General features: G+C 69.9%; 56 protein-coding genes, 1 tRNA gene and 1 pseudogene. 23 read left to right on the forward strand and 35 right to left on the reverse strand.

Features of this window, described 5'->3' with window-relative positions:
- Positions 1-23: 23 nt before the first annotated feature.
- Both ACZ5WC_RS09045 and clpB read right to left on the reverse strand, forming a co-directional pair.
- A complete protein-coding gene (locus tag ACZ5WC_RS09045; protein ID WP_468540186.1) occupies positions 24-569 on the reverse strand; it encodes a type III secretion system chaperone family protein in 546 nt (181 codons plus the stop codon).
- A gap of 159 nt (positions 570-728) precedes the next feature.
- Positions 729-3,323 carry an ATP-dependent chaperone ClpB gene (gene clpB / locus ACZ5WC_RS09050; RefSeq protein WP_468540187.1) on the reverse strand — a complete coding sequence of 865 codons (2,595 nt, stop codon included), beginning with the start codon at positions 3,321-3,323 and terminating at the stop codon, positions 729-731.
- 159 nt (positions 3,324-3,482) lie between these two features.
- Between clpB and ACZ5WC_RS09055 the strand changes: the two genes are divergently transcribed.
- Positions 3,483-3,884 carry a pyridoxamine 5'-phosphate oxidase family protein gene (locus tag ACZ5WC_RS09055; RefSeq protein ID WP_468540188.1) on the forward strand — a complete coding sequence of 134 codons (402 nt, stop codon included), beginning with the start codon at positions 3,483-3,485 and terminating at the stop codon, positions 3,882-3,884.
- A 145-nt stretch (positions 3,885-4,029) separates the two neighbouring features.
- Here ACZ5WC_RS09055 and ACZ5WC_RS09060 read toward each other — a convergent pair whose 3' ends face one another.
- Positions 4,030-4,350, reverse strand: coding sequence for a Rieske (2Fe-2S) protein (locus tag ACZ5WC_RS09060; RefSeq protein WP_030588701.1), 321 nt, complete (start codon positions 4,348-4,350; stop codon positions 4,030-4,032).
- Between the two features lie 352 nt (positions 4,351-4,702).
- On the opposite strand from ACZ5WC_RS09060, the gene ACZ5WC_RS09065 reads away from it, so the two are divergent.
- Both ACZ5WC_RS09065 and ACZ5WC_RS09070 read left to right on the forward strand, forming a co-directional pair.
- Complete coding sequence (locus tag ACZ5WC_RS09065; protein WP_311120239.1) at positions 4,703-5,737, forward strand: helix-turn-helix transcriptional regulator; 1,035 nt, start codon at positions 4,703-4,705, stop codon at positions 5,735-5,737.
- A 262-nt stretch (positions 5,738-5,999) separates the two neighbouring features.
- Positions 6,000-6,149 carry a hypothetical protein gene (locus ACZ5WC_RS09070; RefSeq protein WP_468540189.1) on the forward strand — a complete coding sequence of 50 codons (150 nt, stop codon included), beginning with the start codon at positions 6,000-6,002 and terminating at the stop codon, positions 6,147-6,149.
- A gap of 314 nt (positions 6,150-6,463) precedes the next feature.
- On the opposite strand, the gene ACZ5WC_RS09075 is transcribed toward ACZ5WC_RS09070, so the two are convergent.
- From ACZ5WC_RS09075 to lxmA, 11 genes are all read right to left on the reverse strand, one after another.
- Positions 6,464-7,210, reverse strand: coding sequence for an ABC transporter permease (locus tag ACZ5WC_RS09075; protein WP_468540190.1), 747 nt, complete (start codon positions 7,208-7,210; stop codon positions 6,464-6,466).
- Positions 7,203-7,919, reverse strand: a complete 717-nt coding sequence (locus ACZ5WC_RS09080; protein ID WP_468540191.1) for an ABC transporter ATP-binding protein — start codon at positions 7,917-7,919, stop codon at positions 7,203-7,205. Before ACZ5WC_RS09080 ends, ACZ5WC_RS09075 begins: the two co-directional genes overlap by 8 nt.
- A 283-nt stretch (positions 7,920-8,202) precedes the next feature.
- Complete coding sequence (gene lxmJ, locus ACZ5WC_RS09085; protein ID WP_468540192.1) at positions 8,203-9,237, reverse strand: F420-dependent peptide dehydroalanine reductase LxmJ; 1,035 nt, start codon at positions 9,235-9,237, stop codon at positions 8,203-8,205.
- Positions 9,234-10,802: a M16 family metallopeptidase gene (locus ACZ5WC_RS09090; protein WP_468540193.1), complete on the reverse strand. Its 1,569-nt coding sequence runs from the start codon at positions 10,800-10,802 to the stop codon at positions 9,234-9,236. The genes lxmJ and ACZ5WC_RS09090 overlap by 4 nt, the downstream gene beginning before the upstream one ends.
- Complete coding sequence (locus ACZ5WC_RS09095; RefSeq protein ID WP_468540194.1) at positions 10,799-12,208, reverse strand: M16 family metallopeptidase; 1,410 nt, start codon at positions 12,206-12,208, stop codon at positions 10,799-10,801. The genes ACZ5WC_RS09090 and ACZ5WC_RS09095 overlap by 4 nt, the downstream gene beginning before the upstream one ends.
- 13 nt (positions 12,209-12,221) lie before the next feature.
- On the reverse strand, positions 12,222-13,091 hold the full coding sequence (locus ACZ5WC_RS09100; protein ID WP_468540195.1) for a class I SAM-dependent methyltransferase: 870 nt from the start codon (positions 13,089-13,091) through the stop codon (positions 12,222-12,224).
- A gap of 5 nt (positions 13,092-13,096) precedes the next feature.
- Complete coding sequence (locus tag ACZ5WC_RS09105; RefSeq protein ID WP_468540196.1) at positions 13,097-14,077, reverse strand: T3SS effector HopA1 family protein; 981 nt, start codon at positions 14,075-14,077, stop codon at positions 13,097-13,099.
- Positions 14,074-15,375, reverse strand: coding sequence for a class V lanthionine synthetase subunit LxmK (lxmK, locus tag ACZ5WC_RS09110; RefSeq protein ID WP_468540197.1), 1,302 nt, complete (start codon positions 15,373-15,375; stop codon positions 14,074-14,076). The genes ACZ5WC_RS09105 and lxmK overlap by 4 nt, the downstream gene beginning before the upstream one ends.
- Positions 15,372-16,511, reverse strand: a complete 1,140-nt coding sequence (locus tag ACZ5WC_RS09115) for a hypothetical protein (RefSeq protein ID WP_468540198.1) — start codon at positions 16,509-16,511, stop codon at positions 15,372-15,374. The genes lxmK and ACZ5WC_RS09115 overlap by 4 nt, the downstream gene beginning before the upstream one ends.
- Positions 16,508-17,086, reverse strand: coding sequence for a flavoprotein (locus tag ACZ5WC_RS09120; protein WP_468540199.1), 579 nt, complete (start codon positions 17,084-17,086; stop codon positions 16,508-16,510). The genes ACZ5WC_RS09115 and ACZ5WC_RS09120 overlap by 4 nt, the downstream gene beginning before the upstream one ends.
- A 95-nt stretch (positions 17,087-17,181) precedes the next feature.
- A complete protein-coding gene (lxmA, locus tag ACZ5WC_RS09125; protein WP_096622710.1) occupies positions 17,182-17,397 on the reverse strand; it encodes a lexapeptide family class V lantibiotic in 216 nt (71 codons plus the stop codon).
- 193 nt (positions 17,398-17,590) lie between these two features.
- Between lxmA and ACZ5WC_RS09130 the strand changes: the two genes are divergently transcribed.
- Positions 17,591-19,420 (forward strand): ABC transporter ATP-binding protein, encoded by a 1,830-nt coding sequence (locus ACZ5WC_RS09130; RefSeq protein ID WP_468540200.1) that lies wholly within the window; start codon positions 17,591-17,593, stop codon positions 19,418-19,420.
- Positions 19,421-19,565: 145 nt separating this feature from the next.
- Entirely contained in the window at positions 19,566-20,099 is a 534-nt protein-coding gene (locus ACZ5WC_RS09135) for a hypothetical protein (RefSeq protein WP_468540201.1), read from the forward strand.
- Between the two features lie 136 nt (positions 20,100-20,235).
- Here the strand turns inward: ACZ5WC_RS09135 and ACZ5WC_RS09140 are convergent, their stop codons facing one another.
- A complete protein-coding gene (locus tag ACZ5WC_RS09140) occupies positions 20,236-20,553 on the reverse strand; it encodes a helix-turn-helix domain-containing protein (RefSeq protein WP_468540538.1) in 318 nt (105 codons plus the stop codon).
- 190 nt (positions 20,554-20,743) lie between these two features.
- On the opposite strand from ACZ5WC_RS09140, the gene ACZ5WC_RS09145 reads away from it, so the two are divergent.
- Positions 20,744-21,736, forward strand: coding sequence for a helix-turn-helix transcriptional regulator (locus ACZ5WC_RS09145; protein ID WP_468540202.1), 993 nt, complete (start codon positions 20,744-20,746; stop codon positions 21,734-21,736).
- Positions 21,737-21,749: 13 nt separating this feature from the next.
- Here the strand turns inward: ACZ5WC_RS09145 and ACZ5WC_RS09150 are convergent, their stop codons facing one another.
- The 6 genes from ACZ5WC_RS09150 to dnaK all read right to left on the reverse strand — a co-directional run bounded on the left by ACZ5WC_RS09150 (position 21,750) and on the right by dnaK (position 26,810).
- Positions 21,750-22,004 carry a hypothetical protein gene (locus ACZ5WC_RS09150; RefSeq protein ID WP_468540203.1) on the reverse strand — a complete coding sequence of 85 codons (255 nt, stop codon included), beginning with the start codon at positions 22,002-22,004 and terminating at the stop codon, positions 21,750-21,752.
- Positions 21,983-22,315, reverse strand: coding sequence for a hypothetical protein (locus ACZ5WC_RS09155; protein ID WP_468540204.1), 333 nt, complete (start codon positions 22,313-22,315; stop codon positions 21,983-21,985). Before ACZ5WC_RS09155 ends, ACZ5WC_RS09150 begins: the two co-directional genes overlap by 22 nt.
- A 241-nt stretch (positions 22,316-22,556) precedes the next feature.
- A complete protein-coding gene (locus ACZ5WC_RS09160; protein WP_096622702.1) occupies positions 22,557-23,009 on the reverse strand; it encodes a heat shock protein transcriptional repressor HspR in 453 nt (150 codons plus the stop codon).
- Between the two features lies 1 nt (position 23,010).
- Complete coding sequence (dnaJ, locus tag ACZ5WC_RS09165; RefSeq protein ID WP_096622700.1) at positions 23,011-24,201, reverse strand: molecular chaperone DnaJ; 1,191 nt, start codon at positions 24,199-24,201, stop codon at positions 23,011-23,013.
- 96 nt (positions 24,202-24,297) lie between these two features.
- Positions 24,298-24,948 carry a nucleotide exchange factor GrpE gene (grpE, locus tag ACZ5WC_RS09170; protein ID WP_096622698.1) on the reverse strand — a complete coding sequence of 217 codons (651 nt, stop codon included), beginning with the start codon at positions 24,946-24,948 and terminating at the stop codon, positions 24,298-24,300.
- A complete protein-coding gene (gene dnaK, locus ACZ5WC_RS09175) occupies positions 24,945-26,810 on the reverse strand; it encodes a molecular chaperone DnaK (protein ID WP_468540205.1) in 1,866 nt (621 codons plus the stop codon). The genes grpE and dnaK overlap by 4 nt, the downstream gene beginning before the upstream one ends.
- A 303-nt stretch (positions 26,811-27,113) precedes the next feature.
- Between dnaK and ACZ5WC_RS09180 the strand changes: the two genes are divergently transcribed.
- The 4 genes from ACZ5WC_RS09180 (at position 27,114) to ACZ5WC_RS09195 (ending at position 32,945) form a co-directional block, all read left to right on the forward strand.
- Positions 27,114-27,998: a sugar transferase gene (locus ACZ5WC_RS09180; protein WP_468540206.1), complete on the forward strand. Its 885-nt coding sequence runs from the start codon at positions 27,114-27,116 to the stop codon at positions 27,996-27,998.
- A 148-nt stretch (positions 27,999-28,146) separates the two neighbouring features.
- Entirely contained in the window at positions 28,147-30,414 is a 2,268-nt protein-coding gene (locus ACZ5WC_RS09185; RefSeq protein WP_468540207.1) for a heterodisulfide reductase-related iron-sulfur binding cluster, read from the forward strand.
- A 244-nt stretch (positions 30,415-30,658) separates the two neighbouring features.
- Entirely contained in the window at positions 30,659-31,840 is a 1,182-nt protein-coding gene (locus tag ACZ5WC_RS09190) for an FG-GAP repeat domain-containing protein (RefSeq protein WP_468540208.1), read from the forward strand.
- A 127-nt stretch (positions 31,841-31,967) separates the two neighbouring features.
- Complete coding sequence (locus ACZ5WC_RS09195; protein WP_468540209.1) at positions 31,968-32,945, forward strand: Yip1 family protein; 978 nt, start codon at positions 31,968-31,970, stop codon at positions 32,943-32,945.
- Positions 32,946-33,031: 86 nt separating this feature from the next.
- Here the strand turns inward: ACZ5WC_RS09195 and ACZ5WC_RS09200 are convergent, their stop codons facing one another.
- Together ACZ5WC_RS09200 and dcd are read right to left on the reverse strand one after the other, a co-directional pair.
- Positions 33,032-33,532 (reverse strand): phosphoribosyltransferase, encoded by a 501-nt coding sequence (locus tag ACZ5WC_RS09200; protein ID WP_468540210.1) that lies wholly within the window; start codon positions 33,530-33,532, stop codon positions 33,032-33,034.
- A gap of 6 nt (positions 33,533-33,538) precedes the next feature.
- Positions 33,539-34,114: a dCTP deaminase gene (gene dcd, locus ACZ5WC_RS09205; protein ID WP_096630676.1), complete on the reverse strand. Its 576-nt coding sequence runs from the start codon at positions 34,112-34,114 to the stop codon at positions 33,539-33,541.
- A gap of 497 nt (positions 34,115-34,611) precedes the next feature.
- Between dcd and ACZ5WC_RS09210 the strand changes: the two genes are divergently transcribed.
- A tRNA-Gly gene (locus ACZ5WC_RS09210) sits at positions 34,612-34,685 on the forward strand.
- A 51-nt stretch (positions 34,686-34,736) separates the two neighbouring features.
- Here the strand turns inward: ACZ5WC_RS09210 and ACZ5WC_RS09215 are convergent.
- The 12 genes from ACZ5WC_RS09215 to ACZ5WC_RS09270 form a co-directional block, all read right to left on the reverse strand.
- Positions 34,737-35,900 (reverse strand): tyrosine-type recombinase/integrase, encoded by a 1,164-nt coding sequence (locus ACZ5WC_RS09215; RefSeq protein ID WP_468540211.1) that lies wholly within the window; start codon positions 35,898-35,900, stop codon positions 34,737-34,739.
- Positions 35,900-36,100, reverse strand: a complete 201-nt coding sequence (locus ACZ5WC_RS09220) for an excisionase family DNA-binding protein (protein WP_030701141.1) — start codon at positions 36,098-36,100, stop codon at positions 35,900-35,902. The genes ACZ5WC_RS09215 and ACZ5WC_RS09220 overlap by 1 nt, the downstream gene beginning before the upstream one ends.
- Positions 36,101-36,102: 2 nt before the next feature.
- Positions 36,103-37,500, reverse strand: a complete 1,398-nt coding sequence (repSA, locus tag ACZ5WC_RS09225; RefSeq protein WP_468540212.1) for a replication initiator protein RepSA — start codon at positions 37,498-37,500, stop codon at positions 36,103-36,105.
- Positions 37,497-38,594 carry a DNA cytosine methyltransferase gene (locus ACZ5WC_RS09230; protein WP_468540213.1) on the reverse strand — a complete coding sequence of 366 codons (1,098 nt, stop codon included), beginning with the start codon at positions 38,592-38,594 and terminating at the stop codon, positions 37,497-37,499. Before ACZ5WC_RS09230 ends, repSA begins: the two co-directional genes overlap by 4 nt.
- Positions 38,591-38,791, reverse strand: coding sequence for a hypothetical protein (locus ACZ5WC_RS09235; protein ID WP_030295431.1), 201 nt, complete (start codon positions 38,789-38,791; stop codon positions 38,591-38,593). Before ACZ5WC_RS09235 ends, ACZ5WC_RS09230 begins: the two co-directional genes overlap by 4 nt.
- Positions 38,792-38,796: 5 nt before the next feature.
- Positions 38,797-38,979: a hypothetical protein gene (locus ACZ5WC_RS09240; protein ID WP_468540214.1), complete on the reverse strand. Its 183-nt coding sequence runs from the start codon at positions 38,977-38,979 to the stop codon at positions 38,797-38,799.
- A 91-nt stretch (positions 38,980-39,070) separates the two neighbouring features.
- A complete protein-coding gene (locus tag ACZ5WC_RS09245; protein ID WP_468540215.1) occupies positions 39,071-39,403 on the reverse strand; it encodes a SpdD protein in 333 nt (110 codons plus the stop codon).
- Positions 39,404-39,418: 15 nt separating this feature from the next.
- Positions 39,419-39,607: a mobile element transfer protein gene (locus ACZ5WC_RS09250; protein ID WP_030295435.1), complete on the reverse strand. Its 189-nt coding sequence runs from the start codon at positions 39,605-39,607 to the stop codon at positions 39,419-39,421.
- Between the two features lie 20 nt (positions 39,608-39,627).
- Complete coding sequence (locus tag ACZ5WC_RS09255; protein WP_468540216.1) at positions 39,628-40,305, reverse strand: DUF2637 domain-containing protein; 678 nt, start codon at positions 40,303-40,305, stop codon at positions 39,628-39,630.
- Between the two features lie 80 nt (positions 40,306-40,385).
- Positions 40,386-40,574 carry a hypothetical protein gene (locus tag ACZ5WC_RS09260; protein ID WP_468540217.1) on the reverse strand — a complete coding sequence of 63 codons (189 nt, stop codon included), beginning with the start codon at positions 40,572-40,574 and terminating at the stop codon, positions 40,386-40,388.
- A gap of 87 nt (positions 40,575-40,661) precedes the next feature.
- Positions 40,662-42,011, reverse strand: coding sequence for an FtsK/SpoIIIE domain-containing protein (locus ACZ5WC_RS09265; RefSeq protein ID WP_468540218.1), 1,350 nt, complete (start codon positions 42,009-42,011; stop codon positions 40,662-40,664).
- A 2-nt stretch (positions 42,012-42,013) separates the two neighbouring features.
- Positions 42,014-42,346, reverse strand: coding sequence for an SCO3933 family regulatory protein (locus ACZ5WC_RS09270; protein WP_007452857.1), 333 nt, complete (start codon positions 42,344-42,346; stop codon positions 42,014-42,016).
- A 141-nt stretch (positions 42,347-42,487) separates the two neighbouring features.
- Here ACZ5WC_RS09270 and ACZ5WC_RS09275 point away from each other — a divergent pair, with 141 nt between their 5' ends.
- The 12 genes and pseudogenes from ACZ5WC_RS09275 to ACZ5WC_RS09330 all read left to right on the forward strand — a co-directional run bounded on the left by ACZ5WC_RS09275 (position 42,488) and on the right by ACZ5WC_RS09330 (position 55,302).
- Positions 42,488-43,261 (forward strand): GntR family transcriptional regulator, encoded by a 774-nt coding sequence (locus tag ACZ5WC_RS09275; RefSeq protein ID WP_468540219.1) that lies wholly within the window; start codon positions 42,488-42,490, stop codon positions 43,259-43,261.
- Positions 43,262-43,283: 22 nt separating this feature from the next.
- Positions 43,284-43,793 (forward strand): GNAT family N-acetyltransferase, encoded by a 510-nt coding sequence (locus tag ACZ5WC_RS09280; RefSeq protein WP_468540220.1) that lies wholly within the window; start codon positions 43,284-43,286, stop codon positions 43,791-43,793.
- A 589-nt stretch (positions 43,794-44,382) separates the two neighbouring features.
- Positions 44,383-44,649 (forward strand): BrnT family toxin, encoded by a 267-nt coding sequence (locus ACZ5WC_RS09285; protein ID WP_468540221.1) that lies wholly within the window; start codon positions 44,383-44,385, stop codon positions 44,647-44,649.
- Positions 44,650-44,651: 2 nt separating this feature from the next.
- Complete coding sequence (locus tag ACZ5WC_RS09290) at positions 44,652-45,191, forward strand: hypothetical protein (protein ID WP_468540222.1); 540 nt, start codon at positions 44,652-44,654, stop codon at positions 45,189-45,191.
- Complete coding sequence (locus ACZ5WC_RS09295; RefSeq protein WP_468540223.1) at positions 45,191-45,661, forward strand: hypothetical protein; 471 nt, start codon at positions 45,191-45,193, stop codon at positions 45,659-45,661. Before ACZ5WC_RS09290 ends, ACZ5WC_RS09295 begins: the two co-directional genes overlap by 1 nt.
- 429 nt (positions 45,662-46,090) lie before the next feature.
- Entirely contained in the window at positions 46,091-46,531 is a 441-nt protein-coding gene (locus ACZ5WC_RS09300; protein ID WP_468540224.1) for a hypothetical protein, read from the forward strand.
- Positions 46,528-47,181, forward strand: a complete 654-nt coding sequence (locus tag ACZ5WC_RS09305) for a hypothetical protein (RefSeq protein WP_468540225.1) — start codon at positions 46,528-46,530, stop codon at positions 47,179-47,181. Before ACZ5WC_RS09300 ends, ACZ5WC_RS09305 begins: the two co-directional genes overlap by 4 nt.
- Positions 47,182-47,184: 3 nt before the next feature.
- Positions 47,185-51,921 carry a putative T7SS-secreted protein gene (locus ACZ5WC_RS09310; RefSeq protein WP_468540226.1) on the forward strand — a complete coding sequence of 1,579 codons (4,737 nt, stop codon included), beginning with the start codon at positions 47,185-47,187 and terminating at the stop codon, positions 51,919-51,921.
- Positions 51,922-51,939: 18 nt separating this feature from the next.
- The gene (locus ACZ5WC_RS09315; protein ID WP_468540227.1) at positions 51,940-52,296 is read left to right on the forward strand and encodes a hypothetical protein; all 357 of its coding nucleotides are present in this window, start codon (positions 51,940-51,942) and stop codon (positions 52,294-52,296) included.
- Between the two features lie 140 nt (positions 52,297-52,436).
- On the forward strand, positions 52,437-52,925 hold the full coding sequence (locus ACZ5WC_RS09320) for a hypothetical protein (RefSeq protein WP_468540228.1): 489 nt from the start codon (positions 52,437-52,439) through the stop codon (positions 52,923-52,925).
- A gap of 282 nt (positions 52,926-53,207) precedes the next feature.
- Positions 53,208-53,870 carry an SMI1/KNR4 family protein gene (locus tag ACZ5WC_RS09325; RefSeq protein WP_468540229.1) on the forward strand — a complete coding sequence of 221 codons (663 nt, stop codon included), beginning with the start codon at positions 53,208-53,210 and terminating at the stop codon, positions 53,868-53,870.
- Positions 53,871-54,063: 193 nt separating this feature from the next.
- Positions 54,064-55,302 (forward strand): annotated as a pseudogene (locus ACZ5WC_RS09330) (IS701 family transposase).
- Positions 55,303-55,394: the final 92 nt, after the last annotated feature.

Consider the following 55,394-nt stretch of genomic DNA (forward strand, 5'->3'; position numbering starts at 1 on the left):
GGCCGCTGTCGTGGGCCGTGGCGTCAGGCGCCGGCGGGCTCCTCGCCGTCCTTCTTGTCCTCGGCGGGCTGGATGCCGAGGCGCTCGACGAGCCACTTGTCGAACTCGATCGAGGCGCGGACCCAGCTGACCGTGGAGGAGACGAAGTGCTCCAGGCTGACGCCGGTGCCGATGAGCATCTGCGCCTCACCGATCAGCCGGACGGAACCCGCCTCGCCCTCCTCGCCCTCGTGGGCGTGGGTGTAGACCTTGGGCCACAGGGTGCGGCGGTTCCAGTCGTCGATGGCGTCCAGGAGGATGGGACGCTGGTCGAGCGCGTGGGGGCGGTCGTAGAACGTACGGACCGAGAAGACCTGCTGCTCGTCCTCGCCCCGGAACATGAAGTACGTCCGGAACTCTTCCCACGGTGCCGCGAGGTCGCCCTCGTCGTCGACGACGTACTTCAGCTCCATCTGGTCGAGGAGCTGCTTGACGAGGTCCTGGTCAGGGACGACGGGGCCCTCCGGTCCTGCCGCCTGCGGTTCGGGCTGGCCCCCGAAATTAGGAATCGAGGACGGATCGATGCTCACCGTTATTTCCCTTCGTGACGAGTACGGCCATCCTCTCCCATGGCGGGCGGGGCATGGCAAGCCCGCACGGCCCCTATCCGCCACAAGCTGACAGAGAGCGTGCGGGGACGGGGACCGGCGGGCGTACGGCCACGGGCTGCGACACCCGGTGACCTTCGGTTACGAAACGGGGCCGACGATCAGCCCGTCCTCGGCCCGGTCCACCCGTACGGTGTCACCGTCGCGGACCTCACCGGCCAGGATCTCCTTGGCGAGCCGGTCGCCGATGGCCGTCTGGATGAGCCGGCGCAGCGGTCGCGCACCGTAGGCCGGGTCGTTGCCCTCCTCGGCGAGCCAGGCCAGCGCCTCGGGGGTGACGTCCAGGGTGAGCCGCCGGTCGGCCAGCCGCCGGGCCAGTCGGCCGATCTGGAGCCCCGCGATGTGCGCGAGCTCGTCGCCGGACAGGGCGGAGAAGACCACGAGGTCGTCGAGCCGGTTGATGAACTCCGGCTTGAACGAGGCCCGCACCACGTCCAGTACCTGCTGCTTCTTCGCCTCGGGCTTGACCAGGGGATCCATCAGGAACTGGCTGCCGAGGTTGGAGGTGAGGATGAGGATGGTGTTGCGGAAGTCGACCGTGCGGCCCTGGCCGTCGGTGAGCCGGCCGTCGTCGAGGACCTGGAGCAGGATGTCGAAGACCTCGGGGTGGGCCTTCTCGACCTCGTCCAGGAGCACGACGCTGTACGGGCGGCGGCGGACGGCCTCGGTGAGCTGGCCGCCCTCCTCGTAGCCGACGTAGCCGGGCGGGGCACCGACCAGGCGGGCGACGCTGTGCTTCTCGCCGTACTCGCTCATGTCGATGCGGATCATGGCCCGCTCGTCGTCGAAGAGGAAGTCCGCGAGCGCCTTGGCCAGCTCGGTCTTGCCGACGCCGGTGGGCCCGAGGAAGAGGAACGAGCCGGTGGGCCGGTCGGGATCGGCGATCCCGGCGCGCGTACGGCGTACGGCGTCGGAGACGGCCTGCACGGCCTCGCTCTGCCCGATCAGCCGCTTGCCGAGCTCGTCCTCCATCCGCAGCAGCTTCTGGGTCTCGCCCTCCAGCAGCCGCCCGGCCGGAATGCCGGTCCAGGAGCCGACGACGTCGGCGATGTCGTCCGGGCCGACCTCCTCCTTGACCATGGTGTCCTTGGCGGCCTCCTGCTCGGCCTCGGCGGCCTCCTCCAACTCCCGCTCCAGGCCGGGGATCTCCCCGTACAGCAGCTGGGAGGCGGTGTCGAAGTCCCCGTCGCGCTGGGCGCGTTCGGCCTGGCCGCGCAGTTCGTCGAGGCGCTCCTTCAGCTCACCGACCCGGTTGAGGCCCTGCTTCTCCTTCTCCCAGCGGGCGTTGAGGCCGCGCAGCTCCTCCTCCTTGTCGGCGAGGTCGCGGCGCAGCTTGTCCAGTCGCTGCTTGGAGGCGGCGTCGGACTCGTTCTTGAGCGCCAGCTCCTCCATCCGCAGCCGGTCGACGGAGCGCTGGAGTTCGTCGATCTCCAGCGGCGAGGAGTCGATTTCCATCCTCAGCCGCGAGGCGGCTTCGTCGACGAGGTCGATGGCCTTGTCGGGGAGGAAGCGGGAGGTGATGTACCGGTCGGAGAGGGTGGCGGCGGCCACCAGCGCCGAGTCCGCGATCTGGACCTTGTGGTGGGCCTCGTAACGGCCCTTGAGACCGCGCAGGATCGCGATGGTGTCCTCGACGGAGGGCTCGGCGACCAGCACCTGCTGGAAGCGGCGTTCCAGGGCGGGGTCCTTCTCGATGCGCTCGCGGTACTCGTCGAGCGTGGTCGCGCCGACCATGCGCAGCTCACCGCGGGCCAGCATCGGCTTGAGCATGTTGCCCGCGTCCATGGCGGAGTCGCCGCCGGCGCCCGCGCCGACGACGGTGTGCAGCTCGTCGATGAAGGTGATGATGCGGCCGTCGCTCTCCTTGATCTCGGAGAGGACGGCCTTCAGCCGCTCCTCGAACTCGCCGCGGTACTTGGCCCCGGCGACCATGGCGCCGAGGTCCAGGGAGACCAGCCGCTTGTTCTTCAGACTCTCCGGAACATCACCCTTGACGATGCGCTGGGCGAGCCCTTCGACGACGGCGGTCTTGCCGACGCCGGGCTCACCGATGAGCACGGGGTTGTTCTTCGTCCGGCGGGACAGCACCTGCACGACGCGGCGGATCTCCTGGTCACGGCCGATGACCGGGTCCAGCTTGCCCTCGCGCGCGGCGGCGGTGAAGTCGGTGCCGAACTTCTCCAGGGCCTTGTACTGGCCCTCCGGGTCGGGTGTGGTCACCCGGCGCCCTCCCCTGCTCGTCTCGAATGCGGCCAGCAGCTTCTTCGCACTGGCGCCCTGCCCGTCGAGGATCTCACCGGCCCGGCCGCCCTTCGCGGCGATCCCGATGAGCAGGTGCTCGGTGGAGGTGTAGTCGTCGCCCAGCTCCTTGGCCCGCTGGGCGGCGTCCTGGACCACGGCCAGCAGCTCGCGGTTGGGCTGCGGCGGGGCGACGGTGGAGCCGGTGACGCTGGGGAGGGTCCCGAGGAGCCGCTCGGTCTCGCCGCGCACGGCGGCCTGATCGGCGTCGACGGCGGCGAGGAGATCGGTGATGTTCGCGCTCGCCTGTCGGCCTTCGCCCTCCAGCAGCGCGAGGAGCAGGTGCGCGGGCGTGAGGTCGGGATGCCCGTCCTTCACGGCCCTGCTGGTGGCCGCGTTGATCGCGTCCCGGCTCTTGTTGGTCAGCTCTGCGTCCACGTGTGGTTACTCCTCCTCGCAGCTGGTGGGTCATGGCGTTGACTTATGCAACGTGCATAAAGTTGAGTCTACTCCACTCAAGAGGTCGCGCACGCGGATACCCGCGGGTGGCACCGGTCCCGCCTACGCGGGCGACCCGGTCCCGCCTACGCTGCCCCCATGGCAGACGTACGCAACCCCAGCCCCGAGTACCTCGCGTTCTGGCGCGAGTACCACCTGTGCACCTTGACCACGCTCCGCCCCGACGGCACGCCGCACGTGGTGCCGGTGGGCGTGACGTACGACCCGGAGGCCGGGCTCGCCCGCGTGATCACCAACAAGGGCAGCCGGAAGGTGGCCAACATCCTGGCCGCGGGCCCCGACGGCGCACGGGTGGCCGTCTGCCAGATGCACCGGGCCCGCTGGGCGACCCTGGAGGGCGTCGCGACGATCCGCTCGGAGCCGGAGGTCGTCGCGGACGCGGTGAGCCGTTACGCGGAGCGCTACGAGCGCACGCCGCAGCCCAACCCGGACCGGGTCGTCATCGAGATCGCCCTGGACCGGGCGCTCGGCAGGGCCTGAGGGGCCCGGAGCCGCGGAGGCAGCGCCCGGGGCCCGAGGGGCCCGGGGCGGCGGAGGCAGCACAACGGCGCCACCGTGTTCAGGTCACGGTGGCGCCGCTGTGTGGGGGAAGCGCCGGAGCGATAGGTGACGACGGGGGAATCGCTCAGGCACTGCGGGGGGTGGCGGAAAGGGGTTCTGCGTCGAACAGCTCGTGGTCCCGCTGATCGAGATTGACGAAGATCATGCCGTACCTCACAGCGCAGCGGACCGGCTGCGGCGCACCACGGGGCCGACGGAGACAGCGATAGGCGCGGACGTCCTCGTCCTCTTCCATCACCACGACGATCGGCTCTCCGAACAGGGTGACCATCAACGAGTCGCCACGGCGGGGGAGGGCCGTGAGCAGATCGATGAAATGCCACCCTGAGCGATAGGCGGTTGCCATCTCGCGCCGAAAGGTGCGGTCGTCCGGCGGGGTGGTCATGCGCGGTCCTGTGCAGTCGGGGCGATGTCCGACAGCGATCCGGATGTCGACTCCGAACCCGCCGTCCGCGCGGGCATCAAGTCCCAGGCCAGGTCCGGGGGCGGCGCAGCCTGCGCATGCGTACCGGCCCCCGCACCGTGGGTCACGCCGCCCTCAACGAGGTCAAGAACACTCAGCGCCCCGGTCGTCAGCCCAACGGAGAAGGCAACAGCAAGCACCGAGCGAAGCGTTTTGTAACTCATGATGGGCTTCGTCCTCACTTCCAAGGTTTCCTCTCCCCCGCAGGACAAGACGATGGCCCATCCAGGCACGTCAATGCCACAGAAGCGATGCATCATGTTCCTGCTGATTCATGTTCCTGGGGGGTGGAGAATTGACCACAGACAACACTAAAGCGACACATCCCCACTCGGTTAGTGCCTTGTGTGACGAGGGGGCACGGCTCTATGCCAGTGCACTGAGCGTGGGCAAAATAGCTCGCGTCGAGGCGGAGGACGCCCCTTGCCTGCTGGACTTCGCCCTGCTGCATCCCGATCCCGACGATGCCACCTGGCTGCGACCAGTGCCGCCATCCGCAGCACTCACCCAGCGGCTGCACCCGATCGAGCGGGAGATCCAGGAGCGAAGGCGGCTGTCGGTCGAACTCACCGAGGCGTTCGAACCCTTCATGGCGATCAGCGCTCAGGCCCCTCCGACCACGCATGCGATCACGGTTCTCGAAGGCATAGGTCGCATCAACGCCTCGATAGAGCTCGCCCTGGCCGAGTGCCGATCAGAAGTCCTCACCATCCAGCCGGGCGGCGGGCGCAGTGAGAACGCGCTCACCATTGCCATGGAACGAGGCACCATGCTCACGGAACGTGGTGTGGGCATGCGCACTCTGTATCAGCACACAGTCCGTCACAGTCATGGAACCCTCAATTACGCAGCCCGGATGGCAGAGAGCAAGGTCGAGATCCGGACTCTCGAAGAGCTCATAGAGCGGCTCATGATTTTCGACCGCACCGTCGCCTTCATACCGGCCACGGACGACCGCACCGTAGCCCTTGAGCTGCGGCACCCCGGCATCGTGGAGTACCTCACCAAGGTCTTCGAACAGTTCTGGCACCGCGCTGTGCCCCTTCAGGAACAGATTCCGTACGACTCCAAGACGGACGGCATTTCCGGTGTGCGGCACTCGATCGCGAAACTGCTCGTCGAGGGCCACGTCGACGAGGCGATTGCCCGCCGTCTCGGCATGAACGTACGCACCTGCCGGTCACACATCGCCAAGCTCAGCGTCGCGCTCGGCAGCAACAGCCGGGCCCAACTCGGTTACCTGATCGCACGGTCAGGGATCCTGGAATCAGACCCTGACCATGCGATCACCCCCGACCCAGGGACGTGACTGCGCAAGGGGGAGAGCGCAGCCACGCCCTGGCGCCACCAGGGGAGTTCCCGGCTCCTCCGGCCTGTCCACGATCCCGCCACAACTAAGCTGACGCCACCGTCCACTTGTTGCATTGCACAAGGCAGGGGGCTCCCAAATGGGCACAGAGGAACGCAGACCGCCCCATCCGCACCTGAACACCGAAGTGCGCGAACCGGCCTTGCGTGTGTACCGGGAAGCCCTGCGGACGGGACGAGTCCAGCGAGTAGAGGTCAGTGCCGTGCCCTGTCTCATCGACCTGGCACTGCCGCACCCCGACCCGTGGGACGACCGGTGGATGCGCCCCGTACCCCCGTCCGCCGCCCTGGCCCACCTGTTGCAGCCCGCCTCCCGAGAGATCGACGAGCGCCTCCGCCACCGCCACGGATGAGATCCGGACCGCCCAGCCCGGCAGCAACCGGCCCGCCGAAACCCTGCGAGCAGCTCTGGCCAACGCGCACAAAGCCATCCAGCGTGGTGCCACCTGCCGCGCCCACATCGCCGAGCTCATGCAGCCCCTCGGCGCCACCAGCCGCACCCACCTCGGCGCCCTCCTCGTGCGGTCCGGGATCGCCGGGGCGGACCGAGGCGGCGGTTGAGGCAGCGCGGAGACAGGGCAGGTACGCCCTGGGTGAGGCAGCGCGGAGGCAGGCCGGGTACGGCGGGTGAGACAGGCCGGGTACGGCCGGTGGCGGCGGCCCGTGATCAGACGTCGCGGCGGTTGAAGAGGCGGGCTCCCGCGAGGGACATCGCCGCCGCCCAGCCCACGAGCAGCAGCAGGCCGTACGGCGCCGCCAACGCGTCCGGGTAGGCGGAGGCATCGCCGAGCAGGGCGAACTGCGCACCCTCGGGCAGGAACCGGCCCACCTCGGGGAGCTGGCCGAGCACCAGCATCTGACCGAGCGTGCCCCAGACGACCAGGCCGAGGACCGCGGCGAGCCGGTTGCGGACGACGAAGCCGATCGCCGCACCCCACGGGCCGGCCAGGGTGCAGATGGTCAGGACGGCGGCGGCGGTCGTCCAGGTGGAGCCGTCGACGGTGAGCTCGGCGTCCCTGGCCGCGAGGGCCGCGTAACCGACGGCGAGGGAGCAGACCACCGCCGCGACGCCGAACAACAGCCCGGACAGCGTCGCGGTCAGCAGCTTGGCGCCGACGACCGAGGAGCGCCCGGGGGCGTACAGGACGGTGCGGCCGATCGCACCGGAGCTGAACTCGTTGGTGACATGCAGGGCCCCGAGCAGCGTCGCGAAGAGCGCGGCGGACGCGCCCAGCCCCACGATGCTCTCGGTGAGCTCGGCACCGGCGGAAGCGGGGTCGGACTCCGCGTACACCAGGCCGAGTTGGCCGAGCGCACAGAAGGCGAGGGCCACCAGGAGAAGCGACGGCAGGGCCAGGCCCGAACGCAGTTTGAGGAGTTCGGCGGAAAGCTGGTTGCGCAGGACCTCAGGCACGGGTGACCTCCGTACGCGGCGCGGCGTCCGCGCCCTCGACGAGTGCGAAGTAGGCGTCCTCCAGGCGGCCTCCGCCGCGCTGTACCAGCTCCTGGAGCGAACCGGTGAACAGCACCGAGCGGCGCAGGACGACCACGTCGTCGACGCTCTGCTCGACCTCGGAAAGCATGTGGCTGGCGATCAGCACGGTCCGCCCCTCAGCGGCCGAGCGCTCGACCAGCCGGCGCATCCAGCGGATGCCATCCGGGTCGAGCCCGTTCAACGGCTCGTCCAGAATGAGGAGTTCAGGGTCGGGGAGCAGGGCGACGGCCAGCGCCAGACGCTGCCGCATACCGGTGGAACACGCCTTGACCCGCTTGCGTTCCGCACCGTCCAGGCCGACCTGCCCGATCACCTCGGCGATGCGCGAGGACGGCAGCCCCAGCGAGCGGGCCGAGATCTCCAGCTGACGGCGGACCGTCACCCGCGGGTGGAAGCCGATCGCGTCCATGACCACGCCGACCCGATGCGCCGCCCGCTCCGGAGCGGACAGCGGCTCCCCGCCCAGGACTTGGGCGGTCCCCGAGTCAGGGCGGGCCAGCCCGAGCAGAATCCGCAGCAGCGTGCTCTTGCCCGCCCCGTTGGGGCCCAGCAGACCGGTGACCTTGCCCGGCCGCAACGCGAAACTCACGTCGTCGAGGGCCTGGTGACCGCCGAACCGCTTGCTCACTCCGGAGAAGACGACGCTGCCCCCTGCCCGGGGCGGATGCTCTGGTCGCACGGATCGCACGTGTGGTGTCCTGTCCTGCCGTTCGGTCAATTCGGTACATCGGGGTGATGCGCTGCATCAGGCTGACTGACTGCATCAGGCCGCTTCGGCCGCATCCCGCTGATCGGCCGCATCAGACTGCTTGGCCGCATCCCGCTGATCGGCCGCATCAGACTGCTTGGCCGCATCCGGCTGATCGGCTGCAACCGGCTGACTGGCTCAGCGCTCACCTGCCGGTGTGTCTTCAGCCAACCAGCTGCCCGGGCCGCTCCGGCGGCTCCACGGACGCAGCTTGTTGCCGGACGTCCGGCAGGAAGCTGCGGCAGGCGGCGATGATCTCCTCGACGTCCTCCGCGGCCGCGTGCACCCCTTCCCCGAGGAGCACCCCCGTGGGGTTGAGCAGCACCTCGTCCACCCCGCTGCGGCGGTACGCGTCGAGCTCGGCCGCGATCTCCCGCGCGCTGCCCGCCACGACCACCCGGTGGCGCAGCAGGGTGTCCGCCGTGCCCGCCGGGTCGTGCGGGTCGAGAGCGAGCCCGGCGGCCCGGAGCATGGCCGCGTAGTGCGGCGCCTCCCGGTGCCCGGCGGTCGCGGCGAGCGCCAGGCCGCGCACGTCACGGCCGGGCCGGTCGACGACGACGTGGACGGCGGTCGCGATCCGGGGCGCCCGGGGCCGGGCGGCCGCGGCCGCCCCCTCCTCCAGCGCGGGCCGCAGCGTCCCCGCCACATAGGCGGGCGGCGTCATCCAGGTGACAGCGACGTCCGCCGCCTCCCCCGCCGTCCGCGCCATCCCGGGCCGCAGCACGCCCGCGCCCACCTCGACCCGCGGCGCGTGCGGGAGGACCGGCAACGTGCCGTCGAGGTGGTGGTACGGGCCGCTGAACTCGACCCGCTCGCCGTCCAGCAGCGCGCGCACCGACCGCAGGTAGTCGCGGACCGCCGTCCTCGGACTGCCGTACGGGCGTCCCGTCAGGCCCGCCACGAAGTCCGGGTTGCCGATGCCGAAGCCCGCGACGACCGGTTCGCCGGTGAGCAGCGCCAGCGAACGGGCCTGGAGCGCCGCCTCGTACGGATGCCGCAGCGGAAGCAGCGTCACGCTCGTCCCGACCGGCACCGTGTGCCCCGCACCCGCCAGATACGCAAGCACCTGGTGCGTCTCGGCCTGGAAGGACTGGCACATCCACAGACGCCGGGCCCCCGACCGCTGGACGAGTGCTGCGAAGGGGGCGACGAGTTCGGGGTGGTCGGGCTGGAGCGGGTAGAGGACGGCCGGGTTCACCGGTGGGCACCCTTCTGGTCGCGGAGTTCGTACGGGGTGGGGTGGTCGAGCTGGGCAGCAGGGATGTGGGCAGGGGCAGGAGCAGAGGGAGGGGCGTGGGCAGAGGGAGGGGCAGGGGCAAGGGCAAGGGTGATCGGTTCGTGGTCGTCGGTCGGCGCGCCCCCGGGAACCGGCTCGTACGTCGCCACGACGGCCCGGTCCGGAGCCAGGTGGCACGCGGCCGCCTCCGCCACCTGCTCGGGCGTGACGGCGGCGATACGGTCCCGGTATCCCTCCAGCCAGTCCGGCTCCAGGCCCGCCGCTGCGAACCCCGCCAGCGCGCTCGCCTCCTCCGCCCGGGTCGCCAGGGCGAAGCGGGTGAAGCCGGTCGCGTAGGCGCGGGCGCGGTCCACCTCCGCCCGGGACGGGCCCTCCTCGGCGAGTTCCCGGAGGCATCGGGTGACCTCGTCGGCGAGCCGGCCAGCGCCGCCCGGCGCTCCCGCGCACTCGATCTCCAGCCAGCTGCCCGCCCCGTTCTCGCGGAGGCGGGCGGAGACGGCGTACGCGAGGCCGTGGCGGTCGCGCACCTGCCGGGCGAGCCGGGCGGACGCGTAGCCGCCCAGCAGCAACTGGGCGAGGTGGAAGGGCGCGTGGAGCGGATCGGCGGTGGGGACGGCGGGCCCGACGGTCAGGACGAGGGCCTGTTCTCCGGCGGTGCCGTCGCCACGGCCTCCCCCGTCGGCCCCGCTCCTCGTCTCCGTCTCCCTTCCCCTCCCCCTCCCCTTCTCCGTCTCCGTATCCGTATCCGTCTCCGTGAGCGCCACCCGGCCCGGTCGCGGGGCCGGGCGCGCGAACGGCGGCAGCGTGAGCCCCGACGGGCCGCCCGACCAGGGCGCGAGCCGCTCGTCGGCCATGCGCAGTACGGTGTCCGGCTCCTCGCCCGCCAGGACGACCAACGACGACCCGCCCGGCACGACGGCGCGCGCGTGGAGAGCCAAGAGGTCGTCGGGGAGTAGGGAGACGACGTCCAGGAGCGGTGCCGTGCCCCCGGACTCCGAGGACAGCGGGTGCGGGCCGAACCCGTGCGCGAGCGCGGCGCGGCGCAGCCGGACCCGGGGCGCGGGGGCACGTGGTGCGGCGGCCGCCCGGCGCTGGGCCAGGGCAACTTCGCCCTCCTCGTACCTCGGGCGCAGCAGCAGTTCGGCCAACAGGTCCAGCGCACCGGGCAGGCCGGGGGCGAGCACGCTGACCGAGAGGATCAGGGACTCAGCGGTGACGACGGTGCTGAACTCCGCCCCGAGGTCGGCGGCCCGGTCGGCGATCTCCTGCCGGGTACGGTCCCGGCTGCCCGTTCCGAGGCAGGCGGCAAGGAGCTCCTGGGCGGCGGCGAGACCCGGTTCGGTGCGCGCGTACGGGATGACGAGGCGGAGTTCCGCGAGCGGGGCGCCGGGGGCGTGCGCCGCGAGGACCCGCAGCCCGGTGGGCAGCACGGTGGCCTGAGCCGCAGACGAAGCGGGCGGCGAAGCGGGGGACAGAGCCGTGGGAGGGACAGTGGGCGAAACGGTGGCGGTGCTGGCCCGGGTCATCCGGCTATGCCTTCCTGCGGGACGAGTTCGGTCACGGTGGTGGGCCCTTCGAGCAGGGCACGGGCCGCCGCCGACACCTCGGCGGGGGTCGTACGCCGCAGCTCGGCGGGCAGCGCGTCGGGACCCGCCGAGCCCGGCAGGAGCAGGGCGTCACGGCCGAGGGCCACCGCGCGGGTGGGGAGCGAGTCGGCCTGCCGGTGCCAGGCGACGAGCAGCGAGTTCACCGCACGCCGGTGCTCGGCCTCGGGGAGGGGCCGGTCGGCCACGGACCGCAGGACGGACCGCCAGACGTCCATGGCAGCGTCGACCCCGGTCCCGGCCGCCCGGCCGAGCACGGCGAGGGTCAGGTCGGGCGCGGCGGAGGCGAGCCACTGGCCGTGGTACCCGCAGGTGACGGTGGCGGAGGTGAGGCGGTGCCCGTCCCGGGCCGACCGGGCCAGCGCGGGCAGCCGGGACCGGCCGAGCACCTGGGCGAGAACCGCCTGGGCGAGGTACGCGGGGCGGTCGGTCACCAGGTCGGGGAGCCGGTGCCCGACCGCGACGCCGGGGCGGGCGGCGGGCAGTGAGGCGGTACGGATCTCCTGGCGGGGGGCGGGAACAGGACCCGACGCCCTGAACTCCCTCAACGCACCCGAAACCCCAGGCACCCCCTGCGCTCCCAGCACGCCCAGCACATCCGGCGCATCCGGCACTCCAGGAATGCCTGGCACATCCGGCACTCCGGGCACTCCAGGCACTCCAGGCACTCCCTGCGTGCCTGACACATCCAGCGCTCCCGGTACCCCCACCCCGTCGAACACCTCGTGCACCGCCGCCGTGACGCGCGCGGGGTCCACGTCCCCGACGACCGACAACACCATCCGGGGTGCCGTGTAGTGCGCCCGGAAGAAGCGTTCGGCCTCACCGGCCGTGATGCCCGTGAGCTCGGCCGCCGTACCGAAACTGTCCCTGCTGCCCGGGTACAGAGCACCCAGCGCCGATTCCCAGTACCGCCCGGCGGCCCCCGCCCCGCGGATCTCCTCCCCGATGACGGCGGTTTCGGTGCGGATCACGTCCTCCGTCGGCGCGAAGCCGAGCAGGCGCCGGGCCTCCCACGCCAGGACGTCGGGCAGCAGCTCGGCGGGGACGGTGGTGTGGAAGACCGTGTGGTCGCGGTGGGTCTCGGCGTTGCAGACCCCGCCCGCGCCCTCGACCAGCGCGGCGTGACCCTGCCCGGCGAGGTCACCGGCACCCCCCGGACCCGACCGGGGGAACATCAGGTGCTCGACGAGATGCGCCGTACCGTGGCGTCCCGCCGGGTCGTCGTCGCCCCCCGCCGCCACGGTGAGCGCGACGGCTGCGAGGCCGCGCCCGTACTGCGGGACCGCCTCGACGCACACGCGCAGCCCGCCGGGGAGCACGGACACGCTCGGGCTCATGTCAGCCGCCCGAGTTCAGCGGCCGGAACACGGACACGCACATCTTCCGGCTGTCGCCCCCGTCGAAGGGCTGCTCGCGCCAGCCCGCGTACCGGCCGACGAGCTCCAGACCGGCGATCGCGCCGAGCAGGTCCAGCTCGCCCGGCCACACGTACCGCATCACGGTCGTCGCGGACCTGGGGGCGTCGCCGTCCAGGAACAGCGTGCTCTGCAACATCATGTTCTGGGAGGCGGGCAGCACGCCCACCGACTCGATGAGCGCCCCGCGCGCGCCGATCGGATAGGTGTTGACCTCGTTCTTCTTCTGTACGTGGTAGTCGCTCGGGTCGAACGTCTCGATCACCACGTGCCCGTCCGCCGTGACGTGCCGCGCCATCGCGTGCATCAGCGCGATCTGCTCGTCGACCGCCATCGCGCAGCACAGCACGTTGAACGGGGCGAGGACGACGTCGAAGGCGCGGCCGAGGTCGAGACCGGCGAAGTCACCGTGGACCGGGGTGACCCGGCCCTCGGTGTCCTTCTCCGCGAGGCGCGCCAGCATCCCTTCGGAGGACTCGACACCGGTGACGTCGAAGCCGCGCTCGGCGAGCGGAAGGGCCACCCGGCCGGTGCCGACGCCGAGTTCGAGGACGCTCGCGCCGGGTGTGGTGAGGGTGAGCAGGTACGTAGCGATGTCGTCGAGGTCCGGGGTGCTCGGGTAGATGTCGTCGTACACGCCGGCCAGCGCGTCGCTGTAGGCGGCAGTGATGGCCGAGCCGAAACCCCCTGCGCCGACGGCGGTTTCGCCGTCCTCCGCCGCCTCAGAAACCTCAGAAGTCTCCGCCGCCTCAGGAATCTCAGCAGCAGTCTCCGTCGTCTCCGTGATGATCATCGGGCTCACACTCCAGCGGTCGCGGTGATGGTGGTTCTGGCAAGGTTGTTCTCGGGGTGCTCGGGGTCGATGCCCGCTTCGCGGAAGGCCCGTACGACGTGGTCGGCGAGGTCGCCGGGCCCGGGCGCCTGCGCGTGGTCGACGAGGGCGGTGGCCAGCGCGAAGCTGCGGTGCTGCCCGAAGCTCATGCCGTCCCGCCCGGGGCGCGGATCGCGCGGGTCCCACGCGGCGGCGACGCCGGGGGCGAGCCGGGCGGTGAAGAGCGAGGTCTCGGAGCCGATCCCCGGCAGGTCCCGTACGGCGTCGGCCACCGCCCGCTCGGCCGGCACGTGGTCGCCGTGCAGATAGACGACGACGCTGTCGCGGCGCGGGTAGTCGTCCTCGTCGGACAGGACCTTGGCGTGGTACCGCGCCCCGACGCCTTCCAGCGCGGCCAGTGCGGCGGCCCACAGCCCGACGGCCCCGTCCGCGTCGCGGGCGTGCAGGAAGAGTCGGCGGACCGGACCCGCGGGAGAGGGCAGGGGCCGCGAGCCCATCACGTAGAAGAAGCCGGGCGAGAGGGCGGGCCGTGCCGCCTCAAGGGCGACCTCGACCAGCTCGCCGGGGACGGGCGCACCGGGGCCGATGAGCCGGTCGGCGGTGAGCCGCGCGGTGATCTCCGGCAGCCGTACGACCAGTTCACCGCCGTCCCCGACCTCCAGCAGCCGGCCGGTGACCGGTGTCGTGGCGTGCGGCACGGCCGCGGAGAGGCGGCGTTCCAGCGCGGAGTCGCGCAGCGTGCGGCGGGGCGGGGCGTCCGCTTCCCGGCGGTGCGCCCCGTTCCCGGCGTGGAACTCCTCGTACAGCGCGTTGGTGAGCCGCCCGCGCAGGTCGCGCGGGCTGTCCGCGGTCAGCCTCCGCCCGGCGACGCGCGCTTCGAGGGCGTCGGCGCGTACGGACACGAGGTCGAGCGCGGCGACGAGACGCGGCGCGGGGGTGAGGATCATCGGGAGCTCCCGGACGGGGCGGAGTCGGGCGGTGAGACGGTCGGCGTGGCAGGGGCGGCGTCGGGCTTCGACGCGGCTGTCGTACCGGTCAGGCGCAGGGTGGTCACCGCACCGGCCGGATTCAGCAGCAGCGTCCGCCCGATCCCGGCGGCGGCGCGCGCGACCGGGTTGAGGACGGCGTGCGCCTGCGCGGTGGCGATGAGCCGGTCGTACAGGTGCCATCCCGCGAACCCGACGGCCCGTTCGGCGAGTTCCGGGTCCGGGGTACGGCAGCCGGTGTAGCCCTCCCAGAAGGCCGCGATACGAGGGATATGGCGGCGGAGTCCGGCCGCGCCGCGCTCCACGATCTCCTCGTGGGCGAGGTCGAAGCCCAGCGCTGCGGAGTCCTGCGCGGCCGTGGCCTCGCCCGTCGGGGCGAAGACGGAATACGTGGCCTGGAAGAGCCATTCGCCGACGAACGCGCCGACGTCGCGGGCCGGGTCGGCGAGCCGGAACTCCTCCCAGTCGCAGAGGTAGAGCGTCCCGCCGTGGACGAGGAACTGGTCGAATCGCAGATCGCAGTGGGCGGGGGTGTGCGGTGCCGTACGCTCCCGCTCCCGCAGCCGGTGGAGCGCGGCGACGGCCTCCGTGTCGTCCTGGACCAGCTTCCAGGCGGCGATCTGCGCCATGCTGCGGTCCTGTACCTCGCTCCACGGGAATGCCCGGAGCCAGCGCATCGGCGGCAGCGGGGCTTCGGCGGTGTCGATGGCGGGGGCCGCGTCGGCGCCAGGGGCCGCACCGGACTCCGGCGTTCCCATCGCATGCAGCGTGGCGACGGCCCGTCCCGCCTCCCGGCACAGCGCCTCGTCGAAGTCGCCGTCCAACGCGACCTCCGAGCCCGAACGGGCCCCGGGCAGCAGCCGGAAGGCGCTGACGGCGGCTGCCCGGTCGGTGCCCAGGTGCTCGGGGGTACGGAGCGGCGAACCGGCCGGGAGCCGTGCGGCCGCCGCCTCGAAGGCCAGGGCGCGGTCGATCTCGGGCCGACTGCCGTCGGGGGTGCGGGCGACGGTCTTGACGAAGACCTGCTGGCCGCCGGTCGTCGTACCGGCCCAGTTGTCGTTGCGCCCGCCGAAGGCGGTCAGCCCGTCCGGCACGAAGGGGCCGAGCCCCAGCCGCTCCAGCAGCGCGTTCACCTCCGGCGCCGTGTCGAGGCCGGTCGGCCGGAACCGGATCAGCGCGGGCGCATCGACCGCCGCTCCGGTCGTTTCCGTCGTGCTCGGCCCGCTCGTCGTGCTCGGGCCGCTCGTCGTGCTCGTCATGACACTCCTCGGGGGACCGCGCGGCGGCCCTCCTCATCGATCAACTCGGCAGTGAAGGCGAGGTAGTCGAGCAATTCGTCGCTCCACTCGCAGTACGTGGCGAAGTCCTGCATGTGCGTGACGACGCGGAGCACGGCGCAGCGCCCGACGGCATCCGGGTCGTACACCGACCCCCAGCGCCGGTGGCCGCCACCGCCACCGCCACCGTCACCGCCACCGTCGCCGTCGCCATCGCCATCGCCGTCACCGTCGTCACCGCCCTCGTCGTACGCACCGAGGAACACCCGCTGGAGGACGGCCGCGGACGGCAGCCCCGCGCTCTCCCCCGCCGTCCGGTAGAGCGGTGACGACCAGGCCAGCTCGACGAGATCGCCCAGCATCCAACCCAGGTCCAGCTCCCGGCGGCCCACGCCCAGGTCCTCGCCGGTCAGCAGCGCCACCCTGCCCCGGCTCCGGGGCGGTACGAGCGAACCGGCCGACGCCCAGCCGTGCAGCGGTACGGCAGAGGCTCCGGGGCCCGCGGGGCGTACGGCGTCATCCGCCCAGCCGAGCAGCCGCTCCATACGGTCGCCGCCCCACACCTCCAGCGCACACCGGCGCAGCCGGGCAGCCGCCGGGGCGGGCGTCCCGGTCCCGGCCGCCCACTCCCGCAGCCGCCGCACTCCGGGTGGAGGGAGCGGCTCCGGGTCCGGGGGCAGGGGGACCCCGTGCAGGGCCCGGAGGGCGCGTGCGGCGGCGGCGAGGGAGTGGGCGACGAGCCGCCCGGCCTGCGGGCGGGGGTCCCGCAGCCAGGCGGCGGCCGATGCGGACCCGGCGGCCCGGTGGAGCAGTCCGTCTTCGTACGGCGTCCCGGTGGACAACAGCGCTGCCCCCGGGGCGGGTTCCAGGTCGGGGACGAGGCGCAGCAGCCGACCGGGCGCGCGGAGCGGCCCGACACGACGGGGCCCGGGCCCGTGCCACCACAGGAAGTCACCCACACCGTCGTCGACAGCCACGCCGGCACCGGCACCGGCACCGGCACCGAGGGTGTCACTGGCGCCGCCGCCGGAGGCCCGGTGCACCCGGGTGACCTGAAGGCCGGTGCCGTACTCGGCCACCAGAACGGCCGTACGAGCAAGGGGATGTGCCACGCTCACAGCCCGCCCTCCTTCCGGCGCGCGACACACAGGTCGTACAGCTCGTTCAGCGGCGCGGAGCCACCGTCCTCCACCTCTCCGGTACTCGCGCTCCGCGCGGGGATCGTCGGGGCGAGCACCACACCGGGGCGCTCGCGCAGGGCGGCCAGGTGCCCCTGGACGACCGGGCTCCCGAGCGCACCGGGCGGCAGCGACGGGGCGACGCCGACCAGGGCGCGGGTGGTGTGCAGGGCGACCATCAGCGGGGTGTCGGCGACGCCGAGGGCGAATCGGCCCACGAAATTCAGAGTGGCGGGATGGACGAGAATCAGATCCGCCCATTCCGCGAGGCTCACATGGGGTACGTCGACGCCGGAAAAGGCGTTCCAGTCGTCGATGAATACTTCTTTCCCGGAGAGTACGGCCACCGCGTCCGGTGACACGAATCGGCATGCGGAACGGGTCAGCGCGACCCGTTTCTCCGTGTCGGGAAAGGAGTTCCCGAGCCAGTTGATCCAGAACGGCAGGAAGGCGACGCCGAGGGCCCCCGTACCCACGACGAGGATGCGCTCGAAGTCCCGTTGCTGTTCCTCCACGACGCCTCCTGTGCGCGTTGGGGGCCGGGGTCCGGCCGGAGCGCGCCCATGGCACGTCCGGCCGGACCCCGCGGCTCACAGCGAAGAGAGCCTGGTCAGCACTTGTTCTCGACGGTCTTCGCGGCGAGCGAGCCGAGAGCGGCGGCGCACTGCTGCGAGGAACGCGCGCTGATGATCGTGGCGCGGATGGCCCACGGGATGGTGGGGCTGAACGCCGGCGCGGCCTCCTTGCCATCGTGCAGGCCGAGCTCCTCGGCGGAGGTGTAGGCGGTGTAGCCGTCGAACAGGTCCTTCTCGGTGACGTTCTGCATGAGAGTTGCCTCCATAGGCGAAAGGGAATTTACGCCCGGTATTCCCGGCCATCTCGGCGATGCCCGGTTTCCCGGTGTCCGTTGCGGACAGAAAGAATGTTGACCCACACCGTGAGGCCCGCACCATTGGCTCTTACGGCATTGCCGCAAACGACAGTTCCCCGCGCAGGTAGAAGGGGATAGAACTACGGGTGTGAACACACCTGACGCAGAACAGACTCCGGCGGAGCGGCCCGCGCTGCGGGCGCTGCTCTCGTACGCGCGTCCGCACCGCGGCATCCTCCTCACCGTGCTGGCCCTGACCCTGATGGGCAGCGCCGCCGGTCTGGCCCAGCCGCTGGTCATCCAGTCGGTGCTGGCGAAGCTCATGACGGGCGGAGGGCTGCGGGAGGACATCCTCCTGCTCTTCGGCCTGCTGCTCGCCTCCATCGGGCTGACCTGGCTACAGGCCTGGCTCAGCGAGCGGACCGCCGAACGCGTCGTGCTCCAGGTCCGCCGCGGCCTGATCGCGCGCCTCATACGCCTGCGCACGGCCGAGTTGGACCGTACCGAGCCGGGCGGACTGACCACGCGCGTCACCTCCGACAGCACGCTCGTGCAGCACGCGGCGACGGGCGGTCTCATCCAGCTCGTCGACGGGTCGATCCACCTGCTGGCCACGATCGTGCTGATGGGCATCGTCAGCCTGCCGCTGCTCGGCATCACCTCCGCCGTGCTGGTGGTCGTCGGCATCGCGATGGGCGTCGTCATGCCCCGTATCAAGCGGGTCACCACCGAGGCGCAGACCTCCGTCGGCGAGATCGGCGCGGCGCTCGACCGCTCGCTCGGCGCGGCCCGCACCGTGAAGGCCAACGGCGGCGAGGCGAAGGAGACCGAGCGGGCGACCCAGGCCGCCGAACGCGCCTACCGGGCAGGCCTCAAGGGCGCCCGCTACCACGCGTTGATCGCCGTACTGGCCGGGCTGATCGTCCAGGCGTCGTTCCTCGCCGTCATCGGCTTCGGCGGTGCGCTGGTCGCCATGGGCACCCTCGAACTGGCCGCGCTGATCGGCTTCCTGCTCTACCTGTTCAACCTCGGCGGCCCGGTCCTCTCCCTGGTCGGCGGCACCACCGCCCTCCAGCAGGGGCTCGGCGCCCTGGCCCGGATCGAGGAGGTGCGGTCCATGGCGGCGGAGGACGACGTGGACGGTACGCCGCCGGCGCCCTCCGGCCCGCCGCCCCGCGTCACGATCGACGGGCTGACCTTCGCCTACGAGGGGCGTACGCCCGTCCTGGACGGCACGGGCTTCGTCGCACCGGCGGGGAAGGTCACCGCGATCGTCGGCCCGTCCGGCTCCGGCAAGACCACGGTGTTCTCCCTGATCCAGCGGTTCTACGACACCGACGACGGCCGCATCCTGCTGGACGACACCGACATCCGCTCACTCGGCCGGGCCGAACTCCGCCGCCGGATCGCCTACGTCGAGCAGGACTCCCCGATGCTGGCGGGCACGCTCCGGGAGAACCTCCTCTACTCCGCGCCGGACGCGAGCGACGAAGCCGTCGCCGACGTGCTCTGCCGGACCCTGCTCGACGGCTTCGTCGCCTCGCTCCCGGACGGCCTCGACACGGCGGTCGGCGCCCGCGGCCTCGCCCTCTCCGGCGGAGAGCGCCAACGCCTCGCCATCGCGAGGGCGTTGCTGCGCCGCCCGCAGGTCCTGCTCCTCGACGAGGTCACCGCGCACCTCGACGGGCTCAGCGAGACCGCTCTGCGCAGAACGGTGGAAGAGGCCGCACGGGACTGCACGGTGCTGCTCATCGCCCACCGGCTCTCGACGGTCACCACGGCGGACCGGCTGGTGCTGTTCGAGAACGGCCGGGTCAGCGACTACGGACGGCACGAGGAGCTGCTGGAGCGGAGTGCCCTCTACCAGGACCTCACCGCGACGCAGTTGACCGCGACGCAGTCGACCACGACGCAGTTGACCACTGCCCCTGCGGTCGCCACGGAAGCAGCCCCGGAGACTGCTGCAACGATGCACTGAACCGCGCCGGAGCACCGCCGCGCCTGCGAGAATTCCCGTACGCGGCGGCCGTACGCCAGCGCCGTACGCCAGTCCCGTACGGCACTGACGCTCCGCGGACACCCCCCTCAGCACGATCGCACGATCGAAGGATTCAAGGATCCAGATGACCGACACCACCCCCCTCCCCCTGCCCGCCTCGACCGAGGACGACCACTACGGGGAGATCTCCGTCGAACTCCTCGGCGAAAAGCGGGAGAAGCTCGTCGTCAGCGGCGAGCGGATTCCCACCATCACCCTCGTCCGCGCCCCCGAGGCGGAGGTCGACGACCACATCGTCATCGGCACCCGCGACCCCCGGCACCTCACGATCACGGTGGACGGCGAGGCCGCGACGATCAAGCCCGGCAAGGGGAAGCTCCGGCGGCAGACGTACCGGGTCGACGTCCGTCACGCGGGCATCCACTACCGGCTCGTCCCGAACTCGATCCCGTTCAGCCGGCTGACCCGCGACGGCAAGCACCTCGGGGACTTCTCCTCGGACGGCGACCGCCGGGTGATAGCCGAGTGGCAGGAGGACGCCGGCACCCCCGAACCCCTCGACGCGGCCATCGGCTACGCGCTGTCGGCGGCGTTCGGCACGGGCGGTCAGCCGATGTGGATGATGGCGGTGGACGCGATCAGCGCGGCCCTGCCGTAGGGGCGGGCCCGTGAACGACCGAAGTCCCCTGCCGGAAGCAAGACTTCCGGCAGGGGACTTCGGCTTGCGCGCCTCGACGTGCGCACATGTCGCGGCGTCGGATCGCGGCGTCAGGCCACGGCGTCAGGCCACGGCGTCAGGCCACGGACGCAGCCCTCCTGATGTCCTCGGCATGCAGGTACGACACGATCGCGGCCTCGAACCGCGACTTCAGGTTCAGCTTGCGCACGATGCTCGACGTGTGGGCCCGAACCGTACGTTCCGTGATGCCGAGTCTCCGGGCCAGCCAGCGGTTCTGCTCGCCGCTCGCCAGCAGCACGAGCACTTCCAGCTCGCGTTCGGTGAGCGCGGCGAAGTCCATCGCCTGCCGCCCGCCGGCCATCGCCCGCCCGTCGGCAGCCATCCGCCCACCGGCAGTCATCCGTTCGCCGACCGTCATCCGTTCGTCAGCCATCGTCGTCACAGCAGTCTCCATCCTTTGCTCGTCCACTGTCCCCCGTCCCGCGCCCGCCACCCGGCCGGCAGGGACTACCTGCTGCTTTACCTTTGCATTACCCTCTCCCTCATCAGTTCGACGGTTGCGCGGCATTTGACCGATGCGGCAGCGCCGTCGGTTGTCGTGTGGCACGCGGGGGGCGGCAGCAGTGAACGACGGAAGCCTGTCCATACTCGGTCTCAACACCACGGAGGAACGCGCCTACCGGCACTTCCTACGTAATCCGGGCACCAGCACCGAGGACATCGGCGTCCTCCTCCACAGCCCGCTCGAAGAGGTGGAGAAGGCCCTCGCCCGGCTGGCCGAGCTGGGCCTGCTGCGGACCGACGGGCACGGCGGCGTCTCGGCGGCCGATCCGGAGACCGCTGTCGACCGGCTCACGGAGATACGGCTGCGCGAGCTGCACGAACAGCTCCACCAGGTCACCAGGTCCCGGCATCTGGTCGCCGAGCTGACCGCCGAACAGCAGGCCCGGCCCCTCGCCACGCAGGGCGTGGAGCGGCTCGAAGTGCTCCGCCAGATCCGCGACCGGATCGACGACCTGGCCTTCTTCGCCCGCCAGGAGATCCTCTCCGTCGAGCCGTACACAGCACTCACCCCCGAGAACATCGCGCACGCCCGCCCGTTGGACACCCGGTGCCTGCGCCGGGGCGTGCAGATCCGCAGCGTGGTGCTGCGGGAAGCGCTCGACCACCCGCCCACCGTGGCCTACCTCCGCGAACTCACCGCGCAGGGCGCGTCGATCCGGGCCGCGGACAAGCTGTCCGAGCGGATCCTCGTGTACGACCGCCGTACGGCCCTGGTGCCCGTCGATCCCTCGGACACTTCGCGCGGCGCGCTGGTCACCCAGCAGGCCGGGCTGGTCTCCAACATCCTGGCCCTGTTCGAGAAGATCTGGACCGAGTCCACGGACCTCTCCGCCCTGATCGACACCCACCCCGCGCCCTCGGGCGTGCTGTCCGAGATGGAGCAGCGCGTCATGGAGGAGATGTGCCGGGTCGCCAAGGACGAGACGGGCGCACGGAACCTGGACATCTCGGTACGGACGTACCGCCGCCATGTCGCCGACGTGCTCCGCATCCTGGACGCGACCAGCCGCCCGCACGCTGCCCTGCTGGCTCGCGAGAAGGGCTGGATCTGAGACGGGAGAGGCACTACCCGCCCCCCTCCAGCACCCACCCCGCCAGGGCCCGGTCCCGCAGTGCCTCGGCGCACCGTTGCCGCGCGTCCCGCACGCCGCCGCGCACCAGGACGGTGATCCGGTCCTCCTCGATGCGCTGGCCGCAGTCCCAGTGCGCGGGCAGCATCCCGATGAGCCGGAGCACCGCGGTGCCGGCGGGCGCGGCGTCGGTGGAGACACGGACCACCGTGATCTCCACCGGGTCCTCTACTGCCAGCCGTTGACGCACTTCACCTTGCCCATGAACGGTCCGACCGGCTTCGGCAGCGGTGCGCCGCAGAGCACTCGGGAGGCCGCCGAGGTGACCCTCGACACCACGTCCGACACCGCCTCGGAAGCCGCCTCGGAAGCCGCCTCCGAGCCCGTACCGACCCCGGCACTGCCCCCGGTCCCGGTCAACAGCGGCGCGGCGGTCCCGGACGCGGCGACCGTCCCGGCTCCGGCGCTCGCGTGCGCCGGCGCGGCGGCCGCTCCGACGACCAGCGCCAGGAGCAGTCCCCCCGCACCGACCATCCTCCCGGTGAACGCGTAGACACCCATTCTCTTCCTCCCCGTACTCACTGCGTCACGTGTCTCGCCGGCCTCGTCCGCCGACGTATGTCAGCTTGCCAGCGGGGCGGGCCGGACCAGGCGGCGATCACTGTCAACTTGCTGCATGCGCCCGGCCACTTGGTGCCAGCCGTGCGACGCCGCGGACACACGACGACGGCCGGGCCGGGAGAACACCTGGTGTTCTCCCGGCCCGGCCGTCGTCGTGTGTACCCCTCCGCGCCCCGCCGCCCTACTCCGCGGACCGCTTCGGCTTGGGCCGCCAGACCACCAGCGCGCTGGTCTGCTGAACGTCCTGGTACGGCACCAGATCACGGCGGTACGAGGCGTGCACCTGGGCCTCGCGCTGCTGCATGGCGACCGCCGCGCCGTCCACCGCCGCCGAGAGCTCGGCGACGCGCTGCTGGAGCGCGGCCACCTGGTTCTCCAGCTCGATGATCCGCTTGATGCCCGCGAGGTTGATGCCCTCGTCCTGCGACAGCTGCTGCACCGTGCGCAGCAGCTCGATGTCGCGGGCCGAGTAGCGCCGGCCGCGCCCGGCCGTACGGTCCGGGGAGACCAGGCCGAGGCGGTCGTACTGTCGCAGTGTCTGCGGGTGCAGGCCCGAGAGCTGGGCCGCCACCGAGATCACGTACACCGGCGATTCATCGGTCAGCTGGTACGGATTGCGTCGACGGCCGTCCATCTCAAGCTCCCTTCGCGGCCTGGAACAGTTCCGCCCGCGGGTCCTCGTCCGCGGTCGCCTTCCGGTAGGCCTCCAGCGCGTCCCTGGCCTCCTGGCCGAGGGAGGTGGGGACCGCGACCTCCACGGTGACCAGGAGGTCGCCGCGGGTGCCGTCCTTGCGCACCGCGCCCTTGCCCCGGGCGCGCATCGTACGCCCGTTGGGGGTGCCCGCGGGAAGCTTCAGGGTGACCGGCGGGCCGCCGAGGGTGGGGACCTTGACCTCGCCGCCGAGCGTCGCCTCCGGGTACGTGACGGGCACGGTGACCGTGAGATTGTCGCCCTTGCGGCCGAAGACCGGGTGGGCGCCGACGTGCACGACGACGTACAGATCGCCCGCCGGGCCGCCGCGCTCACCCGGACCGCCCTTGCCGCGCAGCCGGATCCGCTGGCCGTCGGAGACGCCCGCCGGAATCCTGACCTGCATGGTGCGGGCCGACTTCGCCCGGCCGCTGCCCTTGCAGACCTCGCAGGGGTCCTGGGCGATGAGGCCCCGGCCCTTGCAGTCCACACAGGGGTCGGTGAGCGAGAAGCCGCCGCCGCTGCCGCGCGAGACCTGGCCGGTGCCGACGCAGGTCGGGCAGACCCTGGGGGTGCCGTTCTTGTCACCGGTGCCGGAACACGCCTTGCAGGGCGCCTGGCTGGACATCCGCAGCGGGACCGTGGCCCCGTCGACCGCCTCGGTGAAGCTGAGCGTCACCTCGGACTCGACGTCCTGGCCGCGCCGCGGTTGGACACGGCTGCCCGTGCCGCCGCGGTTGAACAGCCCGCCGAAGACGTCGCCGAGACCGCCCCCGCCGCCGAAGCCGCCGCCCGCGCCGCCCTGTCCGCCGCCCGGTGCGCCCCCGCCGAAGAGGTCGCCCAGGTCGAAGTTGAAGTTGCCGCCGGCACCACCGGGACCGGCGCGGAAGCCACCGTTGCCGAAGAGGGCGCGCGCCTCGTCGTACTCCTTGCGCCGCTTGGCGTCGCCGAGGACGTCGTTCGCCTCGGAGATCTCCTTGAAGCGCTCCTCCGCCTTGGCGTCACCCTTGTTGGCGTCGGGGTGGTTCTCCCGGGCGAGCTTGCGGTACGCCTTCTTGATCTCGGCGTCGGTGGCGTCCTTGGGGACGCCGAGGACCTTGTAGTAGTCCTTCTCGACGAAGTCCTTCGTGCTCATCGACGTCCCTCCTTCCGGACGATCGGCCGCGCGGCCGGCCCGTGGGCCGGCCGCCGGGCCGGTCGGTGTGCACCCTGGTGGTCAGACGCGTTGCCGTCAGACCTCCTCGGTGCCACCGCTCTCCTCGTCGTCTGTCTTCTCTTCCTTGGCCGCGGCGGGCGTGGCACCCGGCTGCGGCTCGGCGACGGCCACCCGCGCGGGGCGGATGGTGCGCTCGCCGATGCGATACCCCGGCTGAAGGATCGCCACGCAGGTCGTCTCGGTGACGTCCGGCGCGTAGCTGTGCATCAGAGCCTCGTGGATCGTCGGGTCGAAGGGCTCGCCCTCCTTGCCGAACTGCTGGAGGCCCAGCTTCGCGACGACCGTCTCCAGCGATTCGGCGACCGACTTGAAGCCGCCGAGCAGCTCGCCGTGCTCCCGTGCGCGGCCGACGTCGTCGAGCACGGGCAGGAGCTCGGACAGGAGGTTCGCGACGGCGATCTCCTTGACCGTGACCCGGTCCCGCTCCACACGGCGGCGGTAGTTCTGGTACTCGGCCTGGAGCCGCTGGAGGTCCGCGGTGCGCTCGCCGAGCGCCGTACGGACCTGGTCCAGCTGTGCGGTCAGGCCGACGGTCTGGTCGGTGTCCCCGGCCGGGGCCGCCGCCTCCTCCTCGGAGGGAGCGGCGGCCTTCGGCTCGGCGTCATCAGGGGTGGCGCCGGAGGGGACGTCGGGCTTCTCCTCGAAGCCCGGAGTCTCCTCGGTCACGCCGCACCGCCCTTGGTGTCCTTGGTGTCCTTCTCGTCGTCCACGATCTCGGCGTCGACGACGTCGTCGTCGGCGGCCTTGGCCTGGCCGTCGCCCGGGGCCCCGGCACCCGGGGCCGCGCCCTCGGCCTGGGCGTTGGCGTACATCGCCTGGCCCAGCTTCTGGGAGACAGCGGCGACCTTCTCGGTGGCCGTACGGATCTCGGCGGTGTCCTCGCCCTTGAGCTTCTCCTTCAGCTCGCCGACAGCGGTCTCCACCTCCGTCTTCACGTCACCGGGGACCTTGTCCTCGTTGTCCTTGAGGAACTTCTCCGTCTGGTAGACGAGCTGCTCGCCCTGGTTGCGGGACTCGGCGGCCTCGCGGCGGGCGTGGTCCTCCTCGGCGTACTTCTCGGCCTCTTCGCGCATCCGGTTGACCTCGTCCTTCGGCAGCGAGGAGCCACCGGTGACGGTCATCTTCTGCTCCTTGCCGGTGCCGAGGTCCTTGGCAGCGACGTGCATGATGCCGTTGGCGTCGATGTCGAAGGCGACCTCGATCTGCGGCACACCGCGCGGGGCCGGCGGCAGACCGGTCAGCTCGAACATGCCGAGCTTCTTGTTGTACGCCGCGATCTCGCGCTCGCCCTGGTAGACCTGGATCTGCACGGAGGGCTGGTTGTCCTCGGCCGTCGTGAAGATCTCGGAACGCTTGGTCGGGATCGTGGTGTTGCGCTCGATGAGCTTGGTCATGATCCCTCCCTTGGTCTCGATGCCGAGGGAGAGCGGGGTGACGTCGAGGAGCAGGACGTCCTTGACCTCGCCCTTGAGGACACCGGCCTGGAGCGAGGCGCCGATGGCGACGACCTCGTCCGGGTTCACACCCTTGTTCGCCTCCTGGCCGCCGGTCAGCTCCTTGACGAGCTCGGCGACGGCGGGCATACGGGTGGAGCCACCGACGAGAACGACGTGGTCGATCTCGGAGAGCTGGATGCCCGCGTCCTTGATGACGTTGTGGAACGGGGTCTTGCAGCGGTCCAGGAGGTCCGAGGTCAGCTGCTGGAACTGCGAGCGCGTGAGCTTCTCGTCCAGGTGCAGCGGGCCCTCGGCGGACGCCGTGATGTAGGGCAGGTTGATCGTGGTCTCGGTCGAGGACGAGAGCTCGATCTTCGCCTTCTCCGCGGCCTCACGGAGACGCTGGAGAGCCATCTTGTCCTTGGACAGGTCCACGCCGTGCCCGTTGGCGAACTGCTTCACCAGGTAGTCGACGACGCGCTGGTCCCAGTCGTCACCACCGAGGTGGTTGTCACCGTTGGTGGCCTTCACCTCGACGACGCCGTCACCGATCTCCAGGAGGGACACGTCGAAGGTGCCGCCACCGAGGTCGAAGACGAGGATCGTCTGGTCGTCCTTGTCCAGGCCGTACGCCAGGGCGGCGGCGGTCGGCTCGTTGACGATGCGCAGGACGTTGAGGCCCGCGATCTCACCGGCCTCCTTGGTCGCCTGACGCTCGGAGTCGTTGAAGTACGCCGGGACGGTGATGACCGCGTCGGTCACCTTCTCGCCCAGGTACGACTCGGCGTCGCGCTTCAGCTTCTGCAGGATGAAGGCGCTCATCTGCTGCGGGTTGAAGCTCTTGCCGTCCAGGTCGATCTTCCAGTCAGTGCCCATGTGGCGCTTGACGGAGCGGATGGTCCTGTCGACGTTGGTGACCGCCTGGCGCTTGGCGACCTCGCCGACGAGCACCTCGCCGTTCTTGGCGAAGGCGACGACGGACGGCGTGGTCCTGGCGCCTTCGGCGTTGGTGATGACGGTGGGCTCGCCGCCTTCGAGAACGCTGACGACGGAGTTAGTCGTGCCCAGGTCGATGCCGACCGCACGTGCCATTTCAATTCCTCCAACTGACTACTTGAGTGGATCTGACTCAAGAATGCATGACACCCGCCCCCTAGTCAACAGACCTGAGTCGGTCGGGCTCAACTTAAGTGCTTATCCGGACCACACATCGCCCCCGCTCCCGCCCCACGGACACACCCGCGTACGCCACACCCCTCGCACACCCCGCACCCCACCGCCCCGCCGTGGGATCGTTCTGTCACAAAACGCCGCGAGACGGTCACAACCGTCCCCGACCGGTAGGTTTCACCGTGGATCGTCACACCATCGAACCTCGAACCCCGGGTGGGCGCGATGCAGAACGCGAGGAAGCGGCGCGTACGACAGAACAGGCAGAAGGAGAAGCGGAAGGAGAAGCGCAGGAGGCAGGGGCAGAACCCCGTACGCACACAGGCACCGGTGCCACCACAGCCCCGCCCCGCGGAAGCCGCACCGCCACCGACCGCCCCGCCACCGGCCGCACCCCGCACACCCGCCACCGGCCCCGCCGCCCCTCCCGCCGCCACCCGCTCGAACCCGGCAACAGCGCGCGGCCACTTCCCCTCGCGCCCCGCCGCCCGCCTGACCGGCCTCCTGGACCGGGCGGAACGCCTGGCGGACCGCCTCACCCCCCGCACGACGGCCGAACGGCTGCTGGACCTGGTCCTCGGCACCGCCCTGCTGGTCCTGACCGCCCCCGCCGTAGCCGTCGGCGCCTTCATCCTGACCGCCCGGCGCACCCCGGGCGGCGCCTGGGACCGCAGCCCCCGGACCGGTCTGGACGGCAGGGTCTTCGAGCTCCGCAGCCTGCGCACCCGACGGCTCCGGCTGGACGCGCTCTCCCGGCTCCCCCACGTCGTACGGGGCGACCTCGCCCTCGTCGGCCCCGCCCCGCTGGCCCCGGGCGACCCCCGGTCCGCGCACCCCGGAGCCCGGCAGTGGCGGCAGGAGCTGCGGCCGGGGCTGACCGGCCTGGCCCAGGTGCGCGCCCGCTCGGGCATGCCGTGGGACGACCCCGCCCTGCTGGACCAGCACTACGCAGAGCACCATGGAGTAGTACTCGACCTGGCGATCCTGACGGAGGCCGTACGCAACACCCTGCGGACGACCCTCCGGGAGGCCCGCCCGACCGAGACGCCACCCGGGACACCGCCCGCAGCACCCGGGGCACAGCCCAAGGCGCAACCAAGGCACACCTGAGCGACACAGATCACCGCCCGCCCGGCTACAGCGGGGTGGACTAAGTGGATAGTGTCAGCACAGACCAAATAAGTTACTGCTTAGTAGTAGTGGGCAGTAGCACGTACGTAACTGGATCCCGCTCTCGCAGGCCCGAGGAGCCCTACTCATGCAACTCGCCGCGATCATCGTGTCGCTGGTGCTGACGGTCGTCGGCGTTGCGCTCATCACCCGAGCCATCGTGCAGATCTACCGCTTCGTCCGTCTGGGACAGGCAGTACCGGCAGGCAGCCGCACCGACGACCCCAAGCAGCGGACGATCACCCTGATCAAGGAGTTCGTCGGCCACACGCGGATGAACCGCTGGGGCGTCGTGGGCGTCGCCCACTGGTTCGTCGCCGTCGGCTTCCTGACGCTGGGCCTGACGATCGTCACGGCGTACGGCCAGCTGTTCAAGGCGGACTGGGTGCTGCCGGTCATCGGCGGCTTCCTCCCGTACGAGCTCTACATCGAGTTCATCGCGCTCGGCACGACCCTCGGCATCATCGTGCTGATCGCGATCCGCCAGCTGAACCTCCCCTCGCGGGCGGGCCGCAAGTCGCGCTTCACGGGCTCCAAGATGGGCCAGGCGTACTTCGTCGAGATCGTCATCCTCGTCATCGGCACCGCCATCATGGCGCTGCGCGGCCTGGAGGGCGCCCTCCACCACGTCGACAGCTACGACCCCGCGTACTTCGCCTCGTACCCCCTGGTCCTGGCCTTCAAGGGGCTGAGCGTCGGAACGCTCCAGAACCTGGTCTACCTGTTCGCGATGATCAAGCTCGGTACGACGATGATCTGGGCGATCACCATCTCGCTGAACACGAACATGGGTGTGGCCTGGCACCGGTTCCTCGGGTTCCCGAACATCTGGTTCAAGCGGAACGCGGACGGCGATGTCGCGCTCGGCGCGCTGCTGCCGATGACCTCGGGCGGCAAGGAGATCGACTTCGAGGACCCGGGCGAGGACGACACCTTCGGCGTCTCCCAGGTCGAGCAGTTCTCCTGGAAGGGCATCCTCGACTTCTCCACCTGCACCGAGTGCGGCCGCTGCCAGTCCCAGTGCCCCGCCTGGAACACCGGCAAGCCCCTCTCCCCCAAACTCCTCATCATGTCGCTGCGCGACCACGCGCACGCCAAAGCCCCCTACCTCCTGGCAGGCGGCGGCAAGGACATGGAAGGCAACGAGAAAGCCACCGAGGAGCAGCTCAGGGACGTCCCCGCGGCCGCCCTCGCCGAGGCCGAACGCCCGCTGATCGGCACCGCCGAGGAGAACGGCGTCATCGACCCCGACGTCCTGTGGTCCTGCACCACCTGCGGCGCCTGCGTCGAGCAGTGCCCCGTCGACATCGAGCACATCGACCACATCGTCGACATGCGCCGCTACCAGGTCATGATCGAGTCCGCGTTCCCCTCCGAGGCGGGCACGATGCTCAAGAACCTGGAGAAGAAGGGCAACCCCTGGGGCCTGGCCAAGAAGGCCCGCGTCGAGTGGACCAAGGAAGTCGACTTCGAGGTCCCCATCGTCGGCAAGGACGTCGAAGACCTCACCGAGGTCGACTACCTCTACTGGGTCGGCTGCGCCGGCGCCCTGGAGGACCGCGCCAAGAAGACCACCAAGGCCTTCGCCGAACTCCTCCACATCGCGGGCGTCAAGTTCGCGATCATGGGCGGCGACGAGAAGTGCACCGGTGACTCCGCCCGCCGCCTGGGCAACGAACCGCTGTTCCAGCAGCTCGGCCAGGAGAACGTCGCGATGCTGAACATGGCGTACGGCGAGGACGATGAAGACGAGACGACGAAGAAGCCCAAGTCGTCGAAGAAGATCGTCGCGACCTGCCCGCACTGCTTCAACACCATCGCCAACGAGTACCCGCAGCTCGGCGGCGAGTACGAGGTCATCCACCACACCCAGCTGCTCCAGCACCTCATCGACGAGGGCAAGCTGATCCCCGTGACCCCGGTCGAGGGCCTCATCACGTACCACGACCCGTGCTACCTGGGCCGGCACAACAAGATCTACACCCCGCCGCGCGAGATCATCGCGAAGGTCCCGGGCCTGCGGAACGAGGAGATGCACCGCCACAAGGAACGCGGCTTCTGCTGCGGCGCCGGCGGCGCCCGGATGTGGATGGAGGAACGCATCGGCAAGCGCATCAACACCGAGCGCGTCGACGAAGCCCTCGCCCTCAACCCGGACATCGTCTCCACCGCCTGCCCGTTCTGCCTCGTCATGCTCACCGACTCCGTCAACGGCAAGAAGAACGACGGCCAGGCCAAGGAGTCCATCCAGGTCGTGGACGTCTCCCAGCTCCTCCTGGAGTCCGTGAAGACCCCCACCGACCCGACCGGCGACCCGGACCAGGTGGACGCACCGGAGCCCGAACCGGCAAAGTGACGTAACGCATCGGCGTGATGAGCGGCCGGACCTGCCTCGGGGGCAGGACCGGCCGCTTCTCCGTGCCCGGAGACCGCACGTACCGGGGACGCCCGGGACGTGACGACCGCCGCATGTGAGTCCGGACATGTACGCGACGACGTATCTGGAGCATCATGTGCCCCGGACGATCCGCCGCGCCCCCAGAGCTCGGGCCCGCGCCGGAAGCACCCGCACCACCGGACGACGACGGACGAGGCCTCCCGTGCGCAGACGCATCACGCACCTCACGCCCCCGAAGGCGAAGGCCATGGCGACGGCCACGACCAGGACCACCACCGCCGCCCTCACCGCGGGCTGCACGGCCCTGCTGCTGACGCTCACGGCCTGCGCAGGCGCGTCCACGGCCGGCACCCCGTCCGGCGCCAAGAACGGCGACACCCCGCCACAAGCCCAGGCCCAGGCGCAAGCCCGGGCGGGCACCCCCCGCATCCCCGTCCCCCGCGGCACCGGCAGCCGCGTCCCGTACGACTTCAACGGCGACGGCCACCGCGACCTGGTCATCGACGACCTGGTGAAGGCCCCCGAGGACAGCCACGGCGACGACGCGGGCATCGGCATCGTCTACGGCACCGACGACCGCCCCCTGGACCCGGCCGCCCGCCAGCTGCTGAGCGCCCGCGCGAACGCGGCGAAGTCCGGCGACGCCCTGCCCGCCGCGTTCGACTCCGAGGCGGCCTGCGACCTGGACCAGGACGGCTTCACAGACCTGATCGTCTCCACCGACCCCCCGTACAACGGCATCGGCGCCCCGCCCGTACCCCTCCAGCTCCTCTTCGGATCGCCCGAGGGCCTCACCGGCAAGGCGGTCACCCTGCGCATCCCGCAGCAGGCGAGGTTCGGCAACGAGTGGCCCGAGCTGCCGGTGTGCGGCGACTTCGACGGGGACGGCCGGACCGACCTCGCGGTCACCGCCAGCGCCGGCCAGGTCACCTTCCTGCACGGCCCGTTCGCCCGCACCGGGGCCCCGCGCAGCGCGGAACTGCTGCCGGACGGCGGCCCGTACCTCTACGCCCCCGAGCCCAGGCGGGACACCGACGGGGACGGCTACGACGACCTCGTCGCCACCACCCGCCCGCACACCCCCGGCCGGGCGGACCAGGGCACCCTGCTCCTCGGCTCGGCGAAGGGCCCGGTGCGCCCGGGCGGCGCGTACACGTTCGCGGCGGAGAAACTCCCCAAGACCCCCCTGAACACCACGGGCACCACGGGCACCACAGGCACCCGCACCACGCTCCTGGCGCACGGCGACTACGACGGCGACAGGAGGACGGACACGGTGGTGCGGACGTACCGGGGCGAGCGGCAGGACCTGATCGCCCTCTACCCGGCGGGTAACACGAAGGGCCCCCTGGTCACCTTCTCCACGGCGCTGTTCCTCCCCTGAACTCCCCCTGACACCCCCTCCCCCTGCTTCCCGGCGGCCCCTAGGGGATGTCACAGCTGGGCCGCAATGGCGGACGGGTTCCCCGGGCCCCCGCTCCCCGCCCCCGACGACCAGGTACGTTCGACGGGTGGCTGGATTCAGGATCGGACGCGGCCGGGACAACCGCACCCCGCAACAACCGCAGCAGCAGCGGCAGCAGCCGTACGGAGGGCAGGCACCGCAGCCGCCGTACGGAGCTCAGCCGTGGCCGACGGCAGGAGGCCCGGGCAACGGCTCGGCGCCACCGCCGTACGGAGCCCCGCAGGGCGCCCCGTACGACGACGGCGGCGGCTACGCCCCGCGGGGCCGGGCCGGATACGGACAGGGGCACGGGCATGGGCACCACGGACAGGGGCACGGCGGCCACGACGAGCCGGAGTACTTCGGCGACCCGTACGCGGACCCCGCCCCCCACGACCCGTACGCCAACAACCCGGGCCACACACAGGCGTTCCGCGTCGACGAGGACCCGTACGGCGACGGCAACACCTACCGCGCCGGTCACGCCCCCGCCCAGCCCGCGGGCCCGCGCCTGCGCTGGAAGGAACTGCTGACCGGCATCGTGACGCGCCCCGGCCCGACGTTCTGGCAGATGCGGGACTACCCGGTCTGGGGCCCGGCGCTGGTCGTCACGTTCCTCTACGGCCTGCTCGCGCTGTTCGGCTTCGACCAGGCGCGCGACGAGGCGATCAACGCGACGATCTCGACGGCCGTCCCGTACGTCATCTTCACCGGCGTCGGCTTCGTCATCGGCGGCCTGGTCCTCGGCGCGGTGACCCACACCCTGGCCCGCCAGCTGGGCGGCACGGGCGCGTGGCAGCCGACGGTGGGCCTGTCGATGCTGATCATGTCGATCACGGACGCGCCGCGCCTGCTCTTCGCCGTCTTCCTGGGCGGCGAGAACGCCCTGGTCCAGATCCTGGGCTGGCTGACCTGGCTGGCGGCCGGGGCGCTGTTCACGTCGATGGTGAGCAAGTCGCACGACCTGCCGTGGCCGAAGGCGCTGGGGGCGTCGGCGATCCAGCTGATCGCGCTGCTGTCGATCATCAAGCTGGGCACGATCTGAGCAACGACGCGAGAGGGCCCCCGAAGCGCGCGGCGCTCCGGGGGCCTCTTCGTGCCGCGTGCGCGGAACAGGCTCAGGGACAGGCGCTAAGCGTCGAGGACCTGTCCGTCCCGCCGGACGACGGGCTTCTCCACACTCCACGGGAAGTTGATCCATTCATCGGTCTTCTTCCACACGTACTCGCACTTCACGAGGGAGTGGGACTTCTCGTAGATGACGGCGCTGCGCACCTCGGCGACGTGCTCGACGCAGAAGTCGTGGACGAGCTTGAGCGTCTTGCCGGTGTCGGCGACGTCGTCCGCGATCAGAACCTTCTTCTGGGAGAAGTCGATCGCATTGGGCACGGGCGCCAGCATGACGGGCATCTCCAAGGTGGTCCCCACCCCGGTGTAGAACTCCACGTTCACCAGGTGGATGTTCTTGCAGTCCAGCGCGTAGGCGAGCCCGCCCGCGACGAAGACCCCGCCGCGCGCGATGCTGAGCACGACGTCGGGCTCGTAGCCGTCGTCGGCGACGGCCTGCGCCAGCTCGCGCACGGCCCGCCCGAAGCCCTCGTAAGTAAGGTTTTCCCGCACGTCACTAGCCATGGTTGATCACACCTGGGTCCGATGGAAGTTCTGGAACGACCGCGAGGCCGTCGGCCCCCGCTGCCCCTGGTACCGCGACTCGTACCGCTCGGAGCCGTACGGGAACTCGGAGGGCGAGGTCAGCCGGAACATGCACAGCTGCCCGATCTTCATACCCGGCCACAGCTTGATCGGCAGCGTGGCGAGGTTCGACAGCTCCAGCGTGACGTGACCGGAGAACCCGGGGTCGATGAACCCGGCCGTCGAGTGCGTCACCAGCCCGAGCCGCCCGAGCGAGCTCTTGCCCTCCAGCCGCGAGGCCAGATCGTCGGGGAGCGAGATCACCTCGTACGTGGACGCCAGCACGAACTCGCCCGGGTGCAGGATGAAAGCCTCATCGCCCTCCGGCTCGACGGTGCGGGTCAGATCAGGCTGTTCCACCGCCGGGTCGATGTGCGGGTACCGGTGGTTCTCGAACACCCGGAAGTAGCGGTCCAGCCGCACGTCGATGCTCGACGGCTGCACCATCGAAGGGTCGTACGGATCAATACGGACTCGGCCGGCGTCGATCTCGGCCCGGATGTCCTTGTCTGAGAGAAGCACGTCCCGAGGATACGCAGAACGCGCGAGCCCGCCCCAACCGGACCACCCGCGCGCACTGCTCCGCGCCTCTTCCCGCCCTCGCCCCTACCGCCGCTCGACGGCCACCGGCACCGCCTGCCGCAACCGGGCACACCGAGGACACCGGATCAACCGCCCCGGCCCGATCCGGTCGGCCCCGAGCTGCTGCATCGGGAACGACGAGGTAGCGAAAACGTGCCCTTCGGCACAGCGGACGAGGGTGCGCTCCATCGACTGCATCAAGTCCCTTCCCCAACCACATATGGACGAGAAGGCCACATTAGGGGATGAACAGGACGCCGCCCCACACGGCACTCCGACCCCCCACGCTACGCCCCCAACTCCCGCCCACCACACCCTCGTCCACCCCGCTCCCCACTCCGCGCACACGAGAAGGAGACCCCACGGCTCATCCGCCGGGGGCCTGACATGGGGTAGAGTGTTGAGCGGTGCAGCGCCGGTGATCATCGGCATGCTTCGCGGGTGTAGTTTAATGGTAGAACATGAGCTTCCCAAGCTCAGAGCGCGAGTTCGATTCTCGTCACCCGCTCCACGACTAAGGCCCAGGTCATCGACCCGGGCCTTGTTTGTTGTCTGGACCACTTCAGGCGTCGCGTGCCCGTTCCGTGCCCGATCGCTGCTTGGCCTGCTCCTCCTGTGCCCGGAGCCGTGCGGCGCGCACGTGAGCGTCGATGCCGTCGGCCACCTCCTTCTGCCGCTCGGTGTCGGAGTGCTGGTAGATCAGCGCGGCCCGCTCGGTGGACTGGCCGGCCCGCACCATCGTGTCCTTGAGGGTCGCCCCGGACCGGGTCGAGAGGGTGTGCCCGGTGTGCCGGAGGTCGTAGAAGCGGAAGTTCTCCGGCAGGCCGACCCTGGCCCGCGCCTTGCGCCATTTCCGGCCGAAGGTGGAGCGGCGGAACGGCTTGCCCCTCTCCCCCACGAACAGCAACCCGTCCGGCGCCTTCTCCGCGTACCAGTCGAGATGGCGCTCCAGATCGGTCGCCATGAACGCCGGCAGCACGAGGAACCGCCGACCGGCCGCCGACTTGGTGTCTCCCGGAGCGCGGCGGCCCGTGGTCAGCTCAGGTTCAGCCGTACGAACCCAGACGCCAACGCTCTCCAGGTCCACGTCCGGGCGACGCATCGCCGCCTGTTCCTCGGGCCGGGCCGGTCCGTACGCGGCGATGTAGACCATCAGCCGCCACCGGGGACCCATCGCGTCGGCCAGGGCATCGACCTGGGGGACGGTGGCCGTGGGGCGTTCCTCCGCCGACTCCTTGCCCGCGCCCTTGATCCGGCACGGGTTGCGACGGATCAGCTCGTCGTCCACGGCGGTCTCCATGATCGCCTTGAGGAGCCGGTACGACTTGGCCACCGTTGTCGGTGCCTCCGTCGCTTTCAGCCTCTCGGTACGCCAGGTCCGGACGCCGGGCGGCGTGATCTTGTCGAGGTCGACCCCGTCGAAGGTCGGCAGGAGGTGCAGCCGGAGCAGGCGGCGGTACAGCTCGTCCGTCGTCGCTGCGAGGCCACGCTCCTCCACCCACCGGAGGGCGTAATCACCGAAGTTCACCTTGCCGGCGTCAGGGTCGCGCCAGTCCCCTGACCGAACCTCACTCTGCCGGTCGGCAAGCCAGTCATCAGCGTCCCGCTTGGTCCGGAACGTCTCGGGCGCCGGGCGGTCGATGCCGTCCGGGCCCAGGTAGCGAGCCTGGTACCGACCCGAGGGGAGCTTGCGCACGCGGCCGAACTGCCGCTTCTTGCCCGCCATCAGGCGACACCCCGCAGACGACGCGCGGGCGTGACCGTGTGGGCGGCCACGAACGCCTCCACCACATGCTCCGCGATCCGGACGTGACGGCCCACCTTCACGTACTCAATGCGCCTCTCCGCGATAAGCCGGCGCGGGAACCGAGCGGTCGTGCCGAGCAGTTCGGCAACCTGCTCAACGGTCAGCAGCCTGTTCGTCATGATCAGCATTCCCCTGTCTCTTCGAGTTCGGCACGGTGTTCGCGGGCGGTTTCGCGGTTGTGCTGGATGTCGCGGTGGATGTTGGCGGCGAGCCAGGATTCGCCGGGGGTGTGGCCGTGTCCGGCGTAGGCCCAGTGCGCGAGCGTGAGCGTGGTGGCTTCCGGGTGGTCGTCGGGGTCGGGGAGGCCGAGGGCGGCGCGTTGTTCGGCGGCGCGGTAGTCGGCGCGGACCTGGCGAAGGGCGCCGAGGGTGGTGGAGTAGGCGCGGGATTTGGTGGAGAAGTGGCCGCGGAAGCCGAGCATGTGGGCCCAGTCGCGGAGCTTGCGTTCCGGGTAGGCGTGATGCAGGTCGAGGCACGCCTCGATCAGCCGCCGGGGATGCTCGGGCACGTCGAGCAGCACCAGGGCTTCCTTGTTGCCGACCCGGTGGTCGACGGTCCCGGTCGTCTCGGCGGCTTTGGTGGCGTACTTGGCGACGTAGGAGGCGACGGCTTGTTCGGTGAGGTCTTCGCCGTTGCCGAATGCGCCGATCGGCTGCACGTCGAGCTGTGTGCCCCACCGCAGCGTCCAGCCGTCGTTGATCCCGGCTTCCGGAACGGCCGGCACAGCCACTTCGACGCGTGCGGCGGCGGCGCGGATTGCGTCGTCCAGGAGGTCGAGGGTGGCCCAGGCCGGGGGTGGGGTGTCGGGGCCTTCGGGTCCGTCGAAGCGGATCACCGCGTGGAAGTGCACGGCTCCGCGCTTCTGGTACTCCGCGACCTTCCCGAAGGACACCTTGGACTGTTCGCGGGCGGCTTTCTGGGTAAGCCCGGCGCGGCGGGCGATTTCGCGGCGGAGGTAGATCGTGAAGTAGCGCCAGAGGTCGGAGGCGTGGTTGTTCCACAGCACCGCCCCCGCATAGTCGTAGGTGTCCGGGTCGAGCGGCGTGCCCAGCTCCGGGGCGTCCTCGGTGTGCCGGGTGCCGCAGCGGCAGGTGCGGTTGCCGGGCCGGTTGTGGACCGGGCCGAACGACGGGGCCGTCAGCGTGGCAAAGACCCGGGGGTGATCCCTGATCGTGGTCGGGGTGCCCTTGTCGGGGTCGCCGGTGAGGCCGGCGCGGATGAGGTGGTAGGTGTCGCCTGCGTAGGTCCAGGCGCAGGCGGGGCAGCGGGAGGCACGGCGGTTGCCACAGGCGATCCGGAGGCGCCCACCCGGTTCGGTGTCCGTGGAGTAGTGGTGCAGCAGGGTGCCGGTTGCCCGGTCGATGGTCTTGGTGGCGCCGGTGAGGTGGATGGGCTGGGAGCAGCCGCCGGTGCGGCGGAGTTGTTCGGTGAGGCGGTCGAAGCCGGGAGACCCGGCCACCCTCAGCAGGTCGGTGAGGGTAGCCGGGTCCAGGCCCGCCATGGTGGCGGTGTCACTCATGCGGCCACCTCCAGGGCGGCGGGGGTGAGCACGCTGGTGAGGACGGTGGTGGCCAGGAGCGGGGGAACCGCGTTGCCGACCTGCTCGAACTGCTTGGTCCTGGTGCCCTGGAAGGGGTAGCCGGGCGGGAAGCTCTGGAGTGCGGCGGCTTCGGTGACCGTGATCCGTACGGATTCGGGTGTGTCGGGGTGGCTGCGTGTCCAGGTGATGCGGGCGGAGTTGTGGCCGAAGGCGACGGTCGGGGCGGGCTCGTGGATGCCCCGGACGGTGGCGTTGGGCTGGTTGCCGTTGCGCAGGGCCCACGCGCCCCGTTCCTGCTCGGCCAGGAGTGCGTTGCGGGCTGCGGTGGGGAAGGGTTCGGCGCCGCCGCTTTTGCCGCCGCCGGCGGTGACGGTGGGGGCGGTACGGTCAGTTGCTCCCCAGCCGAGGGCATCGGCCATCGAGACCCAGGGCAGCCGTCCAGGGCCGAAGAGGCTTTCGGGTTCGGCGGAGCGGGCGTGGGTGGCTTCGGGCGGGGTGACGGTGTGGTGGCGGGAGGCCAGGAGGAAGGCGCGGCGGCGGGTCTGGGGGACTCCGTAGTCGGCCGCGTTGAGGATTCCGGCCCAGGTCGAGTATCCGGCGGTCCGCAGGAGTGCGGCGGTGTGGCGGAAGAGGGGCAGGGCCGCCGGGACTTCCTCCAGGGCGACCCATTCCGGGTGGAGGTCCAGTGCGTAGCGCAGGGGTTCGGCGACCAGGAGCGATCGGGGGTCCGAGCACCTGACCCGGAGGAGATGGCGGGTGTCCCTTCCACGGGCGAGGTCGTCCAGGGCCTGGTGGCACAGGTCCATGTCGTCATGTCCGGCACCGAGACCCGCCGCGCTGAACGGCTGGCACGGGGCCGACCCGATCAGCCCGGCAACCTTCCCGGCCAGCGGCGCGGTGGGGTAGGCGGCGACATCGGTCCGGATCGTGAGGTGCCCGGCCGCCCGGCGGGTGGCACAGGCGGCTGCGTCGATCTCCAGCCCGATGTCCCGGACACCCAGGGCGCGTAATCCCTGGGACCAGCCGCCGGGACCGGCGAACAGGTCCAGCACGTGAGCGGGAGCGGTACTCATCGGCGTCCACCCCCGTTGCGGTGGGCCGGGCCATGGTTCGCGGTGTAGCCCTCGACCAGGGCCTTGACCTGGCTGTCGCCCGTCGCGGTGGCGGTGGCCCCGCAGTGGCAGACGGCCGAGCCGGTAGCCGGGGCGTTCGGGGACGGCTTGCTGACGTGGAGGCCAGGGCGGTCCGGGGTGGGGGTCAGGTCGGCCATGGCGCTCACGCCCCGACCCGGGTGTGGGCGCGAGCGGTGGAGGTGTGGCCGGTGCCCTGGCAGGCGGGGCAGTTCGCGGCGATGGTCTGGCGCTGTCCGTCGGGGGTGGTCTGGCCGGTGGTGATAGTGACGGTGGGGAAGCCGTCGCAGTGGCCGCAGATCGGCCGGGGCAGGGTGTGCTGGGGCATGATGGGATCTCCCTTTCGGGTCCGTTGGATCTGGAAGTGGTGGGCGCCCGGGGCGGCGGAAACTTGGCGGTGGAAGCCGCCCCGGGGGCTGTCAGCGGTTGTTCGGGCGGTTGAGCAGCGAGCGCAGGACCACGGCGCACACGGCGACCGAGGCGGCGGTGATCGCGGTCGCCAGCAGCATCGAGACCAGGACCGTCCCGACGACCAAGACCACGGCGGTCCCGCCGGCGGCGGCGACGAGCAGCGAGCCCGGGGTGAACCGAACAGCCGGACCAGCGGGCGGAGCAGCCGGAACCGGGGCCGGGGTGGTCGGGGTGTGGTGGCAGGTGCAGGCCGGAGGGTGCACGAGGCCGGTGAGCGGCGGGACGAGGGACGTTCCGGGTGTGGGTGCGGTGTCCGGGGGCGGGATCTTCGGGGTGAACACGGGTGGGGCCTCCTGTCAGGGGTTGCAGCGGTGGGTGCGGGCGGCGAGTTCGGCGGCGGCGCGGCCGTGGTAGTCGGCGGAGAAGTCGCAGCGGGGGGCGGTGCAGGCGGCGACGTGCTTGGTGCGGCCCCGGCCGTCGTAGTAGGTGCCGACCTGAACGGGACCGAAGCGGACCACGTTCGTGAAGCGATTCGGACGCGGCATCGCAGGAACCTCCTTATGGATTAGGCGAGTTGGGCGGTAATGGCGTCAGCGAGGGGTGCGGGGACGCCGAGGCGGGCGCGCAGGGTGGCCGAGTCGATCCGGGCACCGGTCGTGGCGTGGTGGGCGTCGGAGAGCTTCCGGGCGTGGTCGAGCAGCGCCGGCGGAACAGCCGCCGGGGCAGGAGCCGGAACAGGCACCGGGGCGGGGTCGGCGGCCGGTGCCGGCGGGAGTTCCGGAGCCGGGTCGGGAGCCCGTTCCACCGTCACGTCCGGGACCGGCTCAGCGGCCGGAGCAGCCAGCGGCGCGGCAGCCGGCGCGGGGTCCGGTTCGGCGGGCGCGGTGGTCGGAGCGTGGACGAGGAGGGTGCCGCCGAGGAAGGCGAGGGCGGGCCAGCCGGCGACGAGGATGCGCAACCAGGCCGGGACGTCGTTGAGGTCGAGGAGTCCGGCGGTGGCGACGTTTGCGCCGAGGGACGCGGCCAGGGCGATGACGAACCACGCCCAGGCGGCCCGGTTGTCGGCGGTGGCACGCATGCGACGCCAGGCCGCGACCAGCAGGAGGTCGACGCTGACGGGGTAGGCCCAGGCTTTCCAGCCGTCCTGCCCAGCCGCCTCCGCCAGATCGTGCAGGTGCGCGAAGGACAGGGCACCGGCAATCACGGCCTGGATGAGTACGGCGTCGATACGAATGCGGGACATAGGGGTTCACCTCCTTTCGAGGGGTGGCCGGTGCCGGGCGGGGAACAGGGGCCGCCGCCGGGCACCGGGGCGTGGGGTGGTCAGGCGTCGGGAGCGGTGCCGGAGCCGAGGCAGTTGAGGCAGATGCCGTCCTGCTGTCCGACCGGGCGGCGCTTGCGTCCGACGCGGACCGTGGCGGCGACCATCCCGGACCCGTCACACGGCGAGCAGACAACCGACGCGGGCTGGGTGTTCTTCGGGGGCTTGGTGGTGGTCCGACGGGTGGCCATGGCGGTGGTTCCTTCCGGTTCCAGACATGGGCGGGGTAGGGACCTGGCGCGAGACAGTCACGCCAACTGGCGGTGCAGGGTGGAGTGTTAGCTGGTTGCCGGGCGGGGCTTGAGGAGCGGGGAGCCCGGGGCCGGGGCGGCGGAGACGGCCGGCCGGAAGAGTGCCAGAGCGGCAAGGTGCGGGGTGAGGTGCGCGAACTCGGCGCAGACCGCGACGGCTTCGGCCGGGGTCATGGCGGGGGTGCGGATGCGGGACCAGCCGCCGGAGGAGTCCCCGGCCACCGCGACACCGGGACGGTCCGGCGGGATGGTGGTGGCGGCGAAGACCGCTTCGGGGGCGATGTCCCCGAGCGCCATTTCGGCGGTCTGCTTGTCGTTGACCCGGTGCACCACACGCCCGGTGAGCTGAGCCCGCAGGGCGGTAGCTCCCTTGCCGAGGTCGGAGCCGAAGCGCTGCCCACAGACCTCCAGGAAGATCCCGACCGCGCGGGCCATCTGCGCGAGCCGGATCATCCGCATCACCATCCGGTCCCGCCGCTCCTCATCCTTCTTCGCAGCCACGAGGAACAGCTCCGCGACCTCATCGACCAGGACAAACAAGGGCACCGGGCGCACCTTCGCAGGCAGGCCCCACAGGTCCGAGACACCGTGGCTGCTGAGGAGGTCGAAGCGGTCTTCCATCTCGCCCACGAGGGCTTCCAGCAGGCCGTCAGCCTCGTCCGGGGTGATCGCGAGGGCGGAGAGGCGGGGTGCGTAGCCGCGCTGTTCGACTCCCCGTTTGCAGTCGATGCCGACCAGGCCGACGGGGAGCTTGGCGAGGCCGGAGATGAGGTTGCGCTGATACATCGACTTGCCCGACTGGTTCGCGCCGACCGTCAGGGCGTGCGGGACCTTCTGGTAGTCCCGGACGAACGCCGTACCGTCCTCGCGCAGCGCCACCGGCACGACCAGCGGACCGGCGGTGGTGTTGCGAGGCAGGCGGCGGGGCATCTTCACCCGGCGCAGCACGTCGTAGCCGGTCATCCTCAGTTCCACGAACCCGGGCTTCACCTCCACCACATGGACGGAGTGGACGCCCCAGGCGTGGCGGAGCCGTTCGGAGGCGGCGGACACGTCGGCAGGCTCCAGACCAGCCGGGAGGCGAAGCGTCGCCCGCATCCCGGTCGAGGAGTAGCGGACCCGGCGGACCTGCGGGGGAACCGGCTGGACCTCCTGACGGGCCACGTTGCGGACCATGAACGCCCGCAGGCGGGACGGCTGGACCGTCAGCCCGCACACATCCATCGTCGCCCGATACGTCACCGAGAACCGGACCCGGGCGACCGGAGCACCGACCAGCGACCAGAACACCCGAGGAGACCGGGCCTTCGCGTAACCGAGGCCACCGGCAGCCGATAAGGCCCCCGCCACCTCGATCACCGTGGACAGGTCCGACATGATCAGGCCCCCAGCGGGGTCACAGCCACCGCACGGAAGCTGATCCCGTGCCGGGTCTGGCCGTTGAACGTGTTCTCCCAGTCCCGGGCCTTGAGGCCGACCACCGTGACCGGGGTGCCCGGGGCCAGGTTCTCCGGGACGCCCGTGTTCGGCACGGTCACCTGGTAGAGGTTGCCCTCTCCCTCGTCCGCGACCAGCAGACCCACCGTCGCGAGCGGGGCACCGGTCTCCCGGTCGATCGCGATCTCACCGGTCTGCTTGCTCACGAGCTTCGGCGTCGGAGGCGTCGCCACGAACACGACAGCGGTCGAAACATCGATCTTGAAGGACGGCATGAGCGTCTCCCTCATCGCGTGGGGCAGCACGAGAAGCGCCAGCCCCAACTGGCTTGAGCCACTTACTGGCTTAAGCCAGTTGAGCACGTCAGGGGATGCGCCGTCAAGCTTCTGGCTTGAGCCAGTTGCTACGCTGTCGGCATGACCCCGTCCGAGACCCCTACTCAGCAGCCAGCAAGCAGACGCATCGCGGAAGAACTACGCCGGCGGATCCGCGACGGAGAGATCCCGGCCGGCGAGAAGTTGCCTTCGGAGCGCGCCTTGGCCGAGGAGTACGGGGCCGCTCGCAACACGGCGCGCGAGGCTGTACGGCTGCTCGCGGAGCAAGGCCTCGTGACTGCCAAGCACGGACGGGGGGTGTTCGTCCGCGAGCCGCAGAAGCTGTTCAGATTCGGGAGCGATCGGTACTCGATCAAGAACCGGGAGACTGGGCTAACCCCCTTCCGGCTAGAGGCACAGCGCCAAGGCAAGACGCCGAGGATTGACGTGCTCTACATCGAGCGTGAAACGCCGCCGCTTGACGTGGCGGAGCGCCTCGGTGTGGCCTCGGCCGAACAGAGCGTCGTGCACCGGGAGAACCACTACTTCGCCGACGACGAACCCGTTCAGATCGTCTCGACGTACCTCCGGTGGGACGAGGCGCAGGGCACCCTGCTCATGCAGCCGAATACCGGTAAGGACGGAATCTATGGGCGGCTGGAGGATCTAGGGCACGTCATGACGCGGGTCCGTGACGAGATCAGCGCGCGGATGCCGACGCCAGAGGAAGCCCGGTTCCTCCAGTTGCTGCCAGGGGTGCCGGTTCTGGAGGTGCTCCACACCAGCCTTGATCAGGACTTGCAGCCGTTCGAGGTGTCCAGGTACGTACACCGAGCCGACCAAACAGGACTGCTCTACGAATTGCCGGTTGAGTAGACCGCACTGGAGGGGGAAACGCATGTCAACGGCCACAGTTCGCCCGCGTGAGTCACGTGACCTTGCGGAGGCGGCAACCGTTCTCACCGCAGTACACGAATCCGACGGATACCCAGTCGAAGGGGTGAAGGACCCAGAAGCTTGGCTGTCTCCAGGAGGACTTCTGGCGGCATGGGTCGCGGAACTCGATGGACATGTGGTGGGGCATGTCGCCATCAACAGCCCGCAGCCGGGGGAAGAGGTAGCTCGGCTCTGGAGGGAAGAGAGCGGTGACGACGACTCCCACATCGGGGTCCTGGCCCGACTCTTCGTGGCGCGTCAGGCACGAAAGGCGTCAGTCGGCAAACTCCTCATGGAAGCCGCTACGGCCTACGCCCGAGACAGGCGCCTGCGCTTGGTGCTGGAGGTCTTGACGAAGGATGCAGCTGCGATCCGCCTCTATGAACGCCTCGGCTGGCAACGCATCGGTGAGGCCGTCCACACCTTCGGAGGCAAGCAGGTCGACGCCGTCTGCTTCGTGGCACCCGCCTGACGACGAGAGCTGTTACAGGTTTCTCTACCTCATCAAGGCACCCGGCTGCGCTCCGCTCCGCCGGGCGCGCTTCCCGGCTCTGGCTGCGCCCGCGCTCCTGCCTTCGGCCCGCTCGGCGCTGCCGCCGCCGACGCGCGCCCGCTGTGTAGGCCCGAGGGCATGAGTCGAGAACCAAGCCCGCGGCTTCAAGAGGATGCCTCCGGCGGGGGCGCTCAGACTCCGGGATGGGAGGGGCGCCGTTCGCGAGTGCCGGCCGGAGCGTGGCGAGCGTCGTGGGGCTCCCATCCCGACCACCTTCGACCCAGGCAGAGCCGAGCAGTCGCGGCCCAGGGCGTCAAGGTCGTTCGTACAGTAGCGCGCTCCACCTTGACGCCCTGAACCACGACCGCTCCACGGAGTGTGGGTCGAAGGCGGACGGGATGGGAGCTGGGCGAGTAGGTATGTGCGAGCGGGCTCCCTAACGTCCTGACAGCTGCCTCCGCAGCGGCAAATAGTCCACTTTACGACTCTCATGACGATATGAGTGTAGTTGTGTTTGAGACGTACCACAACGTGGTACGAAAAGTGGTAGGCGTGCTACTTTCAAGGCGTGCGCGTCGATGAGCTGATCTGGGACGACTGGAACGAGGAGCACATCGCCAAGCACGGTGTGTCCCCTGGCGAGGTTGAGGAAGCGTGCCAAACGAAGCCGGTTAAGGCCTACCGCACAAGGAACGATACTTACGCGCTGCTGGGAACCACGGACAGTGGACGCCACCTCTCCGTCTTCCTTGCCCCTCGCGGCAAAGGCGTCTTCTACGTTGTCACGGCTCGCGACATGCATCCGCGTGAACGCAGGAGCTTCGAAGGGAGATGAAGATGACTGACAAGGACCAGAGTTCAGTTGGCGGAGAGCGTGAATTGGAAGAGCTCGCAGAGTACTTCCAATCAACCAGCCTCACGGACATGGATGCTAGCGAGATCGCAGTTGAGCCCGCACGCTACCCCATGACATCTCGCTCTATTCGCATGGAACAGGCAATGATGCAGGAAATTCGCACGGTGGCGAAGAATCTTGACCTGCCCGTTACGCAGCTCATGCGTCATTGGATCAAGCAAGGACTAGAGCGGGAAAAGGCGGACTCCGCACGAAACGCAAGTTACACCGTGAAGGCTGCGTCGAATACTGAAAGCAACACTACGGCAGCCACGGGAAATCGAAAATCACGTGCAATGCTCCCCGCACGAGGCCGCTCGTACTCTGAAAGGCTCATGCGTCAAATCGCAAAGACAGACAGCGACTCTGACATGGGGCAGCAGATCGAACGCAGCGTCCTGAAAGTGCGCGCAATGAGGGGATCTCTAACCTCAAAAAAAGAGGTTCGAAGCTCGAACAAGAGGGAGCGGAGCAGTAACTGATGTTTGACCCGAACACAGATCACGTCCTCACTTCTCTGGTTAATATCATCAATGCTTCGCAGGGCGAGGAGGACGGCCCCGGCCTTGTCCTCACTGTGGGCGGCCTGACCGTAAGCGGCAACCTCATCCCAAACTGGCTGTGGTTCATGGGAATGCGCCAGCAGATCGCCGGGGCGAGTGGCGATGATTCCACGGAGCCTGCGGAGGCTTCCGGAATGGAGCTCTTCTTCAAGTCCTGGGAGGACGTAGCGACCTCCGGACGAGCGGAAGAGGAAGCAGCGCTAGCTGCGGCCGAAAATCTAGCACCGCGCTATCAGCAAGCTATCCAAGATAAAGATTCGACCGTCTTCATTCACCTTCGAGACGCTCGAATCTATCAACCTGGCCAAGTTGGGCTCCCGGGAAACGGAATGTACTGGAGGGGTCGACTAAACGAAGTGACTGGGTGGTCCTTCGGGAAGCTAGGATGAAGATCTGCGGGACCAGTTCACCAGCATCGCCACCCCTGGGTCGGCACTGGCGTATTGAAGTTACTTCGGGACGAGAGGGCGGCACTCAACGCCGTGCCCGATCCGTGCCCGTCAGAGCGGTCAGCCACGGCAAATAGCGGGCGTCGAGGGAAGCCCCTGTAGGCCCCCTTGACGCCCGTTACCGCTGGTCAGAACGACGCCGCGACCTGTAAACGCGTTGATTCCCAAGCTCAGAGCGCGAGTTCGATTCTCGTCACCCGCTCTTTGATGAAGGCCCTGGTCAGCGACCGGGGCCCTTCTTGTGTTCGGGGCCGGGCCGTGGTGTGGAGGCTGTGGGAACGACTGGAACCGCGTGGTTGCCGTCGTGCGTGGTGTCCTAGCGTGTGCGGAGGCGAAGAGTGACAGCTCACGTACGGGGGAGGGCTTCCGATGAGTGACGGGGCAGCGCTGGCGGACCGGATAGCCGAGCGGCGGTCCGGGCTCGGGGATCCGGGGGCGCTCGTGGGTGAGCTGCGGCGGGCTCTCGTTCTCGTGCCGTACGACCGGGGCGGGTTGTGGACCGCCGAGTTCGGCGGGGTGCGGTGGGTGTGCGGGTTCACCGATGAGGCCGCTCTGGCCCGGTTCGCCGAGGAGCGGGCCGTGGTGGAGGGGACTGCCGGGGCAACCTCCAGGAGTTGGGAGTACGCCGTGTTTCGGGGGGCCCGGTTGCTGGACGAGGTCATTCCGGCGATGGGCGTGCCGGCCGGGGTCGCGGTGAACGTGGCTGATCCGGACGGTTCTATGTTGTTCCCGCCGGTCGTGGGGATCGTTCCGGATGCCGTCGCCGTCGATGCCGATGCCGGCGTACCCGGCGGGGGGCGGGAGCTGTGAGCGGTACGGGGGCTGAAGACCTCAACGTCGATCCGGTCAGCGTTCAGAAGATCACCAGCGGGCTGCGCGGGGCCGTGGCCGAGTTGAAGGAGATCGGCGACGGCACGGGTGCGGTGCTGGGCAAGGGGCTGTCCGAGCTGTCGATGACCGGGATGGAGGCCGGGCATCACGGGCTGTCCGTGGACTTCGAGGACTTCTGCGAGCGGTGGGAGTGGGGCGTCCGCGCGCTCGTCCAGGACGCCAACGCGATCGCGGCCAAGCTCGGGCTGGCGGCGGGGATCGTGTGGGAGGAGGACCAGTACGTCCAGGGCACGCTGAAGATCGCCGTGAACGCGGGCGTCGGGAATCCGCATGCCTCGGAGGACGAGATCGTCCAGCAGGACTGGGGCGATGTGTTCACCCCGGACTACCTGAGCCCGGACTACAGCCGCGAATCGTTCGAGCGGACCGCCGACGAGGCCGGGCAGACCTGGACGGACACCGGGCGGGCACTCGTCACGGAAGGGAACGGCGGGCGACAGGCGGAGCAGCTGAACGAGCTGTTCGGTGTGGAGCAGCAGGCGTTCGACCGGTCCGTGGACGACATGTTCGGGCCATCGCCCGAGGAGCGGGCCCGGCAGCAGGAGCAGCAGGGCGGCGGGGGGAACTAGGCCATGGGGTTCAAGGATTTCGTCCGGGACCTCACACCCGATGTCGTCGAGGACGCGGTCGAGGACGGTGTCGAGTGGGCCGGTGACCGGGTCGAGGACGCCGGGAACTGGGCCGGTGACCGGCTGGACGATGTCGGCTGGGAGTCCGGGGCGGACTGGGTCCGGGAGAAGTCCCGGTCCGTCGCGAACCGGATGGGCGCCGAGGTCGACGAGATGGACCTCGGGCAGACCGAGGACAAGACCAAGCTCATCTACGGCAGTCCGTCCAAGATCCGGGCCGCCGCCACCCATCTGAGGAAGTTGCAGGGGTCGTTCGACCAGGTCGGCGGTGGGCTCAAGGGAGTCGACTCTTCCGCGCTCAAGGGGCAGGCCGCCGACGCCTTCCGGGACTCCGTGTCCATCGAGCCGCCCAAGTGGTTCAAGGCCGCCGACGCCTTCGAGAAGGCCGCCGGCGCGCTCGACTCCTTCGCCGGGACCGTGGAATGGGCGCAGGGGCAGGCGCAGACCGCGATCGACAAGTGGAAGGCCGGGACCAAGGCGTCCGAGGACGCCAGGGACGCGTACAACGAGAAGACGACCACGTACAACAAGGCCGTCGACGCCTACAACGCCAAGCCCGCCGACGAGCGCGACCCCTCCACCCTGCCGCCCAAGCCCGGCGCCTTCAGCGACCCGGGCACAGCCCGGATGGAGGAGGCCCAGGAACTCCTCGCGGAGGCGCGCAAGCAGCGCAACACCGCTGCCGAGACCGCGCGCAAGTCCGTGACCGCGGCCCGGGACTCCGCACCGCCGAAGCCCCGGTACGCCGAGCAGGCCATGGACGGGCTCGCGGAATACCAGGTGATCAAGACCCATATCGCGGGCGGCGTCGTCAAAGGCGCGGCGGGCATCCTGAACTTCGCGCGCAGCGTCAACCCGACGGACCCGTACAACATCACGCACCCCGCGGAGTACGCGCTCGCGCTCAACAACACCGCCGCCGGGCTCGTCCGGGTCGCCAACGACCCCTGGGGCACCGGCAAGCAGATGCTCGACGGGTTCATGAAGGATCCGGCCGAGGGGTTCGGGCGGCTCCTGCCCGACCTGGCCCTCACCGCCGCGACCGGCGGCGCGGGGGCCGGCGTCAAGGGTGCCCGGGTGGTGAAGGAGGCCGCCGACATCGCATCCGACGCCCGCAAACTCGAACGCGCCGCACCCGACGGCACCCACAACCGGCCCGACGGCGAGCGCACGAGCGAGGGCACCGACCCGGTCGACCTCGCATCCGGCCGCATGTTCCTGCCCCAGACCGACGTTGTCCTGCCCGGCGTGCTGCCCCTCTCCTTCACCCGCCGGGCCGAATCGGGCTACACCGCAGGCCGGTTCTTCGGCCCCTCCTGGTCCTCCACCGTCGACGAGCGCCTGGAGATCGACGCCAACGGCGTCATCCACGTCACCGACGACGGACTGCTCATCACCTACCCGCACCCCGTCCCCGGGCTACCCACCCGCCCCGAGAGCGGGACCTCACGCTCCACCCTGAACCGCAACGAGGACGGCGGCTACACCGTGACCGATCCGGACAGCGGTCACACACACCACTTCACCGCCCCGAGCGGAGCCGATCCTGGCGGGAACGGCACCACCTGGCTCGTTCAGATCAGCGACCGCAACAACAACACCATCACCATCGACCGAACCGACGACGGCACACCCCAGGCACTCGTCCACTCCGGTGGCTACCACCTGCAATTGACCTTGGCCGAGGGGCTCGTCACCGGTCTGGCTCTGCTCAGCACCACGGATATCAGCAAGGGACTCACTGCCTCCGCGTGTGCGGCACGTCAACTGCGCGCCTACGGCTACACGGACGGCAACCTCACCACTGTCACGAAGCCGACAGGTGCCACACTCACCTTCACCTATGACGACCGACGGAGGGTGACAGCCTGGGAAGACTCCAACAGCAGCCGTTACCACTACGCCTACGACGAGCGGGATCGCGTCATCGCGCAGGGGGGCGAGGCGGGCCACTTCCAACTGACCTTGGCATACGACGAACCCCACCTGTCCACGGGGCACCGCAACACTGTCCTGACCACGGCTGACGGCCGCTGCACACGCCATCTCGTTGACAGCAGGTGCCGAGTCCTCGCGACCACCGACCCGTTGGGAAACACCAGCCAGGACACCTTCGACGCAGCCGGGAACCGGCTGACGCACACCGACGCGCTGGGTCACGTCACCACGTTCGTGTACGACGAGGAGGGCAGGGTCTCCGGCGTCCTGCAGGCGGACGGCACACGACTGCGCGTGACACGGAACCAGTTGGGGCTGGTGACCGAATTCGTCGAAGCGGACGGGTCCCGCCGTCTGCAGGAGTTCGATGACTTCGGCAACCTCACGGCAGTCACCGAACCGGGCGGGGGCACCACCCGCTACACCCGTGACGCAGCAGGCCGCATCACCTCGATCACCGATGCGCTAGGACACTTGACCAACTTCCGCTGCAACGACGCAGGACTACCCGTGGAGGTCACCGACCCTCTCGGGGGCGCCAGCCGTTACGACCGGGACCCGCTGGGCCGTCCCACGCGTATCACCGATCCGCTGGGCGCCGTCACCCTGTTGCGGTGGACCGTGGACGGTGAACTCTGCGAGCGCACAGGCCCCGACGGCGCCACGGAGTCGTGGACCTACGACGGGGAGGGCAATCGACTGACCCACACAGATGCTGCCGGCGGAACGAGCCGGTTCGAATACACCCATTTCGACCTGCTGTCGGCTCGTACCGACCCCGACGGGGCTCGGTACGAGTTCACCCACGACACAGACCTGCGACTCGTCCAGGTCACCAACTCGCTAGGACACACCTGGTCATACTCCTACGATCAGGCAGGCCGGTTGGTTTCCGAGACCGACTTCGACGGTCGCACCGTGAGCTATGTCGTCGACGCGGCCGGGAGGATGACCGCCTCGGTCACTCCGCTGGGCGAGACCGTTTCCTACGCTCGCGATGCCCTCGGACGCGTCATCCGTAAGGACGTCGCCGGCCGGGTGACGACGCTCGCGTACGACGCTGCGGGACGGCTGGTGCAGGCGAACAGCCCGGACACCGAGCTGATCTATCAGTACGACCGGGCTGGGCGCGTGAAGACGGAGCTGGCCAACGGCCGAGCCACCACACACGCGTACGACGCTTTGGGTCGGCGGACCCGCCGAGTCACTCCCACAGGCCGGTCCACCACATACCGGTACGACGCGGCGGGACGGCTCACCGAGACGACCGCCGGTGAACGACGCATCACCTTCACCCACGACGCCGTCGGCCGGGAATCCAGGCGCGTCGTCGGTGACGCCTGCACCCTCGCCTTCGTCCGGGACGCGGCGGGCCGTCTCCGCGGCCAGCAACTCATCGGGCGCGATCGGAACATCTTGAACACACGCGCCTACACCTACCGCGCCGACGGATACCTCATCGGCCTGGACGACTCTCTGAGCGGCCCTCGCCGCTTCGATCTGGACAGATCCGGTCGCGTCACCAAGGTCACCGCCACCAATTGGAACGAGGCGTACGACTACGACGACGCCGGCAATCAGACCGCCGCCGATTGGCCTTCCTTCCACCCGGGCAGCGACTCCACCGGCCCTCGTTCCTACACCGGGTCCACCATCAACCGCGCAGGGAGCACCCGGTACGAGCACGACGCCGGCGGGCGCACCACCCTCCGCCAGAAGATCAGACTCTCCCGCAAGCCGGATACCTGGCGGTACGAGTGGGACCCTGAAGATCGCCTTACTGCGGTCACCACTCCGGACGGGACCCGGTGGCGGTATCGCTACGACCCTCTGGGCCGCCGGGTGGCCAAGGAACGCCTCGGCGAGGATCATCTGACCGTGGTGGAGGAGATCCGCTTCACCTGGGACGGAACCACCCTGTGCGAGCAGACCACCGTCTCCGCCGCACTACCGAACTCCGTCGTCCTCACCTGGGACCACCATGGACTTCGCCCTTTGGCCCAGACTGAACGGATCCTCTCTGAAGACGCGTCCCAACGCACCGTTGACGAGCGGTTCTTCGCCATGGTGACCGACCTGGTCGGAGCACCCACCGAACTCGTCGACGAGTCCGGTTCCCTGGCCTGGCACACCCGCACCACCCTCTGGGGCAGCACCACCTGGGCAAGGCACAGCACGGCGTACACACCGCTCCGCTTTCCAGGCCAGTACTACGATCCAGAAACCGGGCTCCACCACAACCACCATCGCCACTACGACCCGGAGACCGCTCGTTACCTGACTCCGGATCCGCTGGGCCTCGCTCCGGCGCCCAACCCGGCAGCCTACGTGCACAACCCACACACCTGGTCCGACCCACTGGGCTTGGCCCCACGCTGTCTGAACGACACGGGCCGCGAGGGTAAGGACATCAACGAGAACTTCGTGCCGGGCTCGGCCGAGGGGCAGCGACTCGCCGATCAGCTGCGCAGAGAGTCGGCGGGCTCGATCTTCAACGAGAGCGGTTGGCTCACGCCTGAGGCCATAGCTGACTCGCGACGGGTGATCGACGGTGAAAAGATCGGCAACCCCGCTGTGCGTGAAGCCATGACATCTGATGGAAGCAGTCTCAGCGACTGGGGCAAGTACACCACCAAAACACACCAGTCCCCTTACGGCGACTTCCAGGTGCACTACTATTACAACCCCGAAACAGGTCGACTTTTGAACTACGATTACAAGGTAATCATGAACAGGAGGTAATTTAGCATGCGCGTCCGCATGACCACCGAATTCACCGTGGAACCCGCCGCCCTGCAGGGAATCAGCGCCCTGACCGAAGGGCGTGAGTACGCGGTGCTCGAAATCTCCGCCCCCTTCAAGAGAGCCACCACATTCCGGGTCGAATTCACCGAAGCCGGACTCAGGCAGTCCGCCCTCTTCGACAGCCGAGTATTTACTGTTACCACGCACTCCCTGCCACCGAACTGGAAGTATTTCCAGTTCGAATCCGGGTCTTTCTCGTTGTGCCCAGAATCATGGAACACTCCCGGCTTTTGGGAGGCATATCACGATGGCGACCCGCGCGCAATTGCGGTGTACGAGGAGGAGCGTGCAGCGATTCTTCTCCATTCATGAGCTCACGGTCACCCCGGAACCGAACCGACCCACGCAATCGCCTGCGCCTCAAGATTCATCGAAGAAACTTGGTTCATCGCAGTGATCAGAAAGGAGTTCGCCGCACTCGGCGAGGGATGACCATGCGAAGCAACCCTCGGATGCGGGAGATCCTGCGGACGGCAGACACCACCGACCTGAGCGATCGGGATATTCCCCCCATGTTCCTTGAGGTCGTGGAGCGCGGGTGGTCCCTCACGGCCGCCGGTGGGCGCGTGCTGACCGACCTCTGCCCGGAGGCGCCTGGCACCTACGTCGACCGGCTCACGGAGGAGACGACGATCAACGGGAGGGGAATGACCGACTACGACCTCCCGGCCTCACCGGACGAACGTACGCCCCTCCTCGTCCGGAGGTGTCTGGCGTATGTGTGCGCCTGCCTTCGGAAGGCACAGGAGGAGTTCGGTGACAGTCAGGTGAAGGCGTACGTCTCCCTCTCCTTCGCCGATACCGAGGAGGCTCTCCTCACCTCCAACGTCACCTTCTGCACGCCGCTCCCCGACGTCCGCCCCTATATCCCGGCCCTGGAGGCTGTTACGGACGCGGCCGCCGCAGAGATCTCGATGGAGGACTGCTCGACTTGGTCATGAGAGTCCCTTGCCCTCCTTTGCTCGTGCCCCAACCGTGCCCAGCAGAGCGGACAACAGCGGTCAGGTGCGGCCTCCACAGGCCATAGCCATCTAATACTCCAGCTGTAGATCGTGATCTTGCTGGTGGGCGTGACTGAGGGCGCTGGTTGGCTACCGAGGATCTCAGGCCGATGTGCGTGTTGCGCCGAGGGGTCTGGGGCGTCGGGGCGTTTCTGAGCCCGTGGGGACGGCAGCAGTGGGCCCCGCGCCCCAGCTGTCGGTGGCTGCACGTACGGTCTGCGCATGACTGATCAGTGGTGGGTGGGCGTGCGTCGGCGGGTCGAGGCGGCGGGTGCAGGGCCTTCCGGCAGCAAGGTGTTCGGGGCATTGGGGCACAGGTGGATAGTGGAGGGTCCGCTTACCCAGGGCGAGCTTGCCGAACTCGAGGCTCAGATGGGCGTGCGGCTGCCAGAGGAGTACCGGTCCTTCCTGCTCCACGTCGGCGCGGGCGGCGCCGGCCCCGCGTACGGCCTGTTCCCGGTCCGGCGGGTGCAAGGCCGCTGGCGTTGGGAAGGCGACGGCGCGGACCTGGCCGACCTGTCGAGGCTTGCCGAGCCATTCCCCGACCAGGGCCCGGACCCGAAGCTGCTCGATGACCTTCTTGCCCAACGCCCCGAGGAGGAGGACTTCGACGACGCCATCGAGGCATGGGATGAGCGGTGGGAGGTCGTCATGTTCGCCCCGGAGCGCACCGCCGGCGCCATCGTGATCTCTCACCTGGGCTGCGCCCAGAGAGAATGGCTGATCATCAGCGGCAGCCACCGCGGCACGATCTGGTCCGACTGCAGGGTGGACGACGTAGACCTCGCCCCGCTGCTCGACGACGACGGTACGCCGGTGACATTCGCCCGCTGGTACACCGACTGGCTGGAGAAAGCCGAGCGCACAGCCATGTCGGCTCCGTAGGCCCGTCGGCTTGTGCTGTTGAGCGTTGCGGTTGGTCAAACGGGCTAAGTGGGGCCCTCAGCCACAGTGGGGCCGGTGCGGAAACGGGTGCGGCCACCGTTGATCATCGTGAGTTGTGTGGACAAACGAGGAGACGGTAGCCGCAGGTCACAGCATAGATCCCGCCCGTTGGCGGGAGGCGTTCGAGGTGGCTATGAGCCGGCTTGCGGACCGGTTCGCCCGGGTCGAACCCCGCCTGCGGGCCGGGCGGTTGGTGCTGGGCCTGTTGTCGGACCTGCCGCGCAAAAACTGCTAGACGATCGCGGAGTGGGCCGGGGAGAGGACCCCGCACGGCATGCAGCACCTGCTGTGTCGGGCCTCCTGGGATGCCGACGCCGTCCGCGACGATGTCCGCGAATACGTCGTCGAGCACCTCCACGACGAGGAAGCGGTGCTGGTCGTCGACGAGACCGGCGACCTGAAGAAGGGCACCCACACTGTCGGGGTCCAGCGCCAGTACACCGGCACCGCCGGACGGATCGAGAACTCCCAGGTCGCCGTCTACCTCGTCTACGCCGGCGCCCGGGGACACGCGGCGGTGGACCGCGAGCTGTACATCCCGCGCTCCTGGACGTGCGACGCGGACCGCTGCCGGGCAGCGGGGCTCGGCGAGGACACCGTCTTCGCGACCAAGCCCGAACTGGCCCGCACGATGATCGAACGCTTCCTGGACGCCGGACACCACGTGGGCTGGGTCACCGGGGACGAGGTCTACGGCGGCAACCCGAAACTGCGCACGGCTCTGGAGGAACGCGGCATCGGCTATGTCCTCGCGGTGGCCTGTTCGGCCGAAGTGTCCACCAGCGCGGGCACCTTCCGCACCGACGCGCTGGCGAAGAAGGTTCCGAAGCGTGCCTGGCAGAAGCTCTCAGCCGGACGTGGCGCGAAGGGGCAGCGGTTCTACGACTGGGCCGTCATCGACCTCGCCGTCTCAGCGCCGGGCAAGCGTCAGCTCTTGATCCGCCGCAACTGCACCACCGGCGAACTCGCCTACTACCGCTGCCATTCCACCGAGCCGGTTCCCCTGACCGCCCTGGTCAAGGTCGCCGGCTCCAGATGGCGAGTGGAAGAGACCTTCCAGACCGAGAAAGGGCTGGCCGGACTCGATGAGCATCAAGTCCGCCGCTACGCCTCCTGGACCCGCTGGGTCACCCTCGCGATGCTCGGCCACGCCTTCCTCGCGGTCGTCCGCGCTGACGAACACGCCCGTCACCCCGCCCCGGACGCGCTGGTCCCGCTGTCCTGCAACGAGATCCAGCGCCTATTCATCACAGTTGTCGTCCAGCCGCTGCACGATATGGCCCACCGGCTCGGCTGGTCCGATTGGCGACGCCGCCATCAAGCCCGATCCCGCACCAGTCATTACCGGCGACAAGCCGCATGCCGGACATGAAGATCACGATCTACAGCTGGAGTACTAGGCGGTTTCACAACATGGAGCGCGAGTTCGATTCTCGTCACCCGCTCCTTGATGAAGGCCCTGGT

Source organism: Streptomyces sp. NPDC033165 (assembly GCF_055577965.1).

What these genes read in the sequence shown, in the direction of transcription:
- ACZ5WC_RS09055 (WP_468540188.1), top strand. Translation starts at nt 3,483, where the DNA reads ATGGCAGACGTACGCAACCCCAGCCCCGAGTACCTCGCGTTCTGGCGC.
- ACZ5WC_RS09060 (WP_030588701.1), bottom strand. Translation starts at nt 4,350, where the DNA reads ATGACCACCCCGCCGGACGACCGCACCTTTCGGCGCGAGATGGCAACC.
- ACZ5WC_RS09065 (WP_311120239.1), top strand. Translation starts at nt 4,703, where the DNA reads ATGTTCCTGGGGGGTGGAGAATTGACCACAGACAACACTAAAGCGACA.
- ACZ5WC_RS09090 (WP_468540193.1), bottom strand. Translation starts at nt 10,802, where the DNA reads ATGACCCGGGCCAGCACCGCCACCGTTTCGCCCACTGTCCCTCCCACG.
- ACZ5WC_RS09100 (WP_468540195.1), bottom strand. Translation starts at nt 13,091, where the DNA reads ATGATCATCACGGAGACGACGGAGACTGCTGCTGAGATTCCTGAGGCG.
- ACZ5WC_RS09105 (WP_468540196.1), bottom strand. Translation starts at nt 14,077, where the DNA reads ATGATCCTCACCCCCGCGCCGCGTCTCGTCGCCGCGCTCGACCTCGTG.
- lxmK (WP_468540197.1), bottom strand. Translation starts at nt 15,375, where the DNA reads ATGACGAGCACGACGAGCGGCCCGAGCACGACGAGCGGGCCGAGCACG.
- lxmA (WP_096622710.1), bottom strand. Translation starts at nt 17,397, where the DNA reads ATGCAGAACGTCACCGAGAAGGACCTGTTCGACGGCTACACCGCCTAC.
- ACZ5WC_RS09135 (WP_468540201.1), top strand. Translation starts at nt 19,566, where the DNA reads ATGACCGACACCACCCCCCTCCCCCTGCCCGCCTCGACCGAGGACGAC.
- ACZ5WC_RS09140 (WP_468540538.1), bottom strand. Translation starts at nt 20,553, where the DNA reads ATGGCTGACGAACGGATGACGGTCGGCGAACGGATGACTGCCGGTGGG.
- ACZ5WC_RS09155 (WP_468540204.1), bottom strand. Translation starts at nt 22,315, where the DNA reads ATGGGTGTCTACGCGTTCACCGGGAGGATGGTCGGTGCGGGGGGACTG.
- ACZ5WC_RS09160 (WP_096622702.1), bottom strand. Translation starts at nt 23,009, where the DNA reads ATGGACGGCCGTCGACGCAATCCGTACCAGCTGACCGATGAATCGCCG.
- dnaJ (WP_096622700.1), bottom strand. Translation starts at nt 24,201, where the DNA reads ATGAGCACGAAGGACTTCGTCGAGAAGGACTACTACAAGGTCCTCGGC.
- dnaK (WP_468540205.1), bottom strand. Translation starts at nt 26,810, where the DNA reads ATGGCACGTGCGGTCGGCATCGACCTGGGCACGACTAACTCCGTCGTC.
- ACZ5WC_RS09180 (WP_468540206.1), top strand. Translation starts at nt 27,114, where the DNA reads ATGCAGAACGCGAGGAAGCGGCGCGTACGACAGAACAGGCAGAAGGAG.
- ACZ5WC_RS09185 (WP_468540207.1), top strand. Translation starts at nt 28,147, where the DNA reads ATGCAACTCGCCGCGATCATCGTGTCGCTGGTGCTGACGGTCGTCGGC.
- ACZ5WC_RS09200 (WP_468540210.1), bottom strand. Translation starts at nt 33,532, where the DNA reads ATGGCTAGTGACGTGCGGGAAAACCTTACTTACGAGGGCTTCGGGCGG.
- ACZ5WC_RS09215 (WP_468540211.1), bottom strand. Translation starts at nt 35,900, where the DNA reads ATGGCGGGCAAGAAGCGGCAGTTCGGCCGCGTGCGCAAGCTCCCCTCG.
- ACZ5WC_RS09220 (WP_030701141.1), bottom strand. Translation starts at nt 36,100, where the DNA reads ATGACGAACAGGCTGCTGACCGTTGAGCAGGTTGCCGAACTGCTCGGC.
- repSA (WP_468540212.1), bottom strand. Translation starts at nt 37,500, where the DNA reads ATGAGTGACACCGCCACCATGGCGGGCCTGGACCCGGCTACCCTCACC.
- ACZ5WC_RS09230 (WP_468540213.1), bottom strand. Translation starts at nt 38,594, where the DNA reads ATGAGTACCGCTCCCGCTCACGTGCTGGACCTGTTCGCCGGTCCCGGC.
- ACZ5WC_RS09235 (WP_030295431.1), bottom strand. Translation starts at nt 38,791, where the DNA reads ATGGCCGACCTGACCCCCACCCCGGACCGCCCTGGCCTCCACGTCAGC.
- ACZ5WC_RS09240 (WP_468540214.1), bottom strand. Translation starts at nt 38,979, where the DNA reads ATGCCCCAGCACACCCTGCCCCGGCCGATCTGCGGCCACTGCGACGGC.
- ACZ5WC_RS09250 (WP_030295435.1), bottom strand. Translation starts at nt 39,607, where the DNA reads ATGCCGCGTCCGAATCGCTTCACGAACGTGGTCCGCTTCGGTCCCGTT.
- ACZ5WC_RS09255 (WP_468540216.1), bottom strand. Translation starts at nt 40,305, where the DNA reads ATGTCCCGCATTCGTATCGACGCCGTACTCATCCAGGCCGTGATTGCC.
- ACZ5WC_RS09260 (WP_468540217.1), bottom strand. Translation starts at nt 40,574, where the DNA reads ATGGCCACCCGTCGGACCACCACCAAGCCCCCGAAGAACACCCAGCCC.
- ACZ5WC_RS09265 (WP_468540218.1), bottom strand. Translation starts at nt 42,011, where the DNA reads ATGTCGGACCTGTCCACGGTGATCGAGGTGGCGGGGGCCTTATCGGCT.
- ACZ5WC_RS09270 (WP_007452857.1), bottom strand. Translation starts at nt 42,346, where the DNA reads ATGCCGTCCTTCAAGATCGATGTTTCGACCGCTGTCGTGTTCGTGGCG.
- ACZ5WC_RS09275 (WP_468540219.1), top strand. Translation starts at nt 42,488, where the DNA reads ATGACCCCGTCCGAGACCCCTACTCAGCAGCCAGCAAGCAGACGCATC.
- ACZ5WC_RS09280 (WP_468540220.1), top strand. Translation starts at nt 43,284, where the DNA reads ATGTCAACGGCCACAGTTCGCCCGCGTGAGTCACGTGACCTTGCGGAG.
- ACZ5WC_RS09290 (WP_468540222.1), top strand. Translation starts at nt 44,652, where the DNA reads ATGACTGACAAGGACCAGAGTTCAGTTGGCGGAGAGCGTGAATTGGAA.
- ACZ5WC_RS09295 (WP_468540223.1), top strand. Translation starts at nt 45,191, where the DNA reads ATGTTTGACCCGAACACAGATCACGTCCTCACTTCTCTGGTTAATATC.
- ACZ5WC_RS09300 (WP_468540224.1), top strand. Translation starts at nt 46,091, where the DNA reads ATGAGTGACGGGGCAGCGCTGGCGGACCGGATAGCCGAGCGGCGGTCC.
- ACZ5WC_RS09310 (WP_468540226.1), top strand. Translation starts at nt 47,185, where the DNA reads ATGGGGTTCAAGGATTTCGTCCGGGACCTCACACCCGATGTCGTCGAG.
- ACZ5WC_RS09315 (WP_468540227.1), top strand. Translation starts at nt 51,940, where the DNA reads ATGACCACCGAATTCACCGTGGAACCCGCCGCCCTGCAGGGAATCAGC.
- ACZ5WC_RS09320 (WP_468540228.1), top strand. Translation starts at nt 52,437, where the DNA reads ATGCGGGAGATCCTGCGGACGGCAGACACCACCGACCTGAGCGATCGG.
- ACZ5WC_RS09325 (WP_468540229.1), top strand. Translation starts at nt 53,208, where the DNA reads ATGACTGATCAGTGGTGGGTGGGCGTGCGTCGGCGGGTCGAGGCGGCG.